This is a genomic window from Methylobacterium bullatum, from assembly GCF_014845095.1.
Taxonomy (GTDB): domain Bacteria; phylum Pseudomonadota; class Alphaproteobacteria; order Rhizobiales; family Beijerinckiaceae; genus Methylobacterium; species Methylobacterium bullatum.
The window spans coordinates 1-57,671 of the sequence record NZ_NKUG01000024.1; the positions used below are offsets into that span (position 1 = coordinate 1).

Annotated in this window: 44 protein-coding genes and 2 pseudogenes (1 of these 46 running past the window's edge); 19 read left to right on the plus strand and 27 right to left on the minus strand. The window is 66.4% G+C overall.

Annotated features, from left to right (window positions below):
• Positions 1 to 531: 531 nt before the first annotated feature.
• Positions 532 to 1,500, minus strand: a complete 969-nt coding sequence (locus MBTS_RS03250) for a L,D-transpeptidase (protein ID WP_018046068.1) — start codon at positions 1,498 to 1,500, stop codon at positions 532 to 534.
• A 298-nt stretch (positions 1,501 to 1,798) separates the two neighbouring features.
• On the opposite strand from MBTS_RS03250, the gene MBTS_RS03255 reads away from it, so the two are divergent.
• The 3 genes from MBTS_RS03255 to MBTS_RS03265 all read left to right on the plus strand — a co-directional run bounded on the left by MBTS_RS03255 (position 1,799) and on the right by MBTS_RS03265 (position 4,625).
• Positions 1,799 to 2,185, plus strand: coding sequence for a hypothetical protein (locus MBTS_RS03255; protein WP_147832667.1), 387 nt, complete (start codon positions 1,799 to 1,801; stop codon positions 2,183 to 2,185).
• Positions 2,186 to 2,295: 110 nt separating this feature from the next.
• Positions 2,296 to 3,522, plus strand: a complete 1,227-nt coding sequence (locus tag MBTS_RS03260; protein WP_192215067.1) for an exonuclease SbcCD subunit D — start codon at positions 2,296 to 2,298, stop codon at positions 3,520 to 3,522.
• A 122-nt stretch (positions 3,523 to 3,644) separates the two neighbouring features.
• On the plus strand, positions 3,645 to 4,625 hold the full coding sequence (locus tag MBTS_RS03265) for a catalase family peroxidase (RefSeq protein WP_147832665.1): 981 nt from the start codon (positions 3,645 to 3,647) through the stop codon (positions 4,623 to 4,625).
• Positions 4,626 to 4,805: 180 nt separating this feature from the next.
• On the opposite strand, the gene MBTS_RS03270 is transcribed toward MBTS_RS03265, so the two are convergent.
• From MBTS_RS03270 to MBTS_RS03295, 6 genes and pseudogenes are all read right to left on the minus strand, one after another.
• Positions 4,806 to 6,179: a calcium-binding protein gene (locus MBTS_RS03270; protein ID WP_238253679.1), complete on the minus strand. Its 1,374-nt coding sequence runs from the start codon at positions 6,177 to 6,179 to the stop codon at positions 4,806 to 4,808.
• A gap of 146 nt (positions 6,180 to 6,325) precedes the next feature.
• Positions 6,326 to 6,498 (minus strand): annotated as a pseudogene (locus MBTS_RS03275) (IS5/IS1182 family transposase); the annotation flags it as partial.
• Positions 6,499 to 6,513: 15 nt separating this feature from the next.
• Positions 6,514 to 7,905, minus strand: a complete 1,392-nt coding sequence (locus tag MBTS_RS03280; RefSeq protein WP_238253677.1) for a calcium-binding protein — start codon at positions 7,903 to 7,905, stop codon at positions 6,514 to 6,516.
• Positions 7,906 to 8,117: 212 nt separating this feature from the next.
• Complete coding sequence (locus MBTS_RS03285) at positions 8,118 to 11,648, minus strand: hybrid sensor histidine kinase/response regulator (RefSeq protein ID WP_192215081.1); 3,531 nt, start codon at positions 11,646 to 11,648, stop codon at positions 8,118 to 8,120.
• A gap of 650 nt (positions 11,649 to 12,298) precedes the next feature.
• Complete coding sequence (locus tag MBTS_RS03290; protein ID WP_192215068.1) at positions 12,299 to 14,866, minus strand: CheR family methyltransferase; 2,568 nt, start codon at positions 14,864 to 14,866, stop codon at positions 12,299 to 12,301.
• A 241-nt stretch (positions 14,867 to 15,107) separates the two neighbouring features.
• The gene (locus MBTS_RS03295) at positions 15,108 to 15,509 is read right to left on the minus strand and encodes a DUF6894 family protein (protein WP_056147081.1); all 402 of its coding nucleotides are present in this window, start codon (positions 15,507 to 15,509) and stop codon (positions 15,108 to 15,110) included.
• Between the two features lie 345 nt (positions 15,510 to 15,854).
• Between MBTS_RS03295 and MBTS_RS03300 the strand changes: the two genes are divergently transcribed.
• Positions 15,855 to 19,604 carry an AAA family ATPase gene (locus MBTS_RS03300; RefSeq protein WP_192215069.1) on the plus strand — a complete coding sequence of 1,250 codons (3,750 nt, stop codon included), beginning with the start codon at positions 15,855 to 15,857 and terminating at the stop codon, positions 19,602 to 19,604.
• A gap of 179 nt (positions 19,605 to 19,783) precedes the next feature.
• Here MBTS_RS03300 and MBTS_RS03305 read toward each other — a convergent pair whose 3' ends face one another.
• The 4 genes from MBTS_RS03305 to MBTS_RS03320 all read right to left on the minus strand — a co-directional run bounded on the left by MBTS_RS03305 (position 19,784) and on the right by MBTS_RS03320 (position 24,197).
• Entirely contained in the window at positions 19,784 to 20,524 is a 741-nt protein-coding gene (locus tag MBTS_RS03305) for an SDR family oxidoreductase (protein ID WP_192215070.1), read from the minus strand.
• 320 nt (positions 20,525 to 20,844) lie between these two features.
• Positions 20,845 to 22,656 carry a M10 family metallopeptidase gene (locus tag MBTS_RS03310; RefSeq protein WP_192215071.1) on the minus strand — a complete coding sequence of 604 codons (1,812 nt, stop codon included), beginning with the start codon at positions 22,654 to 22,656 and terminating at the stop codon, positions 20,845 to 20,847.
• A gap of 280 nt (positions 22,657 to 22,936) precedes the next feature.
• Complete coding sequence (locus MBTS_RS03315) at positions 22,937 to 23,389, minus strand: cupredoxin domain-containing protein (RefSeq protein WP_081612715.1); 453 nt, start codon at positions 23,387 to 23,389, stop codon at positions 22,937 to 22,939.
• A gap of 142 nt (positions 23,390 to 23,531) precedes the next feature.
• Positions 23,532 to 24,197: an HAD family hydrolase gene (locus tag MBTS_RS03320; RefSeq protein ID WP_192215072.1), complete on the minus strand. Its 666-nt coding sequence runs from the start codon at positions 24,195 to 24,197 to the stop codon at positions 23,532 to 23,534.
• Between the two features lie 281 nt (positions 24,198 to 24,478).
• Here MBTS_RS03320 and MBTS_RS03325 point away from each other — a divergent pair, with 281 nt between their 5' ends.
• Positions 24,479 to 24,688, plus strand: coding sequence for a hypothetical protein (locus MBTS_RS03325; protein WP_018046052.1), 210 nt, complete (start codon positions 24,479 to 24,481; stop codon positions 24,686 to 24,688).
• 203 nt (positions 24,689 to 24,891) lie between these two features.
• Here MBTS_RS03325 and MBTS_RS03330 read toward each other — a convergent pair whose 3' ends face one another.
• The 7 genes from MBTS_RS03330 to MBTS_RS03360 form a co-directional block, all read right to left on the minus strand.
• Positions 24,892 to 25,248, minus strand: coding sequence for a hypothetical protein (locus MBTS_RS03330; protein ID WP_147830267.1), 357 nt, complete (start codon positions 25,246 to 25,248; stop codon positions 24,892 to 24,894).
• Positions 25,249 to 25,748: 500 nt separating this feature from the next.
• Positions 25,749 to 27,365: an FAD-dependent oxidoreductase gene (locus MBTS_RS03335; RefSeq protein WP_147830269.1), complete on the minus strand. Its 1,617-nt coding sequence runs from the start codon at positions 27,363 to 27,365 to the stop codon at positions 25,749 to 25,751.
• Between the two features lie 151 nt (positions 27,366 to 27,516).
• Positions 27,517 to 28,521 carry an SLAC1 anion channel family protein gene (locus MBTS_RS03340; RefSeq protein ID WP_147830299.1) on the minus strand — a complete coding sequence of 335 codons (1,005 nt, stop codon included), beginning with the start codon at positions 28,519 to 28,521 and terminating at the stop codon, positions 27,517 to 27,519.
• Positions 28,522 to 28,584: 63 nt separating this feature from the next.
• The gene (locus MBTS_RS03345; RefSeq protein ID WP_147830270.1) at positions 28,585 to 30,834 is read right to left on the minus strand and encodes a xanthine dehydrogenase family protein molybdopterin-binding subunit; all 2,250 of its coding nucleotides are present in this window, start codon (positions 30,832 to 30,834) and stop codon (positions 28,585 to 28,587) included.
• A gap of 15 nt (positions 30,835 to 30,849) precedes the next feature.
• On the minus strand, positions 30,850 to 31,296 hold the full coding sequence (locus MBTS_RS03350) for a (2Fe-2S)-binding protein (protein WP_147830273.1): 447 nt from the start codon (positions 31,294 to 31,296) through the stop codon (positions 30,850 to 30,852).
• Between the two features lie 104 nt (positions 31,297 to 31,400).
• On the minus strand, positions 31,401 to 32,348 hold the full coding sequence (locus MBTS_RS03355) for a GlxA family transcriptional regulator (RefSeq protein ID WP_308444972.1): 948 nt from the start codon (positions 32,346 to 32,348) through the stop codon (positions 31,401 to 31,403).
• Between the two features lie 190 nt (positions 32,349 to 32,538).
• On the minus strand, positions 32,539 to 33,333 hold the full coding sequence (locus MBTS_RS03360) for an SDR family NAD(P)-dependent oxidoreductase (RefSeq protein WP_056147099.1): 795 nt from the start codon (positions 33,331 to 33,333) through the stop codon (positions 32,539 to 32,541).
• Between the two features lie 119 nt (positions 33,334 to 33,452).
• Here MBTS_RS03360 and MBTS_RS03365 point away from each other — a divergent pair, with 119 nt between their 5' ends.
• On the plus strand, positions 33,453 to 34,427 hold the full coding sequence (locus MBTS_RS03365) for a GlxA family transcriptional regulator (RefSeq protein ID WP_147830303.1): 975 nt from the start codon (positions 33,453 to 33,455) through the stop codon (positions 34,425 to 34,427).
• A 718-nt stretch (positions 34,428 to 35,145) separates the two neighbouring features.
• On the opposite strand, the gene MBTS_RS03375 is transcribed toward MBTS_RS03365, so the two are convergent.
• A complete protein-coding gene (locus tag MBTS_RS03375; RefSeq protein WP_147830275.1) occupies positions 35,146 to 35,772 on the minus strand; it encodes a hypothetical protein in 627 nt (208 codons plus the stop codon).
• A gap of 974 nt (positions 35,773 to 36,746) precedes the next feature.
• On the opposite strand from MBTS_RS03375, the gene MBTS_RS03380 reads away from it, so the two are divergent.
• The 9 genes from MBTS_RS03380 (at position 36,747) to xoxF5 (ending at position 47,636) form a co-directional block, all read left to right on the plus strand.
• Complete coding sequence (locus MBTS_RS03380) at positions 36,747 to 37,532, plus strand: ABC transporter ATP-binding protein (RefSeq protein WP_056147103.1); 786 nt, start codon at positions 36,747 to 36,749, stop codon at positions 37,530 to 37,532.
• Between the two features lie 185 nt (positions 37,533 to 37,717).
• Positions 37,718 to 38,452 carry an ABC transporter permease gene (locus MBTS_RS03385; RefSeq protein ID WP_238253674.1) on the plus strand — a complete coding sequence of 245 codons (735 nt, stop codon included), beginning with the start codon at positions 37,718 to 37,720 and terminating at the stop codon, positions 38,450 to 38,452.
• 113 nt (positions 38,453 to 38,565) lie between these two features.
• On the plus strand, positions 38,566 to 39,543 hold the full coding sequence (locus MBTS_RS03390) for an ABC transporter substrate-binding protein (RefSeq protein ID WP_056147106.1): 978 nt from the start codon (positions 38,566 to 38,568) through the stop codon (positions 39,541 to 39,543).
• Positions 39,544 to 39,612: 69 nt separating this feature from the next.
• Positions 39,613 to 40,917, plus strand: a complete 1,305-nt coding sequence (locus MBTS_RS03395) for an amidase (protein ID WP_147830277.1) — start codon at positions 39,613 to 39,615, stop codon at positions 40,915 to 40,917.
• Between the two features lie 34 nt (positions 40,918 to 40,951).
• The gene (locus MBTS_RS03400) at positions 40,952 to 42,208 is read left to right on the plus strand and encodes an amidase (RefSeq protein ID WP_192215073.1); all 1,257 of its coding nucleotides are present in this window, start codon (positions 40,952 to 40,954) and stop codon (positions 42,206 to 42,208) included.
• Between the two features lie 67 nt (positions 42,209 to 42,275).
• Positions 42,276 to 43,082: an IS5 family transposase gene (locus tag MBTS_RS03405; protein WP_192215074.1), complete on the plus strand. Its 807-nt coding sequence runs from the start codon at positions 42,276 to 42,278 to the stop codon at positions 43,080 to 43,082.
• 593 nt (positions 43,083 to 43,675) lie between these two features.
• Complete coding sequence (locus MBTS_RS03410; protein ID WP_238253673.1) at positions 43,676 to 44,977, plus strand: sensor histidine kinase; 1,302 nt, start codon at positions 43,676 to 43,678, stop codon at positions 44,975 to 44,977.
• Positions 44,974 to 45,678, plus strand: a complete 705-nt coding sequence (locus MBTS_RS03415; RefSeq protein WP_192215075.1) for a response regulator — start codon at positions 44,974 to 44,976, stop codon at positions 45,676 to 45,678. The genes MBTS_RS03410 and MBTS_RS03415 overlap by 4 nt, the downstream gene beginning before the upstream one ends.
• Positions 45,679 to 45,824: 146 nt before the next feature.
• Positions 45,825 to 47,636 carry a lanthanide-dependent methanol dehydrogenase XoxF5 gene (gene xoxF5 / locus MBTS_RS03420; protein ID WP_192215076.1) on the plus strand — a complete coding sequence of 604 codons (1,812 nt, stop codon included), beginning with the start codon at positions 45,825 to 45,827 and terminating at the stop codon, positions 47,634 to 47,636.
• Between the two features lie 392 nt (positions 47,637 to 48,028).
• On the opposite strand, the pseudogene MBTS_RS03425 reads toward xoxF5, so the two are convergent.
• The 8 genes and pseudogenes from MBTS_RS03425 to MBTS_RS03460 all read right to left on the minus strand — a co-directional run.
• Positions 48,029 to 48,423, minus strand: a pseudogene (locus MBTS_RS03425) (transposase); the annotation flags it as partial.
• Positions 48,424 to 48,603: 180 nt separating this feature from the next.
• Positions 48,604 to 50,010, minus strand: a complete 1,407-nt coding sequence (locus tag MBTS_RS03430; RefSeq protein WP_056147125.1) for an amidase — start codon at positions 50,008 to 50,010, stop codon at positions 48,604 to 48,606.
• Positions 50,011 to 50,126: 116 nt separating this feature from the next.
• Positions 50,127 to 50,810 carry a type 1 glutamine amidotransferase domain-containing protein gene (locus MBTS_RS03435; RefSeq protein ID WP_056147127.1) on the minus strand — a complete coding sequence of 228 codons (684 nt, stop codon included), beginning with the start codon at positions 50,808 to 50,810 and terminating at the stop codon, positions 50,127 to 50,129.
• 102 nt (positions 50,811 to 50,912) lie between these two features.
• A complete protein-coding gene (locus MBTS_RS03440) occupies positions 50,913 to 51,143 on the minus strand; it encodes a hypothetical protein (protein WP_056147129.1) in 231 nt (76 codons plus the stop codon).
• A 132-nt stretch (positions 51,144 to 51,275) separates the two neighbouring features.
• On the minus strand, positions 51,276 to 51,878 hold the full coding sequence (locus tag MBTS_RS03445; protein ID WP_147830287.1) for a TetR/AcrR family transcriptional regulator: 603 nt from the start codon (positions 51,876 to 51,878) through the stop codon (positions 51,276 to 51,278).
• 206 nt (positions 51,879 to 52,084) lie between these two features.
• Positions 52,085 to 52,651 (minus strand): YceI family protein, encoded by a 567-nt coding sequence (locus MBTS_RS03450; RefSeq protein ID WP_056147133.1) that lies wholly within the window; start codon positions 52,649 to 52,651, stop codon positions 52,085 to 52,087.
• On the minus strand, positions 52,648 to 53,256 hold the full coding sequence (locus MBTS_RS03455; protein WP_192215077.1) for a cytochrome b: 609 nt from the start codon (positions 53,254 to 53,256) through the stop codon (positions 52,648 to 52,650). The genes MBTS_RS03450 and MBTS_RS03455 overlap by 4 nt, the downstream gene beginning before the upstream one ends.
• 21 nt (positions 53,257 to 53,277) lie before the next feature.
• On the minus strand, positions 53,278 to 53,889 hold the full coding sequence (locus MBTS_RS03460; protein ID WP_147830291.1) for a YceI family protein: 612 nt from the start codon (positions 53,887 to 53,889) through the stop codon (positions 53,278 to 53,280).
• Positions 53,890 to 54,008: 119 nt separating this feature from the next.
• On the opposite strand from MBTS_RS03460, the gene MBTS_RS03465 reads away from it, so the two are divergent.
• The 4 genes from MBTS_RS03465 to MBTS_RS03480 all read left to right on the plus strand — a co-directional run.
• Positions 54,009 to 54,947: a LysR family transcriptional regulator gene (locus MBTS_RS03465; RefSeq protein ID WP_147830293.1), complete on the plus strand. Its 939-nt coding sequence runs from the start codon at positions 54,009 to 54,011 to the stop codon at positions 54,945 to 54,947.
• A gap of 595 nt (positions 54,948 to 55,542) precedes the next feature.
• Complete coding sequence (locus tag MBTS_RS03470) at positions 55,543 to 56,088, plus strand: RNA polymerase sigma factor (protein WP_192215078.1); 546 nt, start codon at positions 55,543 to 55,545, stop codon at positions 56,086 to 56,088.
• Positions 56,089 to 56,295: 207 nt separating this feature from the next.
• The gene (locus MBTS_RS03475; RefSeq protein WP_147830295.1) at positions 56,296 to 57,303 is read left to right on the plus strand and encodes a FecR family protein; all 1,008 of its coding nucleotides are present in this window, start codon (positions 56,296 to 56,298) and stop codon (positions 57,301 to 57,303) included.
• Between the two features lie 83 nt (positions 57,304 to 57,386).
• Positions 57,387 to 57,671, plus strand: the 5' portion of a protein-coding gene (locus MBTS_RS03480) for a TonB-dependent siderophore receptor (RefSeq protein ID WP_238253671.1). Its footprint extends 2,286 nt past the window's final position; the window shows 285 of its 2,571 coding nt (coding positions 1–285); its start codon is at positions 57,387 to 57,389; the stop codon falls past the right edge of the window.

Here is a 57,671-nt window from a genome sequence, read left to right on the forward strand (position 1 = left end):
CGCTAGAGCTGCGCCCGACCACGTTGGGTCGGGGCACATCTCTCGGCCTTTGTTGTGCCGCGCTCTTTTTTCGCCGAACCGGCATCCACTTCGGCGGAGAGCGCTCTAGGCGATGAGTGGGCTTGCTCGTTTAGCCTGGGCGGCGCGCTGCCAGCCGACGCGAGGACGAGTATCCGCAACTGTTTGTGAGCGAACAGGTCAGCAACGTCCGCCTCAACGCCGTTCCTGCCGGAAGTAGCCGGGCAAAAATCCACCCGACTTGGACGTTCGGCGGGTACCGAGCGTCGGAGTTCCACCACGAATTCCGGCGTCGCCGTGGCATCACCGGGCGGAGTCATTCGCCCGGAAGCGGTTCGAGCGGGCGGCCCGCGTGCGGACTTGCCGTGAGCCGTTCGACTTGTTTGTCCGAGGCTTGCGTCATCCCGAGGTGCCGCGTGGCGGCCCCGAGGGAGCCTTCCGGGGGGATCGCCCTATCTGCCCGAATTCACGAAAAGAGAACCCGGGGGCCGTGCCCGCCGGGGACAGGCGGCCTCAGGTCAGAACGACGACGCGGGTGCCGATCTCGACGCGGCCGTAGAGGTCGATCACGTCCTGGTTGATCATGCGGATGCAGCCGGAAGAGACGCTGAGCCCGATGGATTCGGGCTCGAGGGTGCCGTGGATGCGGTAGAGCGTGTCCTTGTTGTCCTGCCACAGGTAATGCGCCCGTGCGCCGAGCGGATTGCGGGAGCCGCCGGGAACGCCGAGGCCGCTCTGGAGCTGGGTCACCGACCGGGCAAGCTTGGGCGTCCGCGCGATCATCTCCTTGGGCGGATACCAATCCGGCCACATCTGCTTGGAATTCACCGTCGAGACGCCCGACCAGGAAAAGCCCTGCTTGCCCACGCCGACGCCGTAGCGCCGCGCCCGGCCATTGGGCTGGACCAGGGTGAGGTGGTGCGCGCGCGGATCGACCACGATGGTGCCGGGGGGCTCGCGGCCGGTATAGGCGATCTCCTGGCGCAGGAAGACCGGGTTCGCCTTGCGCCAGTTGAAGGCATGGACCGGGAACGGCTCGTCGGTGATCGCCGCATAGGCCTTGGCGTAGTCGATCGGCCCGTCATCCACCGGACGCGCCACCGCGTTGCCCTGGTTCGCCGGCGGCGGCTGCTGCGCCCGGCGGCGGGCATTGGGATCGGCATAGGGATCCGCGTCGGGATCGTCCTCGAAGCGCGGGGCGGCCGTGCGCTCGCCATAGGGCTCGTAGCGCCCACCCCGCCGGCGGTAGAGCCGCCCGGCCTCGTCCCGATAGAGACGGTCGTCGTCATAGGGGCCGTAACCGTCCTCCGACTCGATGGAGAGCCGGCCGCGGACCTGGGCGAGGGCGGCGAGGGGGGAACCCACCAGGGCCAGGGCCGCGCCCGCGCCGCTCAGCAGGGTCCGCCGGCTGACGGGGAGAACGGGCCGTTCGGAGATGACGCGTTCGGACTCGGTGTGTTCAGGCTCGGAGCGTTCGGACATGGGGTACTCGAGGATGGGCCCCTCGCCAGGGCGCGAGGACTAAAGCCAAGATCGTGCGGTGACTTAGCAAGCCCGGGGGCCGGCGTCACGCCGGCCCGTCGCTCATCAGCATTGCGGCCGGGTGGGGTCGCCGGGCAGGCACGAGGCCGGCCCGGCGACGGACCTTTCATCATGGCGCGAGAATGAGCGGGAGATGTCGGGATTTCATCGAGTCTTGCGATTGCAAAAACCTCTGTTCGCGTCGACATACGTCTTTGCATTTCAACACCATCGAATCCTTGGAAGACGGACGAATCCTGTGCCGATCTCTTCGTTCGCACACCCTGGCGCGTCAGCCCTGACGCTCGCCCTCGGGCTTCTCGTCGCCGGGCCCGGCCCGGCCCTGGCCGGCCCGAAGCCGGTCCCCTCGTGGTCGACGGCCAAGGCGAAGGCCGTCGACACTTCCCGGAAGACGGCCGCCAAGCGGTCGCGGACGGTCAAGGCCAACACGGGCAAGGCCAAGACGGCGCCCGCCGCCGGATCCCCCGCCAAGGAGGCCGCCGCCGACGAGTCCCCGTCGACGGAGGCGCCCGCCGTCACCTGGACCTCGGCCGAGCCGGACGAGCTCCGGTGCGGGCGCAGCCGCCGCAAGCTGTGGCAGGCGGGCGAAGGCTGGGTGGTCAAGACCGTGACCGTCTGCCGTTAAGGCTCTCTGCAAAAAAGCGGAGGCGGGCCGCCGGGTAGGACCGGCGGCGGCGGCGCGCTACAAGGCCCCGGCCCGCACGGGCGATGTCCGGGCGAGGTGGGAGCGATGACGTGATCCGCGTGCTGCATACCGGCGACTGGCATATCGGGCAGTCCCTGCGCGGCTATTCCCGCGCCCACGAGCATGCGCGGGCGCTCGCCCATCTCGAAGCCATCGTCGTCGGCCACGAGGTCGACGCCCTCGTGGTGGCGGGCGACGTCTACGACAGCCAGAACCCGTCCGGCGAGGCGCAGGCCCTGCTCTACGACGTGCTGGTGCGCCTGCACCGAGCGCGCCCCGCCATGACCATCGTGCTGACCGCCGGCAACCACGACGCGGCCGGGCGCCTCGAAGCGCCGAGCCCGATCCTCGAGGCCATCGGGGTCCGGGTCATCGGCAATGTCCGCCGCCGCGACGGCGCCGTGTCCATCGAGCGTCATCTCGTGCCGGTCCTGAGGAACGGCGACGTGGCGGCCCAGATCCTGGCGGTGTCCTATCCCACCGCCGCCTGCCTGCCCCCCCTACGCCGGGAGGAGGGATCGCCCATCGTGCGGGCGGTGCGCGCCCTCTACGCCCAGGTGATGGAGGCGGCGACGCCGCATCTCTGCGGCCTGCCGCTCCTCCTCACCGGGCATCTGCACGTGGCCGGGGGGACCGAATCGGAGGGGGCCGAGCGCCGCATCCTCGTCGGCGGCGAACATGCCGTGCCGCCGGACGTGTTTCCAGCGGAGGCCGATTACGTGGCGCTGGGCCATCTCCACAAGGCCCAGACCATCGGCGGCGGGATGGTGCGCTATTCCGGCTCGCTGATCCCGCTCTCGGCCACCGAACAGCCCTACATCCACGGGGTCAGCCTCGTGACCCTGGGCGACGGACCGGCGCGGGTGGAGCATATCCCGATCCCGCGCCCGGTCCCGTTCCTGCGCCTGCCCGCGCGCGGCGACATGCGGCTCTCCGACCTCGCCGACCATCTCAAGGCCCTCGACCTCGACCCGGCCCTGCCGATGGAGGAGCGGCCCTACATCCAGGTCCGCCTCGCCCGCGAGGGGCTAGGGCCGGGCCACCGGGCCGAGGTGGACCGGATCGCGGACGGTTTTCCCGTGCGCATCGTCGACACCCGCGTGGCGCCCGCCGCCGATCCGGTGGCGGAGGCCGTCGAGGCGGCGCCCCTCGTGCGCCTCTCCGAACGCGACCCGGAGGACCTCTTCCGCCTCGCCTTCGCCCGCGTGCGGGGCGCGCCACCGGAGCCGGCGCATCTGGAGGTGTTCCACCGCGTCCGGGCCGAGGCCGAAGGCTGAAGCCCGCCGCACCGGTCTCTTGTCACGCGCCCGTTACCCTGTAGGTATTACAATTCGATTGTGCGCCATCGAGATTCGCCGGCCCATGCCGATGCGAGCCGGGCGACGGGGGAAACAGCGCCATGAAAGTCTCGATCGTCGCCACCGGCTGCGCCATGGCGCTCGCCCTCGCCGCTCCGGTCCGAGCCGAGGAGGCGGATGCCGCCGCCATCGTCAACGGCCAGTTCGTGGCCGGCGGCAACAAGCCCGGCGTGCGGGCCAGCGGCGCCAAGGGCGTCTGCCTCACCGGGCAGTTCACCCCCTCGGCCGAGGCGGCGGGGCTGTCGAAGGCACCGCATTTCGCCAAGACCGTGCCGGTGACCGCGCGCTTCTCCATGGGCGGCAGCAACCCGGGCATCTCGGACAAGGCCAAGCCGGTGACGCGGGGCTTCGCCCTGCGCCTGCGCGACCCGGCGGGCGACCTCGTCCTCGTCATCATTTCCGCGCCGGTCTTCTCGGCGCGGACGCCCCAGCAGCTGTTCGATTTCGTCTCCGTCCGCGCGCCCGGCCCCGACGGCAAACCCGATGCCGAGAAGGTCAAGGCCTTCGCCGCCGCCAACCCGGAGACCACGAAACAGGCGGCCTGGCTCAATGCGCGCCCGGTCCCGGCGAGCTTTGCCGGCGTCGATTACTGGGGCGTCCACGCCTATACGCTCACCAACGCCAAGGGCGAGGCCAAGGTGGTCAAGCTGAAGACCGTGGCGGATGCGGGCCAGCTCGGCCTCACCGACGAAGAGCTTAAGGCCAAGCCCGACAGCTTCTATGCCGACGAGCTGAAGGAGCGCCTGGCCAAGGGGCCGGCCAGCTTCTCCCTGGTGGCGATCCACAGCGAGGCCGGCGACCCCACCGCCGACCCGACGGCTCTGTGGCCCGAGGAGAACCGCAAGAGCACGACGCTCGGCACCCTCGCCATCACGGCTCTCGAGCCCGACGCCACCTGCGACGCGGCCACCTTCGATCCGGTGGTGGACCTCCCCGCCGGCATCGCCGGCCCGGCCGACGACCCGATGTTCGCGATCCGCTCCCCGGCCTACGCCGTGTCGCTGTCGCGCCGCGCGCAGTAGAGGAATATTCGACCCGCCTGTCCGGTCGCGAGGAGATCGCGCGACCGGGCAGGCCAACGCTTCCCCTCGCCGGAGCCTGTCCGGCTTGCTTGTCCCGGGCTTCACCTCATCTTGAGGTCGTCTGATTGGAGGATCGACTCCGGCATGAGCATCCGCTGAGACATCCAATCCAATGGGCTCTCAGAGGATGAAGCTGATTTCGAGCAAGGAATCGGCCGTGACGCCGAGCAGGATGATCTTGTCGGTCGGTCCGACTTCGTGGGTCACGGTGATGAGCGTGCTGTCGCCGTTCTGGAACGACAGGACGTCCACCCTATCCGTGTCGTCGTCGAGGCCGCTGAAGACGATCCTGTCGTTGAGCGCGTCGAACTTGCGGATGACGTCGCGGCCATCGCCCGCGGCGAAGACGAAGGTGTCGGCACCCGCGCCGCCGAAGAGGGAGTCGCCGCCTGCTCCGCCGGTGATGATGTCGCTGCCCTTTCCGGCGACGATGCGGTCGGCGCCGTCCGTGCCGACGATCGTGGAGCCGCTATCGGCGACGCTCTGCGAAAAGATCTTCGTGCCGACATCGACGCCGGTCATGGTCAGGGACGCCCCGTCGCGGACATAGATTTTCTCTATGCTGGCGGTGCTGGTGAACGAGTCGTCAGTCAGGACGACGACACTGCCTTTATTTACGAAGAGCAGGTCCGTCCCCTCGCCGCCATCCACCCTCACGGGCGAGCTGCTGATGACGAGGCGATCGTTGCCATCCCGCCCGTACAATTCGTCGGAACCACCATTGCCGTTCAGCGTGTTGGCGCCGCCGTCTCCGTAAAGGGTATCGCCGGACGTACTGCCAATGACGTTCAGGAATCCAAAGTAAGCATCCTGCTGCGCATCGCCGTTGAGGCCGCTGTTTCCAGCGAGATCGACAGTCACGCCCGCGGTGGAATGCGCGTAGCTCAACGTATCGACGCCACCGCCACCGGTCATATAGTCGGCGCCCGCACCCCCCTCGATGACATTGTTCTCAACGCTGCCAGCTATGACGTCGTCATATTGCGATCCGCGAATGTTGGCAATATTTACAAAGATGTCTTGTTGATTTTCACTTGCAAAATCATAGCCTTTGCCGATCCTCAAGTCGACGTCGACCCCGCCCGAGCCGTCTCCGGTAGGCGCATCGAAATGCTCGTAGCTCAGGGTGTTCGTGCCGGCGCCGCCATCGATGGTGTTGATGCCGCCACCGCCCTCCAGGATATCGTTGCCGCCGCCGCCGTTCAGGACGTCGTCACCGAGGCCGCCCCGCAGAACGTCGCCTTGCGTTCCGCCATCGAAATTTACGTCAGCCTTGTTATCAGAGAAATCAAGGTACAGACTGAGCATTGATACCGTGGAAGGAACCATATATCTGGTCAATGCACCATTATTGTAGAAACCTAGACCAAAAAAGCTATCGAGTACCGTTTTGTAAAAAGAATCAACTCCATTATACGCGAAGCTGCTCAGTTCGAGAGGGACACTCTTATCTTCATCGTACGAATCTGTATATGAACATCTGATCTCGGCCATTGGATCGCTCTTCAGATTATATATTGAGTTATGGAGGCGTGACTTAACGCGAATAGCGTCGCAGGAATTGAATATTCTATAGCTATAAAGAAATAATGAATCAATGCAGTATTGTCCCGACTATGGTTCGGCCTCGATCGGCTCCGGAAGGCGATGACGGCAGAGGCATAGTTGCGGGCCAGCCGTCGTATCGGGCGGCAAGACGACGGAAGTCTTTGAGGCGGCAGAAGATAGCCTCGACGCGCCAGCGCTCGCGAGAGCGGCGCTCGGCACAGGCGATAACCCGGTCGCGCTGGGATCGCGCGACCGGGCAGGCCGGAGGACTGGGCAGACTTCAGAAGAGGAAGCTGCCTTCCGTCACGGAATCGGCCGTGACGTCGAGTAGGATGATCTTGTTCGAGGCTCCGGTGTCACTCGTGAAGGTGATGATCGTGTTGGCCTCGCCGTGGAACGATCCGATCTTCACGTTATCTATGCTCTGCGTGATGAGACCGATGTGGAGCGCATCTTCGGTCACGTCGAACTTGCGGATGACATCGCGGCCATCGCCCGAGGCGAACTCGAAGATGTTTGCACCGGCGCCGCCGAAAAGGGAATCGCCGCCCTTCCCGCCGGTGATGACGTCGCCGCCCTTGCCGGCCACGATGCGGTCGGCGCCGTCCGTGCCGACGATCTTGGAGGAGCCATCGTTCAGGCTCTGCGAATAAATCTTCGTGCCGATATCGACGCCCGCCATTGTGAGGGACGCCCCGTCGCGGACATAAACTCTCTCGATGCTGGCAAACGACTCGTCGGTGAGTTCGACGTTGCCGAACCTCGCGATGAAGAGCAGGTCCGTCCCCTGGCCGCCCTGTACCTTCACGGGCGAGTTGCCGATGACGAGGCGATCGTCGCCGCCCCGGCCGTACAATTCGTCGTTGCCGCCATTGCCGTTCAGCGTATTGGCGTCGCCGGTTCCACTAAGGACATCATTCGACGTACTGCCAAGTACGTTCAGGAACCCCAGGTAATGATCCCCCTCCGCGTCGCCCTCGAGACCGTCTTGTCCAGAGAGATCGACAGTCACGCCCTCGGTGGAATGCGCGTAGCTCAACGTATCGACGCCACCGCCACCGGTCATATAGTCGGTACCCGCACCACCCTCGATGACATTGTTCTCGGTGTTACCATCTATCCCATCGTTATATTGCGATCCGCGAATGTTGGCAATATTAACGAAGAAGTCCTGTTGTTTGTCGCTACCATAATCGTAGCCTTCGCCGGTCCTCATATCGACCCCGACCCCGCCCGAGCCGTCTTCGGTGGGCGCATCGAAATGCTCGTAGCTCAGCGTGTTGGTACCCGTGCCGCCATCGATGGTGTTGATGCCGCGACCGCCCTCCAGAATATCGTTGCCGCCGGCACCGTTCAGGACGTCGTTGCCGTCGCCGGTGCGGAACACGTCCCCGAAATCGCCGCCGGTGACCCGCGTGATTTTATCGAAGTCGCTGGAATCGCCGTAGAGGCCAGCCATCTGTGTCGACAGCTGGAAGACCTGGGCCTCATATTCGATCCCCGGCCCATCCAGGAAGTATACGAGAAAATTTTCGTACTCTTCATACCCATCGACCACGGCACCAGGGCCGAAATCGAGCGTCCTGGCCTCCGGGTTGATTGGCTCTTGATATCCTATAGTGAAATTTTCGGGATCGTAGTCGCCGTCCATCGTATAACGAAATTGAGCCATCTTGAGCCCCTACAGAACAGGTTCGTGCTAAAACCGCTCTGCTTCGATATGACTCCACCATTTAAAATACAGTTATGGCTTTGTCTGAAAATACCAAGACAAAGCCCTTGCGAGCCAAAAACTGTGCCCCACTGTGGGCGGGTGACGAGCGCCGCGCCCCCTCGCGCCGGGCCGCCCTGAAGGGCGGCGAGGGCCGAATGCCGTCCTCCCCCCTAGCCGGAGGCGATCATGTCCTTGATCCGGCCGGCCAGCGCTTCCATCACGAAGGGCTTGGTCAGCACCTGCATGCCGGGCTCGAGATGGCCGTTGCCGACCACGGCGTTCTCGGCATAGCCGGTGATGAACAGGATCTTGAGGTCGGGTCGGGCCACCCGTGCCGCGTCGGCCATCTGGCGGCCGTTCATGCCGCCGGGCAGGCCGACATCGGTGACGAGGAGGTCGATGCGCACGTCCGATTGCAGCACCTTGAGGCCGGAGGCGCCGTCGGCCGCCTCGATGGCGGTGTAGCCGAGCTCTTCCAGCACCTCGGTCACGAGCATGCGCACGGTGGGCTCGTCGTCGACGATGAGCACGGTCTCGCCCCGTTGCGCGCGCGGCGCGGCGGCGAAGGCGCCGGCCTCGTCCACCTCGGAGGCCTCGCCGTAATGGCGCGGCAGGTAGAGGCACATGGTGGTGCCCTCGCCGAGTTCGGAATAGATCCGCACCTCGCCGCCCGATTGCCGCACGAAGCCGTAGATCATCGACAGGCCGAGGCCGGTGCCCTCGCCGAGCGGCTTGGTCGTGAAGAACGGATCGAAGGCGCGGGCGATCACCTCCGGCGTCATGCCGGTGCCGTTGTCGGTGACGCAGAGGGAGAGATACTGGCCGGGGTCGAGGTTGCGCTCGCGGGCGGCATGCCCGTCGAGCCACTTGTTGGCGGTCTCGATGGTGAGGCGGCCGCCATCCGGCATGGCGTCCCGCGCGTTGATGCACAGGTTCAGCAACGCGTTCTCGAGCTGGTTCGGATCCACCAAAGCCGGCCACAGACCGGCGGAGCCCACCACCTCGATCGTCACCGCCGGACCGACCGTGCGGCGGATCAGCTCTTCCATCCCCGAGACCAGGGCGTTCACGTTCGTCGGTTTCGGGTCCAGGGTCTGGCGCCGCGAGAAGGCGAGGAGCCGGTGGGTGAGGGCCGCCGCCCGGCGCGAGGCGCCCTGCGCCGCGTTGATGTAGCGGTCGAGTTCGGTCAGCCGCCCCTGCGCCATGCGGGTCTGCAGCAATTCGAGGCTGCCGGAGATGCCGGTGAGCAGGTTGTTGAAATCGTGGGCGATGCCGCCGGTGAGCTGGCCCACCGCCTCCATCTTCTGCGACTGGCGCAGGGCCTCCTGGGTCTGGGCGAGGGCCGCCTCGCGGGCCTTCTCGTCGGTGATGTCGCGGGCCACCGCGTAGAACACCTCGCCCACGGGCGCGCTGACCCAATCGAACCAGCGATACGCGCCGTTCGCCGTGCGGACCCGGTTCTGGTGCCGTACGGTGCGGCCCTGCCGCATCGCCTCCACCGCTTCCGCGCTGTGGGGGAGGAAATCGGGGTGGATGATCTCCCAGAACGGCGTCGCCAGCAGGGTCGCCTCGTCGTAGCCGAGCACCTCGGTCCAGGCCGGGTTCACGTTGAGGAGGCGGCCGTCGAGGGTGCCCGACATCAGGAGGTCGGGGATCAGCGTCCAGATGCGGTCGCGCTCCTTGATGCGCTCGGCGATCTCGCGCTCGAGCTCGGCCCGCGAGCGGGCCAGGACCTCGCGGGCCTCCACGATCTCCTGGATCTCGGTGCAGGTGCCGAACCAGCGCACGATCCGCCCGTCCGCGTCGCGCACCGGCTGCGCCCGCCCCAGCACCCAGCGGTACTGCCCGGAGCGGTGCCGCAGGCGATATTCGATGTGGTAGGGCTCGCCCGTCTCCAGGCTATGGCTCCAGACCGTCCAGGCCTTGTCCCGGTCGTCGGGGTGGAAGATGCCGTTCCAGCCCGCGCCGTCGGTGGAACCCGCCGGCACCCCGGTATAGTCGTACCAACGCTGGTTGAAGTAATCGTGGTGCCCGTCCGGCAGGGTCGACCACACCATCTGGTCGATGGAATCGGCGATGGCCTGGAAACGCCCCTCGCTCTGGCGCAGGCGCTCCTCCGCCTCCCGGCGCTCGTCGATGTCGATGACCGAGCCGACATAGCCCAGGAACTCGCCATCGGTGCCGAAGCGCGGGGTCGCCGCGTCGATGGCCCAGCGATAGGTGCCGTCGGCCCGGCGCAGGCGGTACTCGACCCGGAAGGGCTCGTGCGCGGCATTGGCGGCGAGGAACGTGTCCGCCGCCAGCCCCTCGTCGTCGGGATGCGTCGCCTTGGTCCAGCCGAGGCCGAGGGCCTCCGCCTCGGTCTGCCCGGTGAACTCGTACCAGCGCCGGTTGAGGTAGATGCAGGACCCGTCGGGGATCGTCACCCACATCATCACCGGGGCGTGGTCGGCCATGTTGCGGAACCGCGCCTCGCTCTCCGTCAGCGCCTCGGCCTGCGCCCTGCGCTGGGTCTCGTCCCGCGCGATCCGGAGGAAGCCGGGCGAACGGCCCTGCGGGTCCGGCGGCAGGCGGTGGAGGGAGCCGGCGAGGAACACCGGCATCCCGTCCGCGCGCCGATGCCAGCGCTCCGAATCGGCGCGGCCCTGGTTCACCGCCTCGGCGAGTTCCGCCGCATCGATGCCGGCGGCCCGGTCCTCGGATGTGAAGATCATCGCTCCGTCACGGCCCAGCGCGTCGGCGGCCGTCCAGCCCAGCACCTCGACGGCGCCCGCCGACCAGCTCGTGATGATCCCCTGCGGGTTCATGGTGAGGACCACGTGATCGCGCGCGCCCTCCATGACGAGGTGCAGGCGCTCCTCGCGCTCGCGCAGGGCCTCTTCCGCCGCCCGGCGCCCGCTGACGTCCCGGTAGAACACCGAGAGGCCGCTGCCGGAGGGATAGACCCTGACCTCGATCCAGATGTCCCGCTGCGTCGAGCTGTGGCGGTAGGTGAGTTCGGCCGAGGCCCGTTCCGCCATGGCGCGGCGGTAGAGGGGCCAGGTCGGCATCCGCTCGGCATCCGGCCACACCTCGAGGAGGTGACGGCCGAGGATCGCCTCCGAGGGGCGCCCGTCGAGGCGCAGGCCCTCCGCGTTGATGCGGCGGACGCGGAAGTCGTGGTCGAGCAGGAGGAAGCCCTCGCCCATCCCGTCGAGGACGCCGCGGACCTCGGCCTCGCTCTGCCGCAGCCGGCTCTCGGCACCGATCCGGCCGGTGGTCTCGGTGCAGGCGCAGAAGAAGCCGGCGACGGTGCCGTCCTCCTCCCGCACCGGCGTGTAGGAGAACGCGAAATGCGTCTCCTCGGGAAAGCCGTTGCGCTCCATGACGAAGGCGACGTCGTCCATCTGGATGGAGTGTCCCGCATAGGCATCGGCGACGATGGGGGCGAGGTCGCTCCAGATGTCGGACCAGACCTCGGCGATGGGCCGCCCCATGGCGGCCGGATGCTTGGCGCCCATGAGCCGGGCATAGGCGTCGTTGTAGAGGACGATCTGCCCCGGCCCCCAGGTGACGAACATGGGCTGGCGCGCGGCGACCATCATCCCCGTCAGCGTGCGGAGGGACGCGGGCCAGGAGGCGAAGGGTCCGAGGGGAGTCGCGGACCAATCGATGGCCTCGATCAGCGCACCACACTCGCCCCCGTTCACGAGGACACTCACTGCCACTCTTTCTCCGTCGCGAGGGTCGATGCGGGATGGCGCGCCGCGGGATCGGATCGCGCGCCCGCACAGGATCGACGTCCCTGCCAACGGCCAAGGTCGACCCGCCGTTCCCCGCGAGGGCCCGCCTCACCGGAGGGACGGCCCGGCCTCGACATCGCGGCCCGATGACACGAGCCGGTGTCCGATGTCAAAGTCGCGGCGCCCGCCGGTCAGTATCCCTGTTTGAAATGTCGTCCTGAACGATCGCCCCCACGCTCCCGTTCCGATTCCGAGTGGGGGAAATCCGACGCTTGGTCCCCATCCCTAAGCGTCCGAGGAGGTTGGTAATCGGACGTTGGCCAGTTGCCAGAACGTTGACGTTCGACCTTCGGAACAGGCCCGCGCCCCGATCCGCTCTCCCATGAACGAGAGGCGGCCGGGCTTTGCCAAGGCGTGCCGTCGCCCGCTCCCCTTGCGCCCGCTGCCCTTGCGTATGCACCCGTATCCGCGTCACGCTAGAGTTGCGCCCGACCACGTTGGGTCGGGGTACATCTCCAGGCCTTTGTTGTGCCGCGCTCTTTTTCGCCGAACCGGCATCCACTTCGGCGGAGAGCGCTCTAGCGCGGATGGACCACCAGGGTCCTGGGCGCGGAGCCCAGACCCCTCGGTCATCCCTGTTCCCGGAGGTTCGTGAAGTTTGCGACGATCCCGGGCGTCCGGCTGCCCTTGGAGGACGCGGCCATCAACCGGACATGGTAGCGGGCGCCGTCTGTGCTCTCGATCGTCCGCTCGGAGGGACGGCTCGTTGCCAGCACCGTCGGGATCTCGTCTGACAGCCACGTCAGGGGAATCGGCGTCGAGAAGTTGCGCAAAGACCGGCCGACGTCGCCCGGCTGCAGGCCAAAGATCTGTGCCGCGGCGGCGGTGAACATGCGGATGTGGAGATCCGGTGTCAGGAGCACGCTGGCGACGTTCATGCCCTCGAACAGCGTGGACTGGTCATCGCTCATCTGATCGATGGCCTCGATCTTGGACGTCAGCTCGGCATTCAACGTCTGAAGCTCCTCGTTCAGAGACTGCGTCTCCTCCTTCGAAGCCTCCAGTTCCTCGTTGGCGGCCTGCATTTCCTCGTTGACGGAGTACAGTTCCTCGTTCGAGGATTTGAGCTCCTCGAGGGAGGTTTCGTACTCCTCGATCACACCCTGAAGCCGCTCGCGCGTCACGCTCAGTTCGCGTTCCAGGCCCTGGAACGCCGTGTCCCGTTCATTCGCCTCCAGGGCCTGCCGCTCCCTTACGACCGGCGCAGCGGCTTCCTTGAACACGACCAGGAACAGTGGCTCAGTCGCGCCGGCCGTGTTCAGCGGCTTGACGACCAATGAGATAGTCTGGAGCCGGCCGTCCGGCAGTTCGACGCTGATGCTGTCGCGAACGGCCGGGGTGTTGCCCTCTATCGCCTCGCGCAGCGCCGTTCGGAGATCCAGCCGCAGGCCCTTGCGTGCCATCGCAGCCAGCTCCCGAGTCGGCTGTCCCGGCACGACCTCCAAGTGATCGCCGATCCGCGACGAGTAGTGCACGGCCTCGCCCGTCCGCGTCACGACCGCGTGCGGCGGCGTGAACTCGGATAGCATCAGCGTCTCGACCGTGTGCCGCAGGGCCGCATGTGTCGTGACGTGGCGCCGGTACGACTGGCCGGCACCCGCGAAGATCGGCGTGTCAGGCCCGGACATTGGTGGCAAGCGGGCCGGCAGGATCGCGTCGCGGGCCTGGAAGATGCGGTTCCGCTTGTCGATCGTCTCGAACAAGTCGTCGAAGCGCGTCACGTTCTCGGCCATCCCGATGAAGAGGTAGCCGCGCGGGCGTAGAGCGTAGTGCAGCACTGGCATCAGTTGCTGCTGGGCTTCGACGCCGAGGTAGATCAGCAGGTTGCGGCAGGAGACGAGATCGAGGCGCGAGAACGGCGGGTCGCGCAGCACGCTGTGCGGGGCGAAGCTGCAGAGGTCGCGCACGGCCTTTGCGACCACCACGCTGTCGCCTTCGACGACGAAGTGCTGCGCGATCCGTTCGGGCGTGACGGCGGACAGGTAGGTCCTCGGGTAGAGGCCGGTCCGGGCGACCGTGAGCGATCGCTCGTCGATGTCGGTGGCGAAGATCTGCACGCGCGGCGGTTCCGCCAGGGTCAGCATGTGCTCGCGCAGGAGGATGGCCAGGGAGTAGACCTCCTCGCCGGTCGAGCACGCCGGCACCCAGATCCGCACGACATCGGTCGACGCGCGCTCGTCGAACAGCTTCGGGATGACGTGGGTGGAGAGAGCCTCGAAGGCGGCGGCGTCACGGAAGAAGTTCGTCACACCGATCAGCAGATCCCGAAACAGCGCCCCGACCTCGGCTGGGTCGGCACGCAGCAGCTTGAGGTAGTTGTCCGGCCCGGCCGCGCCGACGACGCTGATGCGCCGCTGCAGGCGACGCACGAAGGTGCTGGGCTTGTAACCGGAGAAGTCATGGCCGACCTGCGAGCGGAGGATGGCGAAGATCTCGGTCAGCAGTTCGGCATCGAACTCCCGAGCGACCAGGTCGGCCTGACCTTCCTGCGTGGCGGGACTGATGGCGGCGAAGCGGGCGGCGATCCGGTCGCCCATCCGTTCGGCCGTCTCGCCGAAATCGACGAAGCCGGTCCGCAGCGCGCTGATGGGCATGTCGGGGGCTTCGGGGCCGGAGCCATCCAGGGTCTGGGCCAGGGTCAGGCCGCCGTGCTCCTTGATCGCCTTGATGCCGATGGCGCCGTCACCGTCGCCGCCGGACAGGATCACGCCGACCGCGCGCTCGCCCTGGTCGACGGCCAGGGCAGTCAGGAAGATATCGACCGGCTTGGTCTCGCGGATCGCCGGCCTCAGCGGCTTCAACCTCAGCCGGCCGCCCGCGATGCCCATGACGAAACCGGCCGGCATGACGTAGACGCGGCCCGGCCGGACCGGCACGCCGTCGACGGCGACCTCGACACCGAGCGGCGTGAGCCGGGCCAGCACGTCCGAGAGCAGGCTCTTGTGCTCCCGGCTGAGATGCGTGACGACGACGAAGGCGGCTCCGAGCGTCGCCGGCACCCCACGGAAGAAGCCCCGCATCGCCTCGATGCCGCCCGCGGACGCGCCGATGCCGACGATCGGGAAGTGGTCCTGGTCCATCACCACGTTCTGAGCCTTCGGATCGATGCTACGCCGTTCGTCGGGTCCCAGCATCATGCGTTCTTTCCTACACCGCGTCGATCAATGCACGGTGGTTCCGGCCGCCCGTTGTCCCATCGCGCCAGCGACATCCAGCGCAGGTCGGCTTTTTGCGGTTTTCGCATAAAGCGAGCAGACGTAAGTATACCCTGAGCTCTAAGGTTTTCGCCTCGGAAATTGCCGAGAAGCGGACCTTAACCGATCTCCCGGGAGCGGCTATTCTGCTTCCAACCGGCAAGGCCTCTTCTTGACCTTGCCGCTAGCCGCGGGTTCCCTTCGCCATGTCGAGGAGACGCTGAGTCTCTGCAAATGTCACATTCAGCTTCACTTGCGCATCGCGAAGCTCCACAATCAGCCCCGCTGTGCGCCTCATCTCAGCCCGTCCTTTCCGGAAGCGTAGCTTGGAGGGTTGTTTTGAACGCTTTCGCCCGTGATCCAGAACCTCCGCGAAAGGCAGCACCATCAGAATGGTACCACGCGCGTCGGTGATCTCGAAGCCATACCGGATCGGGTTCTCCGCGTTGGAGGCCAGATCAGAGCTCATTCCCGGCACGGCCTTAAAGGCCTCAAGATAAGCTGCCTCAACGCTCACGAGATCCAGGCCTGTATCGTCGCAGTCAAGTCCATCTGGGCCACGGAGGTGAAAGTAAAACTGTGTCATAGACCGTACCCGGTGGACGTTTCTTCATCCTGCCAGCCTGCGCGGGTCGTTTCGGATGGTCAAGGCCGAGGCCGTGCCCCCCGGAAATCCACCCGATCCCGCTAACTAGAGCCGTGACCTGGTAGCGGCTCTGGATTCCGGGCTCCGCGATGCGGACCCAAAATGACGACGTGGCCTGTTCAGTGTCGTGCCACATCCCATTCCCCCTGGTTCGCAGCCCTGCCGCCATCCCGCCGCGTGTGGACATCGTTGCGCGGCGACGGCATCGCCCTCGTCCGCCCGTCATCCTGGGCTATGACACTCTTCCCCGCATCCCCCTGATTTCTTGAGACGAGGCCACGACCCTTGCGCATCCTGGCGATCCGCGGCGAGAACCTCGCGAGCCTCGCGGCCCCCTTCTCCGTCGATCTCGCCGGCGGCCCCATCGGCGCCACCGGCATCTTCGCCATCACCGGCGAGACGGGGGCGGGCAAGTCCACCATCCTCGACGCCCTCTGCCTCGCCCTCTACGGGCGCTATCCGCGCGTGGCGACCGGCGGGCGCGAGCGGGCGCCCGATCCCGGCGGCGACCCCATCACCATCGGCGACGAGCGGGCGATCCTGAGGCGGGGGGCGACGGAGGGCTTCGCCGAGGTCGATTTCATCGGCCGGGACGGGCAGGGCTACTGCGCGCGCTGGTCGGTCTACCGGGCGCGGGGCAAGGCCAACGGCCGCCTCCAGAACAAGACCCGCTCCCTCACCCGGCTGGCGGACGGGACCTCCGTCGGCGACAGCAAGGCCGGCCTCGTCGACGCGGCGATCTGCGAGCTCACCGACCTCACCTTCGACCAGTTCCGCCGCACCGTCCTGCTGGCGCAGGGGGAGTTCGACGCCTTCCTCCTCGCCGCCGAGGGCGAGCGCGCGGAACTCTTGGAGAAGATCACCGGCACGGCGATCTATTCCGAGATCTCGAAGCGGATCCATGCCGGGGCCGAAGCGCAGCGCGCCACGGTGAAGGAGTTGGAGGCCCATCGCGACGCCGTCGGCCTCCTCGACGAGGCGGCACGGGCGGAGAAGCACGCCGAGCGGGCGCGTCTCCAGGCCGAGGTGGCGGGGCTCTCCGGCCAACTGGCGGACCTGAACGCGGCGCTGGCCCATGCGCGGCGCATCGCCGACACACGGGGCCTGGTCGCGGCGGCCGAGAGCCGCCTCACCGTGGCGCGCGAGGCCCTGGAGACCCATCGGCCCGACAGCCTGCGGCTGGCCGAACTCGACGCGGTGGAGCCCCTGCGCGAACCGGCGCGGAATGCGGCGCGGGCGGAGCGGGATCTGACCGCCGCCGAGGCGGCCCTGGTCCTGGCCCTCGCGGCGCGCGGAGAAGCCGAGGCGCGGGCCGGGGCCGCGCGGGAGGCCCATGACGCCGCCGCCAAGGCGGACGAGGCCTCGGAGATCGGGTTCAAGGCGTTCGGGCCGGTCTGGACGCGGGCGGCCGAGCTCGACACCCGGATCGCCGAGGCGGCCGCCGAATCCGCCCATGCCACCGAGGCGGCGACCGTCGCCGGGGCGAAGGCGCTGGACGCGCGGACAGCCCTGGAGGCGCTCGATGCCGGCCTCGCGGCGGCGGAGGCCGCGCGCGCCGAGGTCGCCGCCCGGTTCGCGGCCGATACGGGCGGCGCCTTCCTCGCCGGCCGGACGGAGGAGGCCGAACAGCTCTTCGCCAAGCGCGCGACCCTGAGCGCGGAACTGGCGGAGGCCAAGGCCATTCTCCGCGCGGCCACGGACGAGGCCTCCCGCCGCTCGGCCGCGATCGCCACGGGGGACCGGGCGATCGCGCAGGCGAAGGCCGCGCGGACGCAGGCGGCCGAGCAGCGGGCCGGCCTCGCCGCCGCCCTGGACAAGGTCGGCGAGGCCGCGGCGCGGGCGCGCCTGGGCACCATCGACCGCCTCGCCGAGCACCTGCGCGAGGCGTTGCCCCTGGCGCGCGGCCACGCGGAGGCCTCCCTGGCCATTGAGCGCGCCTCGATGGAGGCGGAGGCCGCCCGCCGCGCCGAGGAGGCCGCGCGGCTCTCCGGGGAGGAGGCCGCCGCCCGGCAGGCCCGCGCCGTGGAGCGGCGGGCGGCCGTCGCCCCCCTGGCGGAGCTCGCCGAGGAGGCGGTCTCGCAGCAGGCGGCGCATCTGCGCAGCCTGCTCGTGGAGGACCAGCCCTGCCCGGTCTGCGGCGCCACCGATCATCCGCATGCCCGAGACCAGGATGGGCTGGGGCGGGTGGCCGAGGCGCTGAAAGCCCAGCGGGCGGAACAGGACGCCGCCATCGCCGCCGCGCGGGACGCCCTGGCGGAGGCCGCCTCGGCCGCCGCCGCCGCCGGCGCGCGGGCGCGCAACGCCGAACAGGTGGCGGCGGCGGCGCGCGAGACGCAGGGTCGGGCGGCCTCCGCCTATGCCGACCTGCACCCGAACCTCCTCGCCACGCGGGACGAAGCGGGGGTGGACGGGACCATCCCGGAACGGCTCGATGCCGAGGCGACTCCCGCCCTCGCCGGCCTCGTCGAGGCCCTGAAGCGCGACCGCGCCCCGCTGCTCTCCGCCCTGGAGCGGGCCGGAACCCTGCGCACCGAGATCGACGCCCTCACCGCGCGGATCGAGGCGGGAGAGGGGGAGATCGAGGCGGCGGAACTCTCCCGCGCCGCCGAGCGCGAGGCCCTGCGTCTCGCCGAACTCACCGCCAATGGCGAGGCGGTCCGCGTCTCGGGCCATACGGAGCGGGTGGAATCCCTCGGCCGCGAGATCGCGCCGTATCTCGCGGGCGCCGGCCTGTCGCTGGCCGATCTCGACCGGGACGGGGCCGGCGCGGCCGAGCGCGTGGCGAAGGTCGCCGCCGCGCACCGCGCCCTCGACCGGCGTCGGGACGAGCTCGACCGCGAGGTCCAGGCCCTCGCGTCGCGCCGCGCCGGCGCCGCCGAGGCCCTGGGCTTCACCCGCGCCGCCGCCGATGCGGCCGGACGCCAGGCGCTGGCCCGCTCCGACAGGCTCGCCGGGCTGCGGGCCGAACGGGTGCCACTGCTGAGCGGCGAGGAGACGGGCGCGCACCGGACCCGGATCAACGACGCGCGCAAGCGCGCCCGCGACGCGTTGAAACAGGCGGAAGAGGCCCGCGCCGCTGCCCATGCCGCCCTCGCCTCGGCGGTGACGGCGGCCGAGCACGGGGTGGCCTCCCGCGACGCGGCCCGGCGGCTGCGCGAGGAGGCCGATGCCGCCTTCCTCGCCGCCTGCGCCCCGCGCGGCGTCGACGCGGTACGGGAGGCCCTGGCCCTGTCCCCGGAGATCCGCGCCTCCCTGCGCCAGGCCGTCGATGCGCGGACGGCGGAAGCGCGCGAGGCGGAGACCGCCCTCGCCACGCGGCGGGCCGACCTCGCCCTCCTCCTCGATGCGCCGGAGATCGACGCTCCCGCCACGCAAGCGGCGGCCTCCGGCCTCGCCGAGACGATCACCGCCCATCAACAGGGGCTCGGCGCCATCACGGCCGATCTCCAGCGGGACGACGCGGCGCGGGAGCGGGCGGCCGGGTTGGAGGCGACGATCGCCGGGGCGCGGGCCGATTACGCCGTCTGGGAGGCGGTGAACGAGGCGGTGGGCTCGGCCAGCGGCGTCAAGTTCCGCCTCTTCGCCCAAGGGGTGACGCTGGAACATCTGGTCCGGCTCGCCAACGAGCACCTGCTGGCCTTGAGCCCGCGCTACCGGCTGGTGCGCGGCGACCCGGCCAACCTCTCCCTCCATGTGGTCGACCGGGACATGGGCGAGGAGGTGCGCGCCACCCGCAGCCTCTCGGGCGGCGAGCGCTTCCTCGTTTCCCTGGCCCTCGCCCTCGCTTTGTCCGGCCTGGAGGGCCGCGATTCCTTCGTCGACACGCTCTTCATCGACGAGGGCTTCGGCTCCCTCGACGCCGAGACCCTCGACCTCGCGGTGGACGCCCTGGAGACGCTCCAGGGCCGGGGCCGCAAGGTCGGCGTCATCACCCATGTGGCGGCGATGATCGAGCGCATCGCCGTGCAGGTCCGCGTGGAGAAGCGCGGCAACGGCCGCAGCGTGGTGAGTGTCGTGGAGGCTGGGGCGGGGTGAGGCTGCTGACCGCCTCTGGCCGGTACGAGCGCCGCCGTGATCGAGATCAGCTTGGGTACCCATACTCAACGTCGGAGAGCGAAACGACCGGTCGGCTTTCAGGCGGGGCGATGGTGAATGCACCATCGGCAAGGATTCCTCGCCTTTCCCGCAATCGATGCAGAAGTGGGAAAGCACCGCTACTGCATCACCAATCCACCATCGACTGCGTACTGGCTACCGGTCACGTAGGACGCATCGTCGGACAAAAGGAACAGGGCAACGGCTGCGGCTTCGTCGGGTGTGCCGGCACGTCCGAGGGGGACTTGTCCGATCACGAACTGCTCGAAACCTCGTTTCGCCTCATCCGGTAGGAAGTGGCGGAAATTGGTGTCGATAGGCCCCGGCACGACGACGTTGACGCGGATGCCGCGCGGCGCGAGCGCGGTGGCCCATGATCGTGCCATCGCGACGAGAGCGCCTTTGGTCGCTGCGTAGAGGCCGGTCGCGGCGGCTCCCTCGTAGGTGGACGACGACGACGTGACGACGACCGACGCCCCCGCGTTCAAATGCGGAGAGAGAGCCGCGAGTTGAAGTACCGGCCCCCGGACATTCGCCGCCATAATGCGATCGAACGCATGGGCATCCACCTCCTCCGGAGCCCCGAGGGCGGCATGGCCGGCGTTCAGCCACAGACCATCCAGCCCGCCTGCGACCTGCGCGATCTCCGCCAGCGCAACGGCCGCAGTGGCGATGGCAGCATCATTCGCGATCGCTTGCCCCTTGGCGCCAAGAAGACGGCGCGCCTCGCGGATCCGAGCCTCGTTCAACCCGGTGACGATGACCTCGCCACCTTCTGAGACGATGCGCCTGGCACCTGCCAGCCCCATGCCGCTCGTTCCGCCCGTTATCAGGACGCGCTTGTCGTTGAATCTCGCCATTGATAAAATAGAGCCTGCCTGAGTTGCTTGTCCAAGTCTCTACCTCATCCTGAGGTGCCGCGTAGCGGCCTCGAAGGAGCCCTCCAGAGATCGCTTTGGTTTCTGGAGAGCTTCTTCGAGGCCCTTTGCTCAAGTAAAGGTCAATTCAGGATGAGGAGGTCTTATTTGGACGATCTGATTTGATAGAATCATACGCTGGGAAAATCAGATCAAGCAGGCTCTTAGCAGGCTGAATCGCCGCTGGCAGTCGCCGTGCGGCGACGCCCTTCTTCCGTGCCGGCCGCCCTGATCCTCGTCCCGAGGCAGGGCGGGCAGGAGCCTCAAACGAAGAACCCCGAATCGACCTGCGAGACGCGGATGTGGTCCAGTTCGACCGTTCCCCCGCCCGACAGGGCGAGCAGGGCATAGCCGTCGGAGGACTGGCCGAGGGAGTAGGTCTGGCCGGAGAGGTCGATCCGGTCTCCGCTCGAGGCGCTGAAATCGAACAGCCTGTCGTCGCCCGAATGGAGGCCGAACACGGTTCGGTCGGCGCCCGCGCCGAGGAACAACACATCGTCGCCGCGTCCCCCGGTCAGGACGTTGCTGCCCCGGCCGCCGATGAGAACGTCGTCGCCCCATCCACCATGGAGCGTGTCGTTGCCCGCGCCGCCATCGAGCCGGTCGTTGCCCTGGCCGCCGAGGAGCGTGTCCGCGCCGCCATTGCCATAGAGCCGGTCGTTTGCGGCACCGCCGTTCAGCACGTTGCCGCCCGCATTGCCCCGCAGGGCATTCGCCAGATCGTTGCCGGTGGCCCTGGCGGCGTCGCCCATGAGGATCAGGTGCTCGACATTCTCGCCGAGGGCGTAGGAGACGGTGCTGCGGACATAGTCGGTGCCCTGACCGGCCCTCTCCACCACCATGTCGCGCCCGTTATCGACGAGGTAGGTGTCGTTTCCGGCAAGGCCAAACATCTTGTCCGAGGAGAGACCGCCGTCGAGGCGGTTATCGGCCGTGTTGCCGACGATCCGGTCATGCCCCCGGCCGCCGATGGCGTTCTCGATCAGGGAGCGGAGATCGCCCTGGTGCAGGAGCGCGTTGGCGACGTTGCCGAGCGCGATCGCGTCGCCGCCGCTATAGGCCTGGTGGTTGACGAGTTGCGCGGTGGAGAAGGTCGAGAAGGCTCCCGGGCGCAGGTCCACGTCCAGGGCTGTCGCATAGTTGGAGAGATCGTAGGTGTCCCGGCCGTCGCCGTCCCAGACCGTCATCGAGATCTTGTTGGAGGTGGGAGCGCCCTGGCCGATGCCGTCGATGGACAGCTCGCCGGTCTTGGTGTCCCAGCGATAGGTCGTGTCGCCACTCTGGGTCTGGAAATTGGCGCCGTAGAGAAACTGCAGGGCCGCGATGTCGTCCTGCATGTAGGTCTGAGGCTGGTTGAACCCCTCGCCTTCGAACGAAACGCCGAGATTGGTCGGGTCGGACCGGTAGGTCATCAGCGACCAATCCTGCCCGTCCTTCTCCAGGGGAAGCGCCGCCGTGCCGTAGCGGGGCGGGCTGCCGGCGAGGCCGAGCTCGGCATTCAGGGGGGCGTCCGTATAATCCTGATGGCCATGCTTCAGGCCGAGCGCATGCCCGATCTCGTGCATGTTCGTCGCCTGCCCCCAGTTTCCGATCACCGGAACGCTGTAGAACGGCTGGTCGGTATAGGTGCCGAACCAGACATCCCCGGCCTGGAGATTGCTCGACGGAAAATTGGCATGGGCCGATCCTTCGTCAATCCAGGAGGTCTGGCTGAAACGCAGCTCGGCATGAACCGTGGCGGTCTCGGTGATCTCCTGGAAGGTCAGGTTGGTATAGGAAGAGACGAGGTCGAGGGTGTAGCGCGTCGCCTCCTGCTGCTGCGGATTGAAGGGCTGGTGATAGACGGGGTCGCCACTTTGGTACGGATCACTCTCGTAGCCGGACCCTTCGTAGAAGCTCCCGCTCGCCGGAAAGCTGTAGGTCAGCGTGCCGATCGTCCATTTCGAGCCGATCAGAACACCATCGATATGATCGTCGCCGGCGAAATGATACGTCCCGTCGCGGTCCTTAGACTGAAGCAGCAGGGCCGTCTTTCCGTCGCTGCGGCTGGCTTGTGCTGAACTCGGTACGGCCATCGTCTCGCGCCTTCACAATCGAGCATGATTGTCCGCGCCGTGATGGTCAGCCAGGGGGATGATTCGTATCGACGGCGCTCAGGACGAAGTTCATAGGGCCTGACCGCTTAAAGAGTGGGTTAAAAACTGCGACGATCGGGGCCGGCCCGACGGACCATGCGGGCCGATACCCGGCGGGTCGCCTGGCATTGGCGCGAAAACGGGACGCCAGCGCGAAAAACCCACGGCGTCCTGCCTCGAACGGCCGTGTCGCCCGGCTTTCGACAGGCCCGTCGCCCGGTCAGCCGGCGGGCGGAGTGAGGATCAGCTTGCCGACGAAGGGGGCATCGGCATTGCGGGTGCTGGTGCAGCCATAGGCCGTCTCGCCCGCCTTCATCGTCCGCAGCCGCAGGACGCCCTTGCCGTTCTGCTTCACGGTGTAGCCCTTCTCGCTCATGACATGGACGAGATCGCCATCCGCGTGCAGCACCTTCGCGTTCTCGAACTGGCCCTCGGCGGTGATGGTCACAGGGGCGTTCGCCGTGCTCACGATATGGAGCTCCACATTCGTATCGGCGGGCAACCTCAGCTCGGCCGGTGCGCAGACGGGCTTGCCGTTCTCGAGTGTCACCGTCAGTTCAACCGGCGGCATCGCATCGCTTGCCGGTGGCGCCAGAGGCTTGCTCTGAGAGTAAGCAGGGCCTGCGATGAGTGCAGCCACCATGACGGCAAGGCTTCGACGAATCGTCATCATCGTTGTCGGCTCCGATTGCTTCGCATCCCGGCGGTGCGCGGTGTCGCTCTGACAAGAACGACCACCCGTCCCTGTTCCGGGCTGCGACGAAGCGAGCCCCCTCCCCGGCGCTCCCACCGGGCCTCGGCCCGATGAGCGCATGTCAGCCGGCGGCGAGGGGCGAGCGATCGAAACCGTCGAGGAGATCCTGCGGGTCGCGGTAGAGGGCGATGCAGCCGGCCCTCGAAAGGTCCGCCGCCGGGACGCCGCCGCACAGGACGCCGATGGTCGACAGGCCGGCCTTGGCGGCGGCCTCCGCGTCGTAGGGGGTATCGCCGACCACGAGGATGGAGCTTGCCTTCAGGGGCGCGAGTTTCTTCAAAGCCGCCTCGAAGATGTCGGGATGGGGTTTGGAGCGTTCCGCGTCGTCCGATGTGGTCACCACGTCGACGAGATCGGCGATGCCCAGGATCTCCTGGTAATGCTCGACTTCGTCCTTCTTGCCCGACGACCCCAGGGCGATCCGCATGTCCGCCGCCCCGATCCGCTCGAACAGGGCGCGCACCCCGGGGAACGGCCGCACCCGGTCGAGGTAGTCGCGCTTGAACAGGTCGGAGCGGTAGGCCTCGATGGTCTTGCCCTCGCGCTCCACGCGCTCCGGCGGCAGGAACACCGGCATGAGTTCATCGCCGCCTTTGCCGATCTGGCGCCGGACCGCGACGAAATCGGCCTCTACCCCGAAATGGGCGAAGGCCTCGACCCAGGCCTTGGCATGGAGATCCACGCTGTCGAGCAGCGTGCCGTCGATGTCGAAGATCACTGCGCGCATGTGAGGCCCTCCCGCGCCGACAACCATCTTGGGGAATGCGCCGTTCCGCGATGCGGATGCCACGGACCGAGGGATGGCGGTCGAAGAGGGGGTCGCGTGGCGGTCGAAACGGGGGGTGCGTGGCGGTACCGGGCGGATCGCCGTTGCTGTCCGGACCCCGCTCAGGGTGTGGCGGCGTGCCGCCTCGAGACGCCAATAAGCATTATCATGCTATATTTTTCCTCGCTCAGGCCAGGTGTATGGCACTTTTTTGCTTTATCTCACGGAGCGCCGTTTGCCCGATGATGAGCCACCGCTGTCTCGACCCCCACGATTCCTACGCACAGGCGGAGGTGTTGGTCACGTTCGAGGGGGTATTCCCGGACGTCCATCTCCTCTCGGCCATCGACGGCGAAGGTGACGACATCCTTCCGGACCTGATCGACGAGCAGAGGCGCGACCTGATCCAAGAGATCGCCGAGTTCCACTACGGAGCGCGGTCGGCAGCGTGACCAACGATCGCCGCAAGACCTTCGACGACGCTGCCTTGCCCTCGGCGCCGTCCTCACGTTCTGTCGCGCATCGCCTCCAGAGCGCCACCACCTCCTGCGGCGCTCAAGGGGCGGGCTTCACCCAGCCGGCGCCGAGCGCCAAAACCTGTTACGTTTCAAAGTCTTGAGTGAGTTCGAGCGTCGGCTCGCCGATGCGGACCGGCTCAGCTCTTCGTCCCCTGGAAGGGACGAAACAACCAGGCGAGGCGCTTGGCATCGGCCTCTTCGCCCTCGGCAGGCTCGGTCGGCGCCTCTTCGGCCCCGGCCCCGGCCAGCTTCCCGGCATCCTCGTCTTCCAGCGTCTCGACCATCTGTTCGAGCAGCGGCGGCAGCCTGACCTCGTACTTTTCGAGAATGATGGCCGCGTCCAGCAAGGCGTGAATGTGAGCTTTTGGAATGGGTTGGCTGGCGATCTGCGCGCTGAGGACGCGGTCCGCCAGAAGGCTCGCGAGGCGTGACACCTCGGACAGCCGCCCGGCGGGGTCCGCGGCGGCGGAGGACGGCTCCGGGCTCTCGGTCATGACAAATGTTCCTCCCCCACCAAGTGCTTACCCCATTAACCGCCATCCCCCTACATGCGCCAGACGCTTCGTTGTCCCGGCGGACGAACCACCGTGCCGGCGGCCTCGAAGCTCCATTATTTTGGGCATCGGCCTGCGCGGCCGGGGCCGCGGCCCGAACCGCGCCACCCTCGTTTCTCAGGCCGCCCGTTGTGATAGGGGTTATTTCGCCCGCCGTGGTGGATGCCGGTGCGATAGCGTATAAGCGAAGATGATGTTTCTGAGTGCCTGATATTGACCGAGTTCGAGAGCGTAAGCCGTCGCATACGCCACTCGATAGCAGACCTAAAACTCGGGCTAGGCTGGGCGTTGGATAGTGACCCTTTGCGGAAGCTGGGAAGGTCCGCTTCAGGGCTGTCCTCAAAACGGGACGAGGACCAGGATGGGTGGGTTCCTGCCTGTCCGCTTTCGGACGAGAGATCATAGAAGCTGACGTGCATTCATGTGTGGCTTCAAGGCGATCACGCGTGGACATAGTCCCAAACCTTGGCGATCACGACCGACCCCTCGCCCACCGAGGATGCGACGCGTTTGACCGAATTGGCGCGCACATCGCCCACCGCAAAGATGCCGGGCTGCGACGTCGCGTAAGGCGAGGTTTCGCCGATCGCCTCCCCGGTCAGCACGAACCCGTTGGCATCGAGCTTGGCCAGGCCGGAAAGCCAGCCAGTATTTGGCGCGGCGCCAACCATCACGAACAGTGCACAGGTCGAGACCCTGCGCAGGGTGCCGTCGGCGACAGTCCGGACCGTCACCGCTTCGAGATGATCCGCACCCTGCAGGGCGGTCACCTCCGCCCCGTACTCGATCGTGATTGCGGGATCCGCCTCCAGGCGGTTGGACAGGTAGCTGGACATTGAGGTGGCGAGGGATTGTCCGCGCACCAGGAGGCGCACATGGCCCGCCGAGCGGCTGAGGAACATTGCCGCCTGCCCGGCCGAGTTGCCGCCGCCGATGACGATCGTCTCGGTGTTCCCGCAGTAGCGCGCCTCGATTTCCGTCGCGGCGTAATAGATGCCCGCGCCCTCGAAGGCTTCGAGGCGGTCGATGGGCAAACGCCGGTACTGCACGCCCGTCGCGGCGATGACCGCGCGCCCGCGAACCCGCTGGTCGTTGTCGAATGTCGCGCAGAAGGCATCGTCTTCGAGCCGCTCCAGCTTCACCACCCGACGCGGCATCGCGAACCGCGTCCCGAACTTCATCGCCTGGACCTCGCCGCGCCAGACCAGGTCGGCGCCGGAGATGCCGGTCGGGAAGCCCATATAGTTCTCGATGCGGCTTGACGTGCCGGCTTGGCCGCCGACTGCCAGGTCCTCGATAACCAGAGCTCGGAGCCCCTCCGCCCCGGCATAGACGCCGGCCGCCACGCCGGCGGGGCCGCCGCCGACGATGAGCACGTCGAAGGCCTCGTCGTCGACGAGGTTGTAGTTCAGGCCGAGCAGCTGCGCGATCTTGTCGGGGGTCGGATCCGTCACGACGACGTCCCGGCCGAAGATAACGGCCGGCCGACCGGAGGAAATCGCACAGCTTTCCGCGATGGCTCCCGCTTCCGGGGTGCCAAGCGCGTAGGATCGGTAAGGGAAGCGGTTACGGCTTGCGAATTCCGCGATCCGCCGGACGGCCCTGTCGTCGTCCTCGCCGATCAGGACCAGCGTACCGTCGCGCGAATCGAGCTGCCGCCGCCGCCGAGCCGCCAGCACCGTGATGACGATGTCCGACATTTCGGGGATTTCGGACATCAGTCGCAGCATGTCGGCCCGCGGCACCTCGATGACGCGTGTGTCGATGACCGCCCGCATGGGCATCGACCAGTTGCCGCCGTTCAGGATCGAGATTTCTCCCATGAACTGCGTCGGCCCGAGGGTCGAGGGAAGATGGCGCTCATCGGTGAAGGGGTTCACCACTTCGATCTCGCCCTCGATGACGTAGACGAAGCGGTCGGCCGGCTCGCCGGCGCGGGCGAGGAACGTCCCGGTTAGGTAGAGCCGCTCGGCGCCGAGGGTCCGGAGCGCGGCGACATGCGCGGCGGCCAGGGGTACGCGCTGCATCTCGCGAAGGTCGCGGCCGATGGTTTCCATGTCTTCCCCCATCGTACGATCGGAAGCAGAATCGATCGCGCATCTTCGTCCGGCAAGACGTGCGATCTTGCGACGGGTACCACACCGGTCCGCCTGCGCATCGGCCCTCGAACAGTCTCCTCCGCGTTTGCCGGCCGACGGAGTACGTACATCAACCGGCGAGTTGACGGAGTTCGCCCCGGGCAATGCCGACGAGTGTGCGCATCGCGAGACCGGCGACGATCACCGTGGCAAGGCCGAGCAGCAGCAGCGCCAGCGCATCCGCGGCGATTGCCTGAGCATGCCCCGCATAACGTAACGCTGCTACCGCCATGGCGGCGATCGGGAAGCTCACAGCCCACCACGAGATCCGGAACGGGCAGCACCGCGGCAGATCGCGCAGTCGGCCCACAAGTACGGCAAAGACGAACAGGGCGATGAGGAAAAGTGCCTCCGCGAAAGCGTCGACCCGGCCGAACGTCGCGACATAGCTAGAGAAACCGACCGCGAAGGGGGCCACGAGGATCATCAGAGTGGGCCGCTGGGCCGGGACCAGGGGCTCCTCGAACACCAGTCGCGCAAAAACCAGGGTGAAGAGGGGGACAGCAAAGAACAACCCGATGCTCAATGAGAACATCATCAGGGTCTGGGTATGCGGCAGTCCGAGCGCCGGCCCCGCCAGTGGCACGTCGAGAAGGCCGACCACCGGCACGATCCAGGCCGGCGTCGCGTGAGCGAGCTGGTGCCGGCTGCCCATCCAGCGGCTGACGATTAGGAAGGCGAACAGGATCATCCCGCCGGCGCCGAGTATCCAGGCCGCCGCCGCCAGGAACGGGCTGAGTGGCTGGAGCACGAGGGGTAGCAGGAGCAGGCTGATCAGCACCGTCCCGAAGAGGTTCCCGGCGATCGGGTGCCGGAACTCGCTCTGGACGCTCGTCCACGCGGTCACCGCCTTGGCGCCGTAAGCCACTGCCAGGAGGCCGAATACGGCGAGCGCGCTCCAGCCGATCCCATCGCCGATGACCCGGGGCAGACCATACCGGGCGCTTGCCAGCCGCCATCCGATGCTGAGCCCCGTCAGTCCCATCACGGAACCGAACAAGCTCACCGGCAGGTAATCGAACGGAGGTTTGCGCGCCGCGGAGGCAAGCCGCAGGTCGTCTGCGGCAACAGGCATTGTCATCGCCGCGCTTTCTCCATGCAGGCCCCCGGGGTGACATCCGACGTGAAGCGATCGGGATCAGGCACCGGACAACCGGGATTTCGCGAGTGGCAGGCTGCGGATGCGCTGCCCCGTCAGCATCGCGACGGCGTTGACCACGGCCGGGGGTACGCCGGGCAGCCCCGGTTCGCCGACCCCACCCATCGGCGCCCCGCTTTCGACGATGGCGACATGGACGCGCGGCATGCGCTCGCGGTCGAGGATGGGATAGGCATCGAAGTTGCGCGCCTGACGCTGCCCGTCCTCGTAGACGACCTGCTCCAGGAGCGTCGAGGAAAGCCCGAGGGCGGCCGCGCCCTCCACCTGCCGCTTAACGATGGCGGGGTTGACCACGCTGCCGGGATCAATGGCGATCCAGAGGTCATGCACCCGCGCTTCACCGTCCTTCAGCGAGACTTCGGCAATGGTCGCCGTCTCGGAACCAAAGGGCGATGCCATGGAGACACCGCGCGCCCGACGCGTCCCGTCCGCCGCCTGGAACGTCCCGCCCTTCCAGCCACCGGCCAGATCGGCGACGGCCCGAAGAAGGGTCCGGTGGCGTGGACTGTCCTTCAGAAGCGCCATGCGGAGCGCGAACGGGTCTTTGGCTCCGGCAGCCGCAATCTCGTCGAGGAAGCTTTCGTAGAAAAAGTCGTTCATTGAATGACCGACCGAGCGCCAGAAGGCGATCGTGACCGGGTGCGGCACCTTTACATAATCGAGGCGCCGGTTGGGAATGGCGTATGGTTTCTTGTCCAGACCTTCCACGACAGACGAATCCACCGGCGACTTGAACAGGGAACCGAACCAGCGTCCGATAGGCCCTTCGCCCACCGCCGTCGTTTGCAGAGCTACAGGCATCCCGTCGCTGCCGAGAGCCGCGCGGAATCGGGCGAAGCTCAAGGGACGCACCGCATCCATGCCGAACTCCTCCTCTCGCGACCACAGCACCCGAACCGGGCACCCGGTCGCCTTGGCCAGTAGGATCGCCTGTGGAAACGGATTTGCGGGCCCGTAGTAGAAATGGCGCCCGAAGAAACCGCCGAGCATCGGCGAGTGGATGCGCACCTGCGCCGGCTGAACTCCCGCCGTTCCGGCCGCGACCTGTTGGAAGAGTTCCGGCATCTGGTTGGGCAGCCATAGGTCGAGGCTGCCATCCGCCTCGAACCGGGCGATGGCCGAGGGGGGCTCAAGCTGGGCATGCGCGAGGTAGGGCGCATCATATTCCGCCTCGATGACCTTCGCTGCCGAAGCGAAGGCGCCCGTCACATCGCCGTCCTGCTCGGCGGCGATGCCGGGCTCTGTCGTGGATTTCAGGGCTGCGAGCATTGCAGCCGACGAGAAGGATTGAGAGACCGTGGCAATCCCGTCCCGAGCGGGGCTCGTCCAGGTCACCTGCAACGCCTCCGCGCCCTTGCGTGCCCGCCACCAGGAGTCCGCCACGACTGCCACCGCGCCGGGCAGGCGATGAACCGAGTCGATGCCGGGCATCGCACGGATGTCGCCCTCGTTGGCGATGGTCTCGGGCTCCGTACCGAGATGCGGAGCGTGCTGGATCGCCGCGTGGAGCATCCCGTCGAGGCGGATGTCGATCGCGTAGACCGCCCGGCCGGTGGATTTGTCCCGCATATCGAGCCGCGCGACCGGCTTGCCGATCCATCGGAAGCTCTCGGGGTCCTTAAGCGCTACGTCGTCCCGTGGCTGGAGGGCGAGCGCGGCGGAGGCGAGTTCGCCGTAGCCGAGCGACCGACCGGAGGCGGCGTGGATCACCCGGCCGTCATCGGTGGCGAGTTGACCCTGCGGGACGCCGAGCTTGGCCGCCGCGGAACGCAGCATCATCTCGCGGGCCGTGGCGCCCAGGCGCCGCATGGCCGCGTAGCTGGAACGGGTCGAAAAGCTTCCCCCCGTCATGCGCAAACCGTTGACGACGGCGTAATCGGGGCCGGGTGGCGCGCATTCGACGGCAAAGCGCGCCGGGTCGAGGTCGAACTCCTCGCCGATGGTCTGAGCCAGGCCGGTATTGATGCCTTGGCCGCCCTCCACGAAGGGGCTCAACAGGCGCACCGTACCGTCAGGCCGCATCTCCAGAAAGGCCGCGACCCGCGTGCCGGGCTTGGGCGCGATGGCGGCCGCACCCTCGGGCCGCTCCCCGGCCCCCACGGGGTCGGGACCAAGGTCGACGCCGAGCACGAGTGCACCGGTGGCGGCACTGAGAAAGTTTCGCCGCGACAGGTTGCGGATAGGCTCGCGGCGGCCAGCGGTCGGCCACGAGGGCGTGAGATGGTTCATGGTGCCATCCCCCACTTAGGCCGCGGCCTGCCGCACAGCGGCGGCAATGGCATTATAGGTGCCGCAGCGGCAGAGATTGGTCATCGCCGAAGCGATATCGTCCTCGGTCGGTTTCGGTGTCCCCTTTAGGAGGCCGGTCGCCGCCATGACCTGGCCCGACTGGCAGTAGCCGCATTGCGGCACCTCGATGCCGATCCAGGCCGCGACGACCTTGGCGCCCACGGGATCCTGCTCGATCGCCTCGATGGTGGTGATGCTCTGCGTCCCGACGCTTTCCAGCGGGATCTGACAGGAGCGCGTCGTTTGTCCGTCGAGGAGGACCGTACAGGCTCCGCACTGACCGATGCCGCAGCCGTACTTGGTGCCGCTTAATCCGAGGGTGTCGCGCAGGACGAAAAGCAACGGCGTCTCGGGCTCGGCTTCGACAGCATGTGGGCGGCCATTGACCGTTAGCTTCACCATGGCCGCTTCACTCCGAAAGGTTCGCTCGACACTGCATCATGTATAAATCTGACTAGCACCGTCGCAAACGTCATAAACGCAGCGTTTTCGGACATGCAGCGGCTTCACGCGGCGTGCTTGTCTCGCAGCAGACTCTGCCGAATCTCCTGCGGGGTCTGCCCGTAGACCCGCAGGAAGGCACGGCGCATCCGCTCCCTGTCGGCAAAACCGGATTCCGCGGCGACCACATCGAGGGAGTGCCGGCTCCGCACCAGCAGAACCCGAGCGGCATCGGCACGCAGGCGCTCGATGACCTTGGCCGGCGACAGGCCGAACTCCGCCTGGACCGCTCGGTTGAACTGCCGGGGCGAGAGGCGGGCGGCATCGGCGAAGCGGGCCACGCTTAGCGGTTCTCGCAGATGGCCGCGCGCGAACAAAAAGGCCCGCTGAATCCGATCGGATTTGGGCTCCAAGTCTAGGAGATTGGAAGCCTGTGGCTGACCGCCGGAGCGCCGGCGATCGAGGAGCATCCGGCGGGCGACCTCGCGGGCCGCCACCGGCCCGAGGTCGTCTTCGACCAAAGCTAGGGCCATGTCGATGGAGGCCGTCATGCCGGCCGAGGTCCAAATCGCCCCATCCCGAACGTAGAGCTGGTCGGTCTCCACCCGTAGGTGGGGAAAGCGCAACGCCAGTTCCGCATTGTCGCGCCAATGGGCCGTCACCCGACGGCCCGCAAGAAGGCCCGCCTCCGCCAGCACGAAGCTGCCACGGCAGAAGGATGCGACACGCCGCGCCTGCCCGGCTACCCGGCACACGAACCCGAGGAGGATCGCTGAACCCGCCCCCGCGCCCGTGGAGGCTCCGACGATGAAGGTGTCAAACGCCGCCTCACCGGGCGTTTCGGTCATCACGGCAAAGCCCGCATTCGTCTGAACCGGACCGCCCGCTTCAGAGATGAGATGCAGGTCGTAGACGGGTTCGCCGGCAACGTTGTTCGCGACCTGGAACACCGCCATGGCCGAGAGCGACATCAGCTTCAGCTCTGGGATCGCTAGAACGCCGATGGTCAGCACGGCCTTCTCCCTGCGTCGAGTTTCACAGAAGTATTCAGTGAGATTAACAGATTTCGTAGAGGCAGTCTTCGATTCGGGACAGAGACCAGCTTCGCGACAAAGATCTCGGCTGCCCCGCGTTGGCGGGCCGACTTGAACCTGCTGCGCTCGGGGCCGCGAAGTCCAGGTCGGCCATTCGGCGTAAGGCGGCTCAACTGGCCCGATAACGGTCGGCCACCACGGCGCTCGACAGGTGTGGCAGCATCGCTTGGCGAGCGGCCTCCCAGGTCTCCCATTCGGCCCCCTCCATCAGCGATGGAACAGTGGCGAACTCGCCCCGGTCGAGGCCGACTAGCGCCGCGTCCACGAGATCGGCCGCAGACATGACCCACCCCTCGGGAAGGTTGCTGGACGGCAGCCCGGCGATGTCCCAGAACTCCGTGCCGGTCGCCCCCGGAAGGACGACCTGCACGGCCACCCCAGTGCCGGCGAGTTCCTTGAGCAGTGACTGACTGAAGGCGAGGACGAAGGATTTCGTGCCGCCATAAACGCCGTTGAGGACCTCCGGGCCAATGGCGACGATCGAGGCGATATTGATGATCGTGCCGCTGCCGCGCGCTGTGAAACGTGGCACGGCCGCGTAGGTCAGACGCATCGGGGCCGTGACGTTGATCGCAATCATCTGCTCCATCTCGTCCACTGAGGCGGACGCCAGGGGCGCGGCGCTGCCGAAGCCGGCATTGTTGACCAGATGAGTGATGCTCGCATCTGTCTTCAGGATCGCTTCGACTTCTCGGCGTCCCTCCGCGCCCGCCAAGTCGGCCGCGACGACTCGGACCGTGATTCCATGGCGACCCGACAGTGTGTCCGCGACCGCATCGAGCCTCGCCCTGTTGCGTGCGACTAGGATGAGATCGTGGCCGCGCGCAGCGAAGCGGTCGGCGTAGACCGCACCGATGCCCGAGGAGGCTCCGGTGATGAGCACGGTTCCGGGCTGGTTACTCATGGTCCTAGTCCTTCGTAATACGCCGCTGGCTGTTTGCGACGGCACAACACTACGACTGGACGGCGATGTCTGAAATGACGTAAAAGCGTCAATTCAGGACATGAACGGTGGTGGTTTCGTTGCCAGAGGTCGGCTTCATTCTTGAGGACGGGTTCCAAGTCATGGGACTGGCCGCGCTATCGGCCTTCGAGTTCACCAACGTGGAACTCGGATACGAGGCCTACCGCCTGACAGTGATGTCCGAGTGTGGTGGAACGATCCGGTCGTCGCTGGGCATCCGAGTCGAGACGGTTCCTCTCACCGTCGCACCGGACACCTTGATGGTCGTCGGCGAGCTGCTTCCCCGCCCCATCACGCCTTCCCTGCGCAGCTACATCGCCGAGGCGGGTCAGACGTCCCGACGCGTCGCGGGACTGTGCACAGGAGCATTCGCGTTGGCCGAGGCGGGATTGCTCGACGGCCGTTCCGCGACCACGCATTGGGCCCATGCCAGGGACTTACAGGCCCGGTTTCCCCGCGTCCGCGTCGACGAAGACCGCATCTTCGTCTCCGACGGACCCATCTGGACATCCGCCGGGATGAGCGCGGCCATCGACCTGACACTCGCCCTGATCGAAGACGATCACGGCGCGGACCTGTCGCGGATGGTGGCGCGCAAGCTCGTCGTCTACCACCGCCGCCCGGGCGGCCAGTCCCAGTTCTCGGCGCTCCTCGAATTGGAGCCCCGCTCCGGCCGCGTCCGCCGCGCGCTCGTTTACGCCCGAGAGCATCTGGCCAATCCGCTGACCGTCGAGGAGCTCGCTGACGCCGCGAGCTTAAGTCCCCGACAATTCAGCAGGATCTTTCGCGAGGAGACCGGACAGTCCCCGGCCAAGGCCGTAGAGCGTCTCCGCCTGGAGGCTGCGCAACGCATGCTCGAAGACGGACGCCATGCGATGGATGTCGTTGCCCGCGACACAGGCTTTGCCGATCGCAATCGGATGCGGCGGGCTTTCCTGCGCATGTTCGGTCAAACACCGCAGAGCTTGCGTCGCGGCACGCGCGTCATAGAGCCGTCCTATACAAACTTACAGGCAACCAAGATAACGGAATGAGCGGCCAAGTGGTGTCTTGTTTTGAATTTGGCTTCGATCATTCGACTGCAGTCTCAGGCTCGGATGGTGGTCGAATTTGAAACGGCGAGAGGAACCACAAAAAGGCTTTGCTCGGGCTGGGAGTGTGCCAATAGCCCTCCCACTTCGCTGCGTTGCCGTGGCTTGACACTGCCATGGAGCATTGGGCAAGCCGAAGGCCAGATTACGCGTCTCAAGCTCTTGAAGCGCGCAATGTACGGCCGCGCCAATCTCGATCTCCTACGACGACGGTTCCTCCTCGCAGCCTAATTGACCAAACTCGGCAAAGAGCCGCAAACTGGTCCACTCTGAGCGCCAGTTTTTCGGGTATCCTGAACCCTGAAGGAGGGGGGATACCATGCCTCGCAAACGCTTCACGAATGAGCGGTCCGAGGCCCCCGGTCCCGAAAAGAAGCGCGCTGGTCGTTCGCGCAAGGCTGTCGCTGCCTGAGTGAGCCCTGGACGGCACTGTTCGCGGTCTAGGCCGATTGTGAAGTGGGAAGGCGAGCTTAGCCCCGCCGCCCCAATCTGATCACGAGGCCGGCGGGGTGGGTCGTCCATTTCACGTGTGAGCCGGTACGCAACTTGGCTCACCGGCAGAATAGGCGGCAGCGATGCGTGAGACGGCGGGTTCGCTTGGCCAGCCATCCCGGCCGACGCGCTTCATGCCCATTCTGTTAGACGCTAGTAGCCTAAGACCTCAGCGACCCGGCGCCGTACCAGGTGCTCCGGGGGCTCCGCCCGGTGTCGCCATGGCGGTGTAGCCCGAAGGAACCTTCAGCCGCGCCGCCTCTACCGGGCCGTAGGCTACCTGTGTCGCTTCCATGACCGTTGTCGGTGTACCGCCCGGTGGCGTGGTCGTCGTCCGCAGCAGAACCCCATCCTCCGTGATGCAAGACGTCCCCCGCCCCGGCCCGGCGGCCACCTCCCACTCCGTGCACGCTGTGCCGGCTACCGTGGCCGTCCCTTTGCGCGTGAAAGTCGCCCCCGGTGGCACGCCTTGCGTCATAGCCGCCACCGTCGCCGGTGGCATCGCCATCGTTGCCCGCTGTGCGTCCATCACCATCACGGCTGTGTTCGCCTTCCGGTCTACCAGCATCCATCCCATCCCGCCGGGCGGGTCGATCCGCTGCTTGCCGTCGCTGGCCGAGAACGCCATCTGCATCCCCTGCGGCGGTGCTGCCGTCCCTGGTACGCCGGCCATGCCCGGGGCGTTCATGCGGTAGGTGACCGTGACGTCGCGCGTTGGTTGCAGATTCGCCGGTTGGGCGAGGGCGGGCTGCGCGACAAGCGCAAGGGAGGCCATTGCGGTTAGAAGACGAATCATGAGGTTCCTTTCTGCTTCGAAGGCGCGGAAACTGGCCCGATCAGCCAAGCTTGTCCATGGGTTGGCATTCCCGGATGGTAGCGCTCATCAGCATGCGCACGATGGCAATGCACTTCTCGGCACATCCGTTCGTCGGGCGAGGTACTAACGCGTCGAGGCTTCCATGGCTCTCCGGTTGCCTGCTGTCGGCCAACCGGCAACCCTGCCCCGGCGTCGCATCGCCCCCAAGCGCGCTCATCGCCGGCATTTATAGCGCGCCATAGTCACACTATATCAGGTGATATGTGGCGACATATTTCAACGAACATCCGATATCATCAGTAATTACAAGAAAAAAACGATCTTCGAATAAAAATTTATCATTCTATTATTGCGGTCATGCCCGGGCATACACGTCCTTCTATCGTCGGCACGAGCCTCGACACGCACCAGCAGCGCCGGTGCCCTGGACGGGAACGACGCCGCCGGATGGTCGGGACAGGTGGGGACCTGGAACGGGCATTCGGATCTCGTGCGAGCCTCCTTCGTGACGATGATTCGCCAGCCCTCTGCCTCCCTCTGGACAGGGAAATGCTCCACCGCAGCCTCCGACGGCTGCGACGGGGCTTCACGAGGGATCGGCGGACCAGCCCGAAGACAGCCTGGAAGGCCCCGGCGGTCGACCCGGAGCGACTCAACAAGGAGGGATGCCTCCTCCTGACGCGCCCCTCCGTCTTTCCCCACATGCCGACCCGGCAACCTTCCGTGCCAATGCGGCCGACTTGTTCGAGGCCATCGCCAAGGGGAAGTCAGCCTCGACATCGGAGGCCGCTTCAAGCTGGCCAACGTCGTGGAGGCCCACGTCGCGGCGGAGGAGCGTCAATTTGGCGGCGCCTTGCTGATCTCTCCATAGGCGGTGACCCAGTCAGTCATCTGTATCCATAATTATGCTGGCCTGAAGTTTGCTGGGGTCGCCCTGCACACACGGAGGGTTCATGACGGCTCCTGGGGTTCAACTCCGCCTGGACGGTATCCGCAAATCCTTTCCCGGCAAGGGCGGGCCAGTGCCGGTGCTTGATGGGCTCAGCTTCGATATTTACGAGCGCGACTTCGTCAGCATCATCGGCCCGAGCGGCTGTGGCAAGACGACAGTGTTCAACGTCATCGCCGGACTTCTCGAGCCCGATAGCGGCACAATGACGTTTCGCGGCGAGGTGGTGCCGGGGCTGCAGGGCCGGGTCGGCTACATGATGCAGAAAGACCTCCTGTTTCCCTGGCGGACGGTCTTGCAGAACGTGATGCTCGGCCTGGAGATGAAGGGCGTCGACCGCGCCCAGGCCCTCGATACGGCCCGCGAGTACCTCTCGACCTTCGGCCTGTCGGGGTTCGAGAATGCCTACCCCAAGATGTTGTCCGGAGGCATGCGGCAGCGGACCGCCCTGATCCGGACCCTGATCATGGATCCCGACATCCTGCTCTTGGATGAGCCCTTCTCCGCTCTCGACTACCAGACGCGGCTCTACCTCGAAGGCGTTCTCCTCGACGCCGTGGAGACCTTCCACAAGACCGTCGTCCTGGTGACGCACGACATCGACGAGGCCGTCGCTCTGTCGAAGCGCGTCGTCGTCCTTGGCAATCGCCCTACCAAGGTGAAGTCCGTTCACGAGATCGGGCTCGATGCCCGTTCGCCGATCGGCGCGCGCAGCGATCCGCGCTTCTCCGACTATTTCCAAACCCTGTGTGGCGAACTCGAGATCCAGACCCGACAAAGGGCAGCCTGATGGCGACGCAGACATTAAAAACGTCGGAAGTCTTGCAGACCTCCCAAAATCCGAAGTCTTCCTCCGCAGCCTCAGTCCGACCCGCCAAGAAACCTGTTGCCCGGCGCCGCGCCAAGCCGGGCGCCTTTGCCCGGGCAGCCGATACGACACTCGGCCGAGGCGTCATCCAACTGCTGGCGGTCGCCGTGTTCTTTCTTGCGTGGGAGATCGCGGTCCGAGCCGGCTGGCTCACGGAATTCCTGGTGGGCGCGCCATCAGGCATCTGGCGGGTCTTTCTCGCCTCCATGCTGGACGGATCGCTGCCGGTCGACACCTGGTACACCGTGATCGAAGCGATCATCGGGTTCCTCATCGGAACGCTTCTGGGGTCGCTGGCCGGCCTCGGCCTGTGGTACTCGGCCTTCGTGGCGCGGCTCGTCGAGCCCTTTATCGTGGCGATCAACTCGGTGCCGAAGATCGCGTTGGCCCCGATCGTCATCCTGTGGTTCGGCACCGGCTTCGTCTCGAAGGTGGCGCTCGCGGTTTCTCTGACCGCTCTCGTCGCCCTCATCGCCGCCTATCAGGCCGCGCGGGACGCCGACCCCGACCTGCAGGCCCTGCTCGCCTCGATGGGCGCCTCGAAGAACCGCATTTTCAAGAGCGTGATCGTGCCCTCGACCCTGCCGGCCATCATCGGGATGTTCCGCATCAACATCGGCTTTGCTCTCGTAGGGGCGGTGGTCGGCGAGTTCATCTCGTCACAGCGCGGCCTCGGGCACCTGATCTATTCGGCATCGAGCCTCTACGACCTCAATACTGTCTGGGTCGGATTGTTCGTGCTGATGTTCGTGGGCTTCCTCCTCTACCACGTCATCGATTTCGCCGAGCGTCGCATCCTGCCTTGGCGGCAGATCAACACCGCCGGCCAGGTTCAGGTTTGATCTTCCCCCCGTCGATAGGGGCGCCGGCATCAGGTGTAACTGTCGGCGCACCCTGGGGCTAAGGCTCTCCAAACTCACCCATACCTAGACATTCCCGAAGAGGGCTCCCACGGATGATCCGTTCCAAGCATCTGCGTTTCTCGGCCTCCCTGGCAGCGACCCTGGGGTTTGCCAGTCTCGTGTCATTGCCTGCCCGTGCGGCGGACAAGGTCACGATCTCGCAAGCCTTCCAGTCGATGCTCTACCTGCCCTTCTACGTCGCCATGGATGGCGGCTTCTTCGCGGGCGAAGGCGTCGAAGTAACGAAGGAGACGGCGGGGGCGCCTGCCGTGGCGCTCTCGGCCGTGATCTCAAAGAGCGCGCAGTACTCGATCCACGGCCCCGAATGGACCGCCATCGCCGCCTCGAAGGGCGCGCCGGTCAACGTGGTGGCGAACGTGGTCAACGGAGCCGCAGTCTGGATCGCGACCGCTCCCGACGTGACCTTCAACGATGTGAAGGACCTGAAGGGTCAGAAGATCGTCACCGGGCTGATGCCGACCACCAGCACATCGCTGTTCCTGAAGCTCCTGAAGGAGAACGGACTGAAACCCGAGGACGTCGAGATGACCCAGGTCCAGCTCGGCTCCGAGCCGGGGCCGCTCCTCGCCGGCCAAGCCAAGATCGCGGTCATGTACGAGCCCGGCCTCGACCAGGTGGTGGCCAAGGGCATGAAGGTCGTGCTGGGCTTTCCAGAGCGCTACGGTCCCTACGCCTTCTCCTCCGTGAGCGCCCGCAAGGACGTCGATCCGGCCATCACCCAGAAAGTCGTCACCGGGATGCAGAAGGCGATCCGCTTCATGCATGCCGAGCCCGAGAAGACCATCGCCATCGCCAAGAAGCAGTTCCCCAACCTCGACCCCGCCGTCGTCGAAGCCGCGGTCAAACGCATGATGCGGGAGAAGGTCTATCCCGACAGCGTCGACATCTCCGCCGAGGCCCTGAAAACCGGCATGGAGACCCAGGTGGCACTGGGCAACCTCTCGGCCCTGCCCGACTACGCCACCTTCGTGCGCCGCGACTTCATCGAGAAGAGCCTCGCGGCGAACTGAGGCCGGAAACGTCCGAACGCTACGCCGCATCGGCGCGGCGTTCGGTTCCGCAAGACAACGGACTCGTTGATGCTCAACCACCTCGGTCTCGTCGACGCCCTGCGGGCGTTTCGCGATGGACACGTGTCCCCCGGCGATTACCTCGTGGCCTGCCATGATGCAGCCCGGGCGCGCTCGGATCTTTCCGCCTTCACCGTCCTCGCGGCGGATCCCGCGCCGGGAGACGGTGCCTGGGAGGGCATCCCCGTCGGGGTGAAGGACATCATCGCCACCGCCGACATGCCAACCACGAACGGCTCGCCCGTCTATGCCGACCACGTGCCCGCCGCGGATGCCTGGATCGTCGCTCGCCTGAAGTCCCTCGGGGCCTCCGTACTGGGCAAGACGGTCTCGACAGAATTCGCTTGGCGTCACCCGGGGCCGACGCACAATCCATGGAGGCGCGGGCACACGCCGGGCGGCTCGTCGAGCGGCTCGGCCGCTGCCGTAGCGGCCGGGATCGTTCCCCTGGCGCTCGGTACCCAGACCTTCGGATCGGTGATCCGGCCGGCCGCCTATTGCGGGGTCGTCGGCCTCAAGCCGAGCTACGGCGCAATTCCGAGGGTCGGCGTTCACCCGCTGGCCTCCTCCCTCGACCATGTCGGCCTGTTCACCCGCTCGGTCACGGATGCCGCCTTCGCCCTGGCGCGTCTGATCGGCCGAGACGAGGCGGACCTGCACGGCCGCCCATTGCCGGGCTTTTCCATCGACCTCGACACGGGATTGCCCCCCCGCGAGGCGCCGCGCCTGGCGCTGGTTCAGACCACGATCTGGGACAGGGCCGAACCGGAGCAGCGCGCGCTGCTCGACTCCGCGACGACAGCTTTCCGAACGGCCGGAGCCCATGTGTCCAACCTCGTGCTCCCCGCCGCGTTCGAAGTCCTGTGGGACTGCGCGCGCACTCTCCTCGCCGTCGAGGCGAGCGTCTGCTTCGGATCGCTGGTGGAGCGCTTTCCAGACCGGACGAGCCAGCCGCTCAAGGATCTCGTGGCGGAGGGGGCGCGGATCCCGGCCGTGGCCTACGTGGAAGCGCGTCGGCGGCAGGCCGATCTGCGGGCGGACCTCGATAGGGTGCTGGCAGGCTACGATGCAGTCCTGACCCTGCCCGCCGCCGGTCCCGCCCCGGAAGGGCTGGCCTCGACCGGTGACCCCGCCTTCTGCGTCCCCTGGACCTGCCTCGGCGTGCCGGCGGTCGCTCTTCCGGCTGGGGAGAGCCGAGGGCTTCCGCTCGGGATCCAGCTCGTCGGCACATACCGCAACGATCTGGCGTTGCTCCGCACGGCGCGCTGGTGCGAGACGGTTCTCGCACGTCCGATCACCTTTCCTGCCTCCTGAAAGCCGCACGCCGCCATCATCGGGACGCTGCCCCATGCTTTCCCTACTGTCGCTGCGCAAGCAGATCGATGCCGGCTCGCTCACACCACGTGAGGCCATCGCCCTCTCCACAGCTGCGATCGCCGAGCACGAGCCTGAGATCCAGGCGCTGGTGAGCCGTAATCCCGTTCCGTTCGTGGCGGAGCAGGGGCCCCTCGCGGGCATTGCGGTGGGAGTGAAGGACATCCTCGACACGGCCGACCTGCCGACGCAGATGGGATCGCCGATCTATGAAGGCTGGCGCCCGCGCGCCGATGCAGCCGCGGTGGCGCGCCTGAGGCGGCTCGGCGCTGTGCCTTTGGCCAAGACCACCACGACGGCCTTCGCCTTCCTTGACCCGACCCAAACCCGCAATCCGCGCCATCCCGGCCATACGCCGGGCGGTTCATCGGCGGGTTCGGCCGCCGCCGTGTCGGCGGGGATGCTGCCGCTGGCCCTCGGTACGCAGACCGGAGGCTCCGTCATCAGGCCGGCTGCCTATTGCGGCGTGGTGGGGATGAAACCGTCCTTCGGGCTCCTACCCACGGTGGGCATGAAATGCTTTTCCTGGACGCTCGACACGCTGGGCCTGTTCACGGCGGGCGTCGCGGATGCCGCCCTCGCCCTCGCGCAGATGACAGGGCGTCCCGGCATCGACCTTCCCACAACCAATCCGGGTACACCGCGGATTGGTGTCGTCCTGCAAGATTTCTGTGCTGATGCGGAGCCCGAAGCGCTGGATGCCCTCGAACGCGTGCGTGCCGCCGCCGAGGCCATAGGATCCCGCGTGTGTGACGTGGTCCTGCCGGCGGTGTTCGCCGAAGCCTTCGGGTTTCATGGTACGATCCAGGATTTCGAAGCGGCCCAAGCGCTCAATTGGGAATACGCCACGCATCGCGCGAACCTCGGCCCACTTCTAAGAGCGCATCTCGATGACGCGCAGAACGTGTCGCCGAATTCATACGATGCGTCCTTGAAGGTGGCGGGTCGCGCCCGGCGGCAATTGCCCGATCAGTTCGCCGAGCATGATCTGGACGTGATCCTGACGCTCTCAGCCCCCGGCCCGGCGCCGGAAGGGTATGCCAGCACGGGCGATTCCCGCTTCAACCGGCTCTGGACGCTGATGGGTGTTCCTTGCGTAACCGTGCCGGTGGGAAGCACCCCGACCGGGTTGCCGCTCGGTGTGCAGGTGATCGCCCGCCATGGCGACGATGCCCGAGCCCTCAAGGCCGCACACTGCGTTGAGACGTTGATGCGTGAGCAGAATCACTGATGCGAGCTATCGCGGCAAGCTAGAGGCTGTCGTGGACCTGGGCGGTCTGGAATCCAGATGAGGAGACGTGACCTCTTCGCGCCAAGCCTACCCGTCCGATGTTTCCGATGATGAATGGGTGCGCGGCGCACCGTACCTGACGCTGCTGCGCGAGGATGCGGGGCAGCGTGAGTCTTCGCTTCGCGAGGCGTTCAACGGATTGCGCTACGTGGTGAAGACGGGGGCACCCTGGCGATGGATGCCCCACGACCTCCCGCCCTGGGAAGCCGTCTACCAGCAGGCCCAGCGCTGGCTGACGGCAGGCTGCTTCGAGCAACTCTCCGACGATCTGCGGGCGCTCCTGCGCCTGGCTTCCGGGCGTTCTCCTGAGCCGAGCGCGGCCATCCTCGACAGCCGAACCTTGCGCTCGACGCCCGAGAGCGGCGAGCGGGCCGGCTACGATGGGGCCAAGCGCAAGAAGGGCTCGAAGGTCCATCTGGCCGTCGACACATTGGGCCATCTCCTGGCCCTGCACGTCACCCCCGCCGATGCCGACGACCGGGCCCAGGTCGGGCATCTGGCGCAAGCCGTGCAGGCCACCACCGGGGACAGCGTCGATCTCGGCTATGTCGACCAGGGCTATACAGGGGAAAAGCCGGCCAAGGCCGCCCGAGAACACGGCATCGAACTGGAGGTCGTCAAATTCCCTGAGGCCAAGCGTGGGTTCGTGCTGCTGCCGCGCCGCTGGGTCGTGGAGCGTTCCTTCGCCTGGGCGACGCGCTTCCGCCGCCTCGTCAAGGATTACGAGCGCTATCCTAGCACACTCGCCGAACTCCACATGGTCGCCTTCGTCTGCCTCATGCTCAAACAGGTCGCTCGACTGACAAACGGTTGATGACAGCCTTCAGTACTACTTTGGCAAAAAATTATTTTGACCTATATTTACGCCACAGGCAGAAAAATAGCCTGAGCATTCCAATCTCAGGTGCCTCAAACCAGAGGATTTTGACGCGGCTTGAACCTCCACGAAGTTCCATCATGGCTCTTCAGGCAAGAATGCCAAAGTAGTGCTAGCTCGACGCTTCGGGCATCGCGACGAGCGAGCGACCGGTGGCGCGCCTCGGCGAAGCGGCCCATGCCAAACGGAAATGAACCTGGGCATTGTGGGGGCTGATCGATATCTGGGGCGTACCGTCGAGTAGCAAAGCCGGCGTCATTCCGCCTTGCCACACGGCCGGAACGCCTGCGATCATTCGACAAAAGACTTGATTAGAGTGCGCCTCGCTTGGCAAAGCCCCCCTCACCAGCGTGCACGCAGCTCCGTAGTGTCGCTGCGCGCAGGAACAATAGGTTATGCGGATCGTCACGAGCGTTGTCCTGCAAGTGATTGCCATCGCGCTCCTCTGTCTAGCCTGTGCGGTCGTGTGGGTCGTTCTCGACGTAAACCGGACCATCGAAGCCGATGCGACTTCCTCGGCCGATCGGGTCGTGCGCGAGGTGCAAGAGTTTGGCTGGCGCGAGCTGACGTGGCGCGGAAGCGCGGGGCGCAACGCCAAATACGCGTTTCCGGACTGGCGCAGCTCCGATGTTCTGCGCGTCATCAGTCCGGGTTATTGCGTCACGATTACATGGCTCGACGAGACGCCGCGGCGCCTGTGCGGAAACGAAACGGAAGTGAGCCCCGAGCCGCCGGAAATCTTCGTCCGGCTCTACACCATGATCTTCGGTGAAAGCCGACCCGTCGAGCGGCATCTTCTCGTCAACCGGCGCAGCGTCGGGACCGTCTCGGCGGTCGCGGATCATGCCGCCGTTCTGCGCAAGGCCTGGCGTCAGGTGAGCGTCGAGTTCCTGATCGCGGCCACGATGTCGGGCGGTATCTGCCTCCTCGTCGTACTGGTGGTCGGACACGCCCTGATGCCCGCGGAGATCATCACCGGCGGATTGCGACGGCTCGAGACCGGCGACCTCACCGTGCGTTTGCCGGCGTTCCGGACACGCGAGTTCCAGCATATCGCGCGGGCCTTCAATGACCTGACGGGACGCCTGGCCCTCACGACGCAGCAGCGCGCGACGCTGACCAAGCGGCTCTTCATCGTGCAGGAAGAAGAGCGCCGTTCGCTGGGCCGGGACTTGCACGATGAGTTCGGTCAATGCCTCACCGCGACCTCCGCTCTCGCGGGGGCCATCGCCGCCGGGACCCGCGGCGACCGTCCGGACATTGCCGAGGATGCCGGGGAGATCGGCGTCCTGACCGAGCGCATGATGCAGACGCTCCGCAACGCGCTCGCTCGCCTGAGGCCTCCCGAACTCACCGAAATGGGGTTGGTGCGTTGCCTCGATCATCTCGTCGCCACCTGGAACGCGCGCAGTTTCTCCCCCCAGGCCGCCTCCACCGCACCGTCGAGCGGGAGCGCCCGTCCGGTCTTCCGCCTCGACATCGTGGGTGATCCCGGAATCGTGCCCGAACCCGTGGCCCTGGCGCTCTATCGCATCGCGCAGGAGTGCCTTACCAACGCTGTCCGGCACGGGCGGCCGAGCGAGGTCAAGGTGAGGATCGTTTGCGCATCGGAGCCGGCGCGGGCCGTGTCGCTCATCGTCGAGGATGATGGCGGCGGGGATCCGGCGGACCTGACCGTGGGCGGCGGTCATGGGATCCTTGGCATCCGGGAGCGGGTGGTGGCCCTCGGCGGTGTCCTTTCCATCGGGGCGGCGCCAATGGGGATCCGGATCGAAGCCACGATTCCCTGCGCGGCCGGCTCTGTCGCATCCCATCTGGATCACCCGGCGTGAGCGGCCTCTCGATCATGCTCGTCGACGATCATCCCGTGGTGCGCGCCGGCTACCGCAAGTTCCTCGAGCGCCAGGGCAGCTACAGCGTGACGGCGGAGGCCGAGAACGCCATGGACGCCTACCGTCTCTATCGGACCAAGGGCCCCGACGTGGTGGTCATGGACATCAGCCTGCCGGGGGCCAGCGGCTTCGAGGCGATCCGGCTCATTCGCGGGTTCGACCGGACGGCCCGCATCCTCGTCTTCACCATGCACCAGGGCGCTCCCTTCGCCCTCAAGGCCTTCGAGGCCGGCGCCATGGGCTACGTGACGAAGAGCAGTCCGCCCATGGAGCTGATCACCGTCATGGAGGCGGTGGCCAAGGGCGAGCAGGCGGTGAGCGTCGATATCGCCCGGGAGATCGCCGCCGAGCGCCTGTCGGGCCGGACCTCGCCGCTCAAGGATCTCGGGCCGCGCGAAATCGAGGTTCTGGGCCTCGTCGCCTCGGGCCTCACCACGGAGGCCGTCGCGAATGCGCTGTCCCTCAGCCAGAAGACGATCCAGAACTACAATTCGGGCATCAAGGCGAAGCTCGGTCTCCAGACCGATGCCGAACTCGTCTGGTTCGCCATCGGTGCGGGGCTGCTGAAGACCCGCCAACCGCTCGAAGCCGAGGCAGCTTCGAGGGAGGCCTCCGAGGCGAACGAGCGCACACGCGGATAGATCGGGAAAATATCCCAGCTCCGATCGGGACGGCCTCCCTACGCAAACCGCGTCTCTTAAGAGCTTAATGAGCGTGTCCGAGGCGGCCTTCAATCGAGCCGGCGAGTAGCGCCGCTCGAAGCCCTTGATCATTGTAGAGAGAATCGATGAAGTCGGTTTGGTTGCATGGCTCCGTTCTGAGCGCCCTGGCTCTGTCCGGCGCGTCGCTGGCCGTGGCCAACGAAGACGTCCTGAAGCGCACAGCCGATCCGGCCGAGCAGGTTCTGCAGACGGTCGACTATGCCAACACGCGCTATTCGAAGCTCGACCAGATCAACGCCGGCAACGTGAAGCAACTGCAGGTGGCCTGGACGTTCTCGACGGGCGTCCTGCGCGGCCACGAGGGCTCGCCGCTCGTCGTCGGCAACATGATGTACGTCCACACCCCCTTCCCGAACGTGGTCTACGCCCTGGACCTCGACAAGGATGGCGTCATCGTCTGGAAGTACGAGCCCAAGCAGGATCCGGCGGTCATCCCGGTGATGTGCTGTGACACGGTCAACCGTGGTCTCGCCTATGCCGACGGCGCGATCATCCTGCACCAGGCCGACACCACCGTCGTCTCGCTCGACGCCAAGTCCGGCAAGGTGAACTGGTCCGTCGTCAACGGCGACCCCAGGAAGGGCGAGACCAACACCGCGACAGTTCTGCCGGTCAAGGACAAGATCATCGTCGGCATCGCGGGCGGCGAGTACGGTGTGCGCTGCCACGTCACCGCCTACGATTCCAGGACGGGCAAGAAGGTATGGCGCGGCTATTCTATGGGGCCGGACAGCGATCTCATCGTCGATCCTGAGAAGACCACGTCGCTCGGCAAACCCATCGGCAAGGATTCCTCGCTGAAGACCTGGGAAGGCGATCAGTGGAAGACCGGCGGCGGCTGTACCTGGGGCTGGTTCTCCTACGACCCGAAGCTCGACCTGATGTATTACGGGTCCGGCAACCCCTCGACCTGGAACCCCGTCCAGCGTCCGGGCGACAACAAGTGGTCCATGACCATCTGGGCACGCAACCCCGACACCGGCATGGCCAAGTGGGTCTACCAGATGACCCCGCACGACGAGTGGGACTACGACGGCATCAACGAGATGATCCTCACGGATCAGACCATCGGCGGCAAAGAGCGTCCGCTCCTCACCCACTTCGATCGTAACGGCTTCGCCTACACGATGGACCGAAGCACGGGTGAATTGCTGGTGGCGGAAAAATTCGATCCGGTGGTGAACTGGGCCTCCAAGGTGGACATGGATAAGGGCTCCAAGACCTACGGCCGGCCGCTGGTCGTCGATCGGTATTCGACGGAGCAGAACGGCGAGGACACAAACTCCAAGGGTATCTGCCCCGCTTCGTTGGGCACCAAGGACCAGCAGCCTACTGCGTTCTCGCCGAAGACCAGCCTGTTCTACGTGCCCACCAACCACGTCTGCATGGACTACGAGCCGTTCCGGGTCTCCTACACGGCGGGCCAGCCCTATGTCGGCGCGACGCTGGCCATGTACCCGGCTCCCAACGGTCACGGCGGCATGGGCAACTTCATTGCCTGGGACAACATCAAGGGGAAGATCGTCTGGTCCAACCCCGAGCAATTCTCGGTGTGGTCGGGCGCTCTCGCCACTGCCGGTGACGTGGTGTTCTACGGCACGCTCGAAGGCTACCTGAAGGCTGTCGACTCGAAGACCGGTAAGGAGCTCTACAAGTTCAAGACCCCGTCGGGCATCGTCGGCAACGTGATGACCTACCAGCACAAGGGCAAGCAATTCATCGGCATCCTGTCGGGTGTCGGTGGCTGGGCCGGCATCGGCCTCGCGGCCGGTCTGACCGACCCGAATGCCGGTCTCGGCGCGGTGGGTGGCTACACCGCCCTGTCCCAGTATACCAATCTCGGTGGCCAGCTGACCGTGTTCGCGCTGCCGAACTGAGTGTCTCACACCAAGCTCCCGCCGACCGGAGCGGCTGGCGGGCGTTTCACGAGGCGCTGCGAGATCCATTCCCCAAGGAATGGTGTCCTTGATATCGGCATGACTAGGCCGGTATCTCCAAGTCCAGGGTTTCGTCTCAACACCGGATCCCACTGGGTCTCGAAAGAGATCTTTGAAACGCGAGGGGATATTTGCGACGGACTCGTCCGGAATCGTCTTCTGTCTTGCAAAAAACCTCCGCCCCTCCACCGCCAGACAGACCGGATCGGCGAGCTCCTCGACGGAGCTCGCCGTTTCTTTTTAAGACACGCCGGTTGAAGCGAAACCTAAATGAGGGTTCTTTCCGGGTTGATGGCCCGCAGATCTGCCAAACCAGGGATGTTCACCTAGTAGTAGGCGTGGATCGTAGCTTCAAGATCATTTGTTTGTTCGAAGACGCCGCGTTGCAGACGCTGTCGGGTCAGGAGGGCGAACCAGCCCTCGACGAGGTTGAGCCACGAAGCGGATGTCGGCGTGTGCAGCGGCTGATCACAGTCCCGGCTTGGATATCGAGGGCGGCAAACAGGTCGGTCGTGCCCTGGCGGCGATAGTCATGGGTTCGACGCTCCGGCTGGCCAGGTCGCATCGGCAGCACGGGGGCCGTGTCCGTCAGGGCTTGGATCTGCGGCTTCTCGTCGACGCACAGAACCACGGCACGATGCGGCGGAGCCATGTAGAGGCCGACCACGTCCCGGACCTTGTCGACGAAGGCGGGATCGGTCGAGAGCTTGAAGGTGTCGGTCCTGTGCTTTGTATCTGGCCCAAATACCGGGCGGGGATAATCTCCTTCCTGTCCGGTCTCGGATAGCAAATCACAGGAAGCAGACGTTCGCTCGGGAAGCGGGGTTTGGCCGCTACCCACATTTGCGCCAATCGACTCCGGTCATGGCCGGGGACCCCGAAGCGCTCACTGGCAGGCTCCCGCCTGTCAGATGCTTGGGTGCCGGCCGCGGACTGTGCTGACGCCCTCCAGTACCGCGGCGGCATGCAGAATCGTTGTCTCTGCCTGCCAGCGCCCCACCAACTGCACGTTGATGGGCATACCCTCCCGGCTGGTCCCGAAGCGCATAGACAGGCCCGGCAGGCCGGTCACGTTGAGGGGCACGGTCGCGCCTTGCAGGTAGGTCAGGTCGACGGTCTCGCCGTTGACGACGAGTTCGGTGATGCCGTGTTTGTGCGCCGGCACCGGCAGCACCGGGGTGAGAAGGACGTCGTAATCTCGGAAGTAGGTCGCATAGCCGTCCCGGAGACGCTCCGCCGCCTGTTCGGCCGCGATGTAGTCCTCCATCGAGGTGTCGGGCAGCGACAGCATGGTCTTGGCCATCGTGTACATCTGGTCCTCGTGCCCGGCGGTCGCCTCCCGGAAAGCCGGCTTCATCTCCATGACGTGGAGCTTGTTGAACACGTCGAGGGCGAAATCCCGCTCCAGCGCCGGGATATGGACCTCCTCTACGTGGTGACCCTCGTTCTTGAGCGCCTCGGCCGCCGCCTTGACGGTCGCCGCCACCTCCGTGTCGATGGGACCGAAGCCCGGCCCGACCATCCAGCCAACCTTGAGCTTGCGATCCGGCACGGTACCAACGCCGGCATCAAACGGAACGGCGCTGGTCGCGAAGGCGTCCAGTCCGTCGGGGCCTGCCAGCTGCGAGAAGGCGAGCGCGAGATCACGAATGCTGCGCGCCATCGGGCCGACGTGCCAGAAGCGGCGGGGCGCCCGCGGCCAGATGCCAGTCATCGGCACACGTCCGTGCGTCGCCTTCAGCGAGACGATGCCGGTCTGAGCGGCGGGACCCCGGATCGAGATGGCGAGATCGGTGCCGAGACCGAGGGGTGACATGCCCGCCGCGATGGCAGCGGACTCGCCGCCGCTTGAGCCACCGGGCGTGCGGTCGAGGTCCCAGGGATTGTTCGAGCGGCCGGAGAGCAGGTTGTCGCTCTCGATCCAATAGGAGAACTCGGGAAGGTTGGTCTTGGCGAGCAGGATGCCGCCGGCCTTCTTCATGCGCGCGACGCTGGTCGCGTCGGTGTCGGGGACGCGGCCCTTGAAGATGGGCGAGCCGCGCTGGGTCATCACGCCGGCCGTGTCGATGGAGTCCTTCGCGGTGAACGGCACGCCGTGCAAGGGGCCGAGTTCCCTGCCGGCCATGATCGCCGCCTCGGCCTCCTTCGCGGCGGAAAGCGCCCCCTCTGCGATGGTGACGATGGCGTTGACCTTGGGGTCAACCGCCGCGATGCGGTCGAGATGTGCCTGCACGACCTCGACTGGCGAGACCTGGCGCGTGCGGATCAATTCGGCGAGACGGGTCGCGTCCGAGAAGACGATGTCGGCTGACATGGGCTGGGGTCCTTCGAGGGCGCAGATGCAGGCGGATCGCCCTGGCCTGGCCGGGCGACGATCATGGGTGGGGCGGGATCGGTCGGGCGCGGGCGCCGGCGAGGGCGCCCGCCTCCTCAGCTCCGCGCGAGGTGGGCAAAGAGACGCTCGGCGGCCGGGCCGGACGAGGCCGGGTTCTGGCCGGTGATGAGCAGGCCGTCGGTCACGACGAAGGGTCCCCAGTCGGCTCCCTTGGTGTAGAGGCCCCCGTTCCGCTTGAGCTCGTCCTCGACCAGGAACGGCACCACCTGGGTGAGGCCGACGGCCTCCTCCTCGGTGTTCGTGAAGCCGGTGACCTTCCGGCCTTCGACGAGGGGCTTCCCGCCGGCTGCCTTGACATGGCGCAGGACGCCGGGGGCGTGACAGACCAGGGCTACGGGCTTGCCGGCTCCGAGCGTCGTCTCGATGAGCCTGATCGAGGCCGGATCCTCTGCGAGGTCCCAGAGGGGCCCGTGACCGCCGGGATAGAAGACCGCGTCGAAGCCCTCGTGGCCGACGGCATCGAGCCTACCCGTCTCGGCGAGCACCGCCATGGCCGCCGCGTCGGCTTCGAAGCGGCGTGTCGTGTCGGTCTGGAAGCTCGCCTCGGCGCTCTTCGGATCGAGGGGTGGGCGGCCGCCCTCGGGCGACACCAGGACCACCTCCGCCCCGGCATCCTTGAACACGTAGTAGGGGGCCGCGAGTTCCTCCAGCCAGAAGCCGGTCTTGCGGCCGGTGTCGCCGAGGCGGTCGTGCGAGGTCAGCACCATGAGGATCTTCATTGTCGTTCTCCGTGTCTTTCGCTTGGGTGCGAGAAAAGTCTTGTGTGTCGGGCCGTCCGCCGGTTCTGCGAACGGCACCGGCCCGGGGATGGTGGGCCGGAGCTACCGTGTCGTCGCGGTGCGTTCCGCGACGGGTTCGCGCGCCGGGGCCGCCCGCGCGGGGCGGAGCTCGGGGTTCGCCGCGCGGACCTCCTCGAACCGGGCCATGCGGACCGCGCCAATGGTCTCCAGCGTTATCCGCTCCTGCGCCGCAGCTTCCCGCAGAGTCAGGACTGCCATCAGTCCGGCGGTGGCGAAGGTCGAGGCGGTAAGTGTTGTCGTGCGGTGGGGCATCGGTTTTCTCCCTCTGAGTGGTCGGTTCACCCGCCGGGCCGGGGACGATGGCTCGTCCAGACGGAAGTAGACCAGTCGTCTTGAATTCAGACGTATAGAAGACGGCACTCCGTGCCGTCAGAACGGCATGGATCAGGGTGACGCGAGGCCGAGGATGCGCCGGGTCGTTCCCATGGCCGCCTCGAACGGTGCGTCGGTCCGGACGATCTTGGCCATCAGGCTCGCACCGAGCCAGACGTGGTACAGGTCCTCTGCGGTCGTCGACGGCTCGCTCTCGATCCCGAGCGAACCCTCTGCCACGCCTGCCGCGATGGACCGCGAGAGCCTTTCGATAATCGCGGCGGTGCCGCCCTTGAGGGCGATGCGCATCGCCTCGGACAGGTCCGAGACTTCCGCCGCGAGTTTCACCGCGAGACATTTGCGCTGGTAGTCGACGCTCCCCTGCGTGGCCTGCCATTTTCGCCAGTAGTTCATCAAGCGTTCGGCATGACTCAGCCCCGGCTCTGCAAGCGTCGCGTCGAGGCCGGCGAGATAGGTTTCGAAGTAGTCCGCCAGGAGAGCCTCCCCAAAAGCCTCCTTGGAGCCGAAGTAGTGGTAGAATGACCCCTTGGGGACACCCGCCGAGGTCAGGATCTCGTTGAGTCCGACCCCGGAGAACCCTTTCGCGCCCACGAGGCCGTAGGCGGTATCGAGGATGCCCTGTCGTGTGTCGGTGTGTGCAGTGACGCGTGCCATAGCCCTCAATTAATTGAAATTAGACCGGTCGTCTAGAAGGCGCGCTACATTTTTTGCTGGAAGGACTTTTTGTGGTGCGTGCCGTCGGGCCAGCGAAACGATCCCGCCGCGATTCTCTTGGGCGGGGCAGGATCCCATAGTGGGGAACTACACCGCAGCTACGAGCAGGAAGCGCAAGGACACTGTCCTTCCTCGCCGCCCCGGGATCAGGTCCCGGGCTTGGACATAGCGACGAGGTCCACGTCGACCCCGACCTCGAGCGCCACCCACTGCCCGGAAGCCCAGGCACCCTGTCCGACGCCGAACTCCGTGCGGACGAGGCCGACATGTCCGGTTGCGCGGGCCTGGCCCTCGCCAAGCGAGAAGTGGAACGGGAGCGTGAGCGGTCGGCTCGTGCCCCTGATCGTCAGGGTGCCCACCGCCTCGTAGTCGCCATGGCCCTTGTCGATGAACCGCGTAGCCTCGAAGCGGGCCTGGCTGGCCGACTTCACGTCGAACCAGTCCTTCTGCGGCAGCGCCTCGTCGCGCTGGACGTCCCCGGTGCGGGCGCTCGCCATGTCGATTAGCACCGTGGCATGCCCGGCCTCCGGCTTGGCGGGGTCGAAATCCACCTTCGCCTCGAAGCGCTCGAAGCGCCCGGAGAACGGGGCGCCGACCTGCACGCCCGAGAACCGGATCGCGCTCTTGGCCGGATCGACCGCCCATTCCGCAGCTGCGACCGGCGAGGCGACCGCTTGCAGGGCGATCAGGAGGCATAAGGCTCGCGGGTTCATCGGATCGCTTCAATGGGTTCGGACGATGTCGCGGGTCCGCGTCCGGGCAGCATGCGGCGCAGGACGTCGTCGCGGAGGATGAGGTGGTGGCGCAGCGCGGCCGCCACGTGCAGCACGAGGAGCGCGGTCAGGAACCACGCCCCGTAGGCGTGGACGAGCTTGAGGACTCTCTCGACCGCGGCCGCATCCGGAAGGAGCGGGGCCAGGGGCAGGTGGGGCCACGGCACGAGGCCGTACAGCACCGTGGGGATGTTGAAGGGCGACAGCGAGACGACCGCCCACCCGGTGAGGGGCAGGCCGATGAGCAGAAGGTAGAGCAGGCCGTGCGCCGCGCCGGCCGCCCGACGCTCATGGGCCGGCATCCCGGCCGGATGCGGGGGCGGCCGATGCACGACGCGCCAGGCGAGGCGCAGGGCCGTCAGGACCAGGACGGTGATCCCGACCGACTTGTGCCACTGGTAGAGCTGGAACTGGCGCATCGGCGCCAGCCCTGCATGTGTCATGACCAGGCCCATGCCGATGAGGGCGAGCACGCAGAGCGCGCTCGTCCAGTGCAGAAGGATGGCCACGACGGTGTAGCGCCGCGCGGACAGGCCGGACACCATGGCCGCTCTCCTCGCTTGGTGTCAGTCCTGACGCTCGAAGGCGCCCGCGATGGTGAGGTGCAGGTCGTCGCCGATCAGCGGGACGTAGGTCTTCACGCCGAACTCAGAACGCTTGAGCGTCCCGGTCGCCTCGAAGCCGACCGTGACCTTCTTGTTGAGCGGGTTCACGCCCGCACCGACCAGGGTCACGTCCAGCGTCACCGGCTTGGTCACGCCATGCAGGGTGAGGTTGCCCGCGACCTTGGCCTTGTCCTTCCCCTCGGGCGTCACCTTGGTCGAGACGAAGGTCATCTCGGGGAACTTGCCCGCGTCGAGCCACTGGTCGCCCTTGAGTTCGCCGGTGAGCTTGTCGCTGGTCGTCGTCACCGAGGCGACGGGGATCTTGATCGAGAGCTTCGAGGTGGCCGGGGTCTTCGGCTGCAGGTCGAGGGTGCCGGAGACGTCCGAGAAGCCGCCGGCATAGTTCGAGAAGCCCATGTGGGATACGCGCCAGCCGACCTGGGTATGGCCGGGATCGACGGCGTAGGTGCCGGCCTGGATCTGGGCAGGGTCGCGGGTCGGCGGCGTCTGGGCCGACGCACCACCGCCGAGGACGGTGGCAAGGGCGAGACTTGAAGCGAGAAGGAGTTTCATGGTCGTCTCCGAGACGGAATCGAACTGCTGTGAACGGGAGGTCGGGAAGGAACCGCAACCTGACGACGATCCGAATAGTCCCGTTGGCAGGCCGCGTAGAGCCTGCTATCTCGCACCACATGGTTGCGAGAACGGAAACCTTCGGCGGCAATCTCGACGACCTGCGGGCGTTCTGCGCCGTCGTCGATCTCGGCACCGTCACGGCGGCGGCAGAGAGCCTGCGCGAGACCAAGGGCAGCGTCAGCCGAAGACTCTCACGGCTCGAGACCGCCCTGGGTGCTACTTTGATGGCGCGCCATCCTCGGGCGGTATCGCCGACGGCGGAAGGCCTCGCCTTCCACGCCAAGGTCCAGGAATGCCTGGCTCTCCTCGATGAAGCGGCGGAGACGGCCCGCGACGCACGGACGGTGCCGGCAGGACACCTGCGGATCACCACCTCCGTCGACTTTGGCATCGAGGTGATGCCCGACATCGTCGCCAGCTTCAGAGAGGCCTACCCGCAGGTCACGGTCGAGATGCTGAACACCGATACGCGCCTCGACCTGGCGGCCAATCGGATCGACCTCGCCCTGCGACTGGGGGACGTGGAGGAGACGGGCTACCGGTCCACCCGGATCCTGGACGTCTGGATGGCGTTATATGCGACGCCCGCCTACCTCGCCTCGAAGCCGGCTCCCACAGCGCCTGCGGCCTTGGCAGAACACGACGTGATCCTTGCGCGCGAACGGCCCGGCGTGATGGGCATCCTTCTCAACGACGGCAGAGGGCGCACGGAACAGGTCGGCATCCGTCCCGCCATCCGGGCAAGCGACTTCGCGACGACACTCAGACTGACCCTGGCCGGGGCGGGCATCGGGCACCTCCCGAGCTTGATCGCTGCCCGTGGCTTCGAAGCGGGCCTGCTCGTTCGGGTTCTCGAGCCCTGGGCCACCACGGGCGGGGCATTGAGGGCGGTGAGCCTGGCGGGACGGGAGTTGCCGGCACGCGTACGCCTGTTCCGCGAGCATGTGCGCACCGAGATCTCGAAGCGGTTTTCCGTGAATTCCATGCAGCGATAGAGGATTAGGGCGGCGAGTTTCCTACGGGAGACTCTCGGCGCTCCCGCGTGTGAACGAGCCTCCGACTCCTCTTTGGGGAAGGGCAGGGACAGAGGATCTGCCTCAAACATTCAAGGTAGAAGGTAAGATGATGCGGCGATGAATGACGTCGGCTAGCGACGAGCCGTTACTAAATTTTATCGGCAGCATCTTCCTAAATCTAAAGCTTACGAATAAGTAATTCCTTGCTTTGCGGCGATACAGATTGCCTCGATGGGAATTTAGTACAGAAAGTCGGCCGCTCCCGATTGCCGAATGAAAAGTTCATAGGTATTCTACGACTCACAACAGTTTTTAAAATATGATACACAGTTAAAAATTCATGAGTTAGTCTATAATACATACAAATATAGCTCCCAATGAGACGATTCAGGAAAGCATCCGAGGCATGGCCGCGCATACGCCGTCCGAAACTGAATTGATTATTTCATTGTACTAATTCTAATATTGATAGCATCACGACTCTGCGTGAATTGCCTCTTGTGTGTGTAACGGATTTTTGCAATCCGATCATTTACGCGCATCTGTTCCAGGATGCTTTAACTCGGCACTCGAAATGCTCCGCGTTTCCCGAACGCAGTCCGAACAGGAGTCCCGGCTCAGCATACTTTATCGCACCCATCGCGAGGCACTTTTGCGGTTTCTCGGTCGGAAAGTGGGTGTTCACGAAGCCTCCGATCTCGCGCACGAGACGTTTCTTCGGGTGGCCCATGTCGCCCTGGACGATCCCCCGCTGCAGAACGAACGCGCATTCCTATTCAAGGTCGCGGCGAACTTGGCGATCGATCATCGGCGAGCCGAGGCACGTCGGGCATACCTGCTCAGCGCGGATGACATTGCCGCCCATCTTTCGGTGCCGGATGACGCACCGGGACCTGACCGGGATGCCAAGGCACGAGCCGATCTCCGCTGTCTGACGCAGGCGCTGTCCGAGTTGCCGCCTCGCCGGGCGACTGCATTCCGTCTCAGCCGGATCGAGGGCATGAGCCATGCGGCCATAGCCACGCATCTCGGTGTTTCGCTCCGCACCGTCGAATCGGAGGTTCGGATGGCACTGGACCATTGCGCCGAGCGCCTACGGATCGATCACCATGGACGCTGATTGCGGGGCGGCACGGGCGGAGGCGTCTACCATCGTAACGGCCCGCAACCGAGGGGCTGTGTTGCAGAGTCATACCAATGACCAGCGAAGGCTCCGAGGATCCGGTCGGATCGGCTGTCCACGCCGTCGCTGCGGGAAAGTGGCCCTTGCACGCCACAGTCTCGGAATGCTCTTGCGGCGTGCCCACGAGGAGAAGGCGCGAAAGCTATGACCGCCGGGGATCACGATCGTGAAGATGGGTCCGGCGACCTAGCGGCCGTCGAAAGGGAGGCTCGTGCCTGGATCGTCAGATTGACGTCCGGGACGGCAACGCACGCCGATGCCGAGGCCCTCACCGCATGGCGCGCGCGGCCCGAGCACGATGCCGCCTTCCTTGCCGCGTCGAAGCTGTGGCGCCAGGCCGGCATCGCGCTCCCGAAGCAGGTCGCCCCCACCCTTATCCGGGTGGCACCGCGTGGCATCTCCCGCCGCCGGATTCTCCGGGGTGCGGGTCTGGGCATCGCCTCGGCCTCCATCGCCGCGAGCGGGGCTGCCTTCCTTGTGAACTGGCCCGAACTGAGCGCGGATTTCCGAACAGGCACCGGAGAGGTGCGGACGGTCGATCTGCCGGGAGGGGTGCGGATCGAGCTCGATGCCGAAACCGCCCTCGATGCCCGAACAGCCGAAGCCGGCACTCTCGTCCTGCATGCGGGGGCCGTCGCCGTCACGGTCCCCGCCGATGCGCGTCCGATCTTCCTGACGGTCGGTCCGGCGCATGTGGCCACGCGTCCCGGGATGGCGACGGAGTTCGTCGTTCGCTGCCGTCCGGCCAAGGGGCTCACCGGTTGGACCGGCGGGACGGACGCCGAGCTTTCCTGCCTCTCGGGCTCCGTCGAGGTGATCGCGGAACCGGGCGCGCCGCCGACGGTGCTGGCCGCCGGCCAGGGGGTCGACACGACGCGCGGGGCAGGGGGCGTTCATTCCATCGACACGGCGACGACAGCGGCGTGGCGGCGCGGCCTTCTCGTCTTCCGCGATACGCCGTTGTCCCAGGTGGTCGACGATCTCAACCGCTATCGCCCCGGTCGGATCGTGCTGGGAAGTTCGGCGGCTTCAATCCGGCGGGTGACCGGCATCTTCCACCTGTCCCGTCCGGAAGAGGCACTCACGAACATCCGAACCGCCCTCGCCCTCTCCGAATTCAGACTCAGCGACCGGCTCGTCATCCTGCGCTGACCCGTCACGGACTTTTCTTGCGGGGTGACGGGCTCCGCAGCGTCTCAAGAGTCAGACGGGCGATCACGACCCGTCGCGCAGCGGTGGCAAGCCGCCTTGAGACGATGGGGCTGATGACGGTGCGGCGTAGCAGACAAGACCGGGGACGGGACCAGTACCGGATGGCCATTGGATTGAGCGGTCTCGCGACATTGGTCGCCGCCCTGCCGGCTGCGGCTTCGGCAGCGATCGAGCATGCCGGCACGGCTGCAGCGATGGGTCGACCACACCTCGTCCAGGCATCGGCGCTCATGCCGGCCCAGGACACGGAGATCGACTTCGCCCTTCCTGCCATGCCCCTCGACGAAGCCCTCGCGGCCTATGGCACG

Excerpts from the sequence above, each read along its gene's own strand:
- MBTS_RS03250 (WP_018046068.1), bottom strand. The coding sequence starts at position 1,500 with ATGTCCGAACGCTCCGAGCCTGAACACACCGAGTCCGAACGCGTCATC.
- MBTS_RS03265 (WP_147832665.1), top strand. The coding sequence starts at position 3,645 with ATGAAAGTCTCGATCGTCGCCACCGGCTGCGCCATGGCGCTCGCCCTC.
- MBTS_RS03270 (WP_238253679.1), bottom strand. The coding sequence starts at position 6,179 with ATGGCCGAGATCAGATGTTCATATACAGATTCGTACGATGAAGATAAG.
- MBTS_RS03280 (WP_238253677.1), bottom strand. The coding sequence starts at position 7,905 with ATGGCTCAATTTCGTTATACGATGGACGGCGACTACGATCCCGAAAAT.
- MBTS_RS03290 (WP_192215068.1), bottom strand. The coding sequence starts at position 14,866 with ATGATGCTGGGACCCGACGAACGGCGTAGCATCGATCCGAAGGCTCAG.
- MBTS_RS03295 (WP_056147081.1), bottom strand. The coding sequence starts at position 15,509 with ATGACACAGTTTTACTTTCACCTCCGTGGCCCAGATGGACTTGACTGC.
- MBTS_RS03305 (WP_192215070.1), bottom strand. The coding sequence starts at position 20,524 with ATGGCGAGATTCAACGACAAGCGCGTCCTGATAACGGGCGGAACGAGC.
- MBTS_RS03310 (WP_192215071.1), bottom strand. The coding sequence starts at position 22,656 with ATGGCCGTACCGAGTTCAGCACAAGCCAGCCGCAGCGACGGAAAGACG.
- MBTS_RS03315 (WP_081612715.1), bottom strand. The coding sequence starts at position 23,389 with ATGATGACGATTCGTCGAAGCCTTGCCGTCATGGTGGCTGCACTCATC.
- MBTS_RS03320 (WP_192215072.1), bottom strand. The coding sequence starts at position 24,197 with ATGCGCGCAGTGATCTTCGACATCGACGGCACGCTGCTCGACAGCGTG.
- MBTS_RS03325 (WP_018046052.1), top strand. The coding sequence starts at position 24,479 with ATGATGAGCCACCGCTGTCTCGACCCCCACGATTCCTACGCACAGGCG.
- MBTS_RS03330 (WP_147830267.1), bottom strand. The coding sequence starts at position 25,248 with ATGACCGAGAGCCCGGAGCCGTCCTCCGCCGCCGCGGACCCCGCCGGG.
- MBTS_RS03335 (WP_147830269.1), bottom strand. The coding sequence starts at position 27,365 with ATGGAAACCATCGGCCGCGACCTTCGCGAGATGCAGCGCGTACCCCTG.
- MBTS_RS03340 (WP_147830299.1), bottom strand. The coding sequence starts at position 28,521 with ATGCCTGTTGCCGCAGACGACCTGCGGCTTGCCTCCGCGGCGCGCAAA.
- MBTS_RS03345 (WP_147830270.1), bottom strand. The coding sequence starts at position 30,834 with ATGAACCATCTCACGCCCTCGTGGCCGACCGCTGGCCGCCGCGAGCCT.
- MBTS_RS03350 (WP_147830273.1), bottom strand. The coding sequence starts at position 31,296 with ATGGTGAAGCTAACGGTCAATGGCCGCCCACATGCTGTCGAAGCCGAG.
- MBTS_RS03360 (WP_056147099.1), bottom strand. The coding sequence starts at position 33,333 with ATGAGTAACCAGCCCGGAACCGTGCTCATCACCGGAGCCTCCTCGGGC.
- MBTS_RS03375 (WP_147830275.1), bottom strand. The coding sequence starts at position 35,772 with ATGATTCGTCTTCTAACCGCAATGGCCTCCCTTGCGCTTGTCGCGCAG.
- MBTS_RS03380 (WP_056147103.1), top strand. The coding sequence starts at position 36,747 with ATGACGGCTCCTGGGGTTCAACTCCGCCTGGACGGTATCCGCAAATCC.
- MBTS_RS03390 (WP_056147106.1), top strand. The coding sequence starts at position 38,566 with ATGATCCGTTCCAAGCATCTGCGTTTCTCGGCCTCCCTGGCAGCGACC.
- MBTS_RS03395 (WP_147830277.1), top strand. The coding sequence starts at position 39,613 with ATGCTCAACCACCTCGGTCTCGTCGACGCCCTGCGGGCGTTTCGCGAT.
- MBTS_RS03400 (WP_192215073.1), top strand. The coding sequence starts at position 40,952 with ATGCTTTCCCTACTGTCGCTGCGCAAGCAGATCGATGCCGGCTCGCTC.
- xoxF5 (WP_192215076.1), top strand. The coding sequence starts at position 45,825 with ATGAAGTCGGTTTGGTTGCATGGCTCCGTTCTGAGCGCCCTGGCTCTG.
- MBTS_RS03430 (WP_056147125.1), bottom strand. The coding sequence starts at position 50,010 with ATGTCAGCCGACATCGTCTTCTCGGACGCGACCCGTCTCGCCGAATTG.
- MBTS_RS03435 (WP_056147127.1), bottom strand. The coding sequence starts at position 50,810 with ATGAAGATCCTCATGGTGCTGACCTCGCACGACCGCCTCGGCGACACC.
- MBTS_RS03440 (WP_056147129.1), bottom strand. The coding sequence starts at position 51,143 with ATGCCCCACCGCACGACAACACTTACCGCCTCGACCTTCGCCACCGCC.
- MBTS_RS03445 (WP_147830287.1), bottom strand. The coding sequence starts at position 51,878 with ATGGCACGCGTCACTGCACACACCGACACACGACAGGGCATCCTCGAT.
- MBTS_RS03450 (WP_056147133.1), bottom strand. The coding sequence starts at position 52,651 with ATGAACCCGCGAGCCTTATGCCTCCTGATCGCCCTGCAAGCGGTCGCC.
- MBTS_RS03455 (WP_192215077.1), bottom strand. The coding sequence starts at position 53,256 with ATGGTGTCCGGCCTGTCCGCGCGGCGCTACACCGTCGTGGCCATCCTT.
- MBTS_RS03460 (WP_147830291.1), bottom strand. The coding sequence starts at position 53,889 with ATGAAACTCCTTCTCGCTTCAAGTCTCGCCCTTGCCACCGTCCTCGGC.
- MBTS_RS03465 (WP_147830293.1), top strand. The coding sequence starts at position 54,009 with ATGGTTGCGAGAACGGAAACCTTCGGCGGCAATCTCGACGACCTGCGG.
- MBTS_RS03470 (WP_192215078.1), top strand. The coding sequence starts at position 55,543 with ATGCTCCGCGTTTCCCGAACGCAGTCCGAACAGGAGTCCCGGCTCAGC.
- MBTS_RS03475 (WP_147830295.1), top strand. The coding sequence starts at position 56,296 with ATGACCGCCGGGGATCACGATCGTGAAGATGGGTCCGGCGACCTAGCG.